A 55,981-nucleotide genomic window follows, 5' to 3' on the forward strand; every position below is an offset into this window, starting at 1 on the left:
ACGCCGGTCGCGCCGCCCTCGCCGCCGCCGGTGCCGACCGTCGGCTCACCACCGCCGTCCGTCGGCTCACCGCCACCGTCCGTCGGCTCACCGCCGCCGTCCGCCGGGGTGGACGGTGCCGTCTGGCCGTCGGTCGGCTCGCCGGTCGGCTCCTCCGTCACGGTCTGCGACGGCGTGTAGGACGGCGTGTAGGGCCGCTCCCAGTCCCCGCCGCCGGTGCCGCCGCCCCCGTGGTCCTCGCCCGTGCCCGGGTCGGAGGTCTCCTCGGTCGCCTCGTCGCTGGGCGACGAGGAGGGGGACTCGCTGCCGGTGCTCTGCGAGGTGGTGGGCGACGGGGAGGTGTCCGTGCCGCCGCCCTTGCCGTCGCCGCCGCTGTTCAGCGCCAGCGCGACGCCCGCGACGACGGCGATCACCGCGAGGACGGCCAGGATCCACAGCTTGCCCCGGCCGCTGCCCTTGTTGCCGTGCCCCTCGAAGCCTCCGTCGTCGCCGGCTCCGTAGCCGCCCGGCAGGATCTGCTGGGGGATCTGCGTGGTGCCCGGGCCGTGGTCCGGGTGCGGCAGCACCGTCGTGCCCGCCATCCCGGCCGCCGGCGTGTGCCGGCCGTCGTGCACGCCGACGGGGCCGGTGTTCCAGGTGCCGGTGTGACCGCCCTGCTCGTAGAGCATCTGCAGTCCGTACTGGACCAGTCCGCGCATCTCCTCGGCGGTCTGGAAACGGTCGTCGGGGTCCTTGGCCAGGGAGCGCATCACCAGGCCGTCGAGCTCCGGCGGGCAGGCGTCGGACGCCTCGGAGGGGGGCGTCGGGATGTCCTGGACGTGCTGGTAGACCACCGACAGCGGGGTCTCGCCGGTGAACGGCGGGCGCAGCGCCAGGAGCTCGTACAGCAGGCAGCCCGTCGCGTACAGGTCGGAGCGGTGGTCGACGGCCTTGCCGAGGGCCTGCTCCGGGGAGAGGTACTGCGGGGTGCCCATGACCATGCCGGTCTGCGTCATCGTCGTGGACGCGCCGTGCAGGGCGCGGGCGATGCCGAAGTCCATCACCTTCACCGCGCCGTTGTGCGTGATGATGACGTTGGCCGGCTTGATGTCGCGGTGCACGATGCCGTGCTGGTGCGAGTAGGCGAGCGCCTCCAGGACGCCCGAGACGATGATCAGGGCCTGCTCGGGGCCGGGTGCCTCCGCGTTGAGGAGGAGGTCGCGGATGGTACGGCCCTCGACGATCTCCATCACGATGTAGGGCACGGACTGGCCGCCGACGAAGTCCTCGCCGGAGTCGTACACGGCCACGATGGCATGGTGGTTGAGCCCGGCCACCGACTGTGCCTCGCGTGTGAAGCGCGCCTTGGAGACCGGGTCCTCGGCCAGATCGGCGCGCAGCAGCTTGACCGCCACGGTGCGGCCGAGGCGGACGTCCTCGGCGGCGAACACCTCGGCCATGCCGCCCCGCCCGAGTCTGCGGGTCAGCCGGTACCGGCCGTCGCCGACCAGTCCGCCGTTGCCCCAGGTCTCCGGTGCGTCAGCCATACCGCCGCCAGTAGCCTCGGGTTCGGACGGGCCCTGGGCGCGCTGCTGCTGTGCCATCAGTCCTCGCCGTCGTTTCTGCCCGCGGTGCGCGCGGTGTTGTTACGGTCTCCGTCGGCCACGCTACAGCCTCCGCGCAAGCCTCCGGTCCGAGATGGACCCCGGGGCCGGCATCGAGACGGACCGGCCATGAAACCCTGGGTCCGTGCTGTCGTGCAAGTTCCGTGTACCAGCCGTACGCCCGCGGTAACGCTTGCGCGACGCTTCTTTCGCGTACGGTCACGGAACGGGCACCGCGCTTGACGTGTCACTGCCCTGGGGCAGACTTGGCCGGGAATAGCACTTTCGATCAACGCGCCCGGGCCGCTGCCGCCGGCGCCTACGGGGGAAGCAGAGACATGAGCCAGGACGCCGGACAAGGCCGGTACGCGGGACGCGCGCTCGCCGGCGGCCGCTACCAGCTGCGCGACTTGCTCGGCGAGGGCGGCATGGCCTCGGTGCACCTGGCGTACGACGCGGTGCTGGACCGTCAGGTCGCGGTCAAGACGCTCCACACCGAGCTGGGCCGGGAGCAGGCCTTCCGCGAGCGCTTCCGCCGCGAGGCCCAGGCCGTGGCCAAGCTCACGCACACCAACATCGTCTCGGTCTTCGACACCGGCGAGGACGATCTCGACGGCGCGACGATGCCGTACATCGTCATGGAGTACGTCGAGGGCCGGCCGCTCGGCTCGGTGCTCGACGAGGACGTCCGGCAGTACGGCGCCATGCCCGCCGACAAGGCCCTGAAGATCACCGCGGACGTGCTGGCGGCGCTGGAGATCAGCCACGAGATGGGCCTGGTCCACCGGGACATCAAGCCGGGCAACGTGATGATGACCAAGCGCGGCGTGGTCAAGGTGATGGACTTCGGCATCGCCCGCGCCATGCAGTCCGGTGTGACGTCGATGACGCAGACCGGCATGGTCGTCGGCACCCCGCAGTACCTCTCGCCGGAACAGGCCCTCGGCCGCGGCGTGGACGCCCGCTCCGACCTGTACTCGGTCGGCATCATGCTGTTCCAACTGGTCACCGGGCGGCTGCCGTTCGACGCGGACTCGCCGCTGGCCATCGCCTACGCGCACGTGCAGGAGGAGCCGGTGGCTCCTTCGTCGGTGAACCGCGCCCTGCCGCCGGCCGTGGACGCGCTGGTGGCCCGCGCGCTGAAGAAGAACCCCAACGAGCGCTTCCCCAGCGCCGAGGCCATGCGCGACGAGTGCCTGCGGGTGGCGGCCTCCTTCCAGGCCGCCCCGCCGAGCATCGTCCCGGGCACGCACACGCCGAGCGGCGCGGGTGTCGGCTCCGCCGTGTTCCCCCCGGTCGACCAGGCCGGCCGGGCGCCCACGGGCCCCGTCCAGACCCCGTACCAGCCGACGCCCGCGCCCAACCCGTACGGCACCCCGGCGCCGGCGGCGCCCTCCCCGGCGTACGGCTATCCGCAGCAGGGCGGCTACCCGGCGGCGTACGCGCCGCAGCAGGGGGCACCGACGCCGCCGTACACCATCACGCCCCAGGCCCAGGGGTCCGGCCCCTCGGGCGGCGGCAGGAGCAACAAGCTCGTGATCATCGGTTCGGCGGTGGTCGCCGTCCTGGCGGTGGGCGGACTGATCGCGGCGCTGACGATGAGCGGCGGCGACAAGGACCCCGAGGGCGGCGGCGGTGCCGGCGCCTCCGCGTCGGTCAAGCCGGAGGGCTACCGCGGGCCGGACAAGACGAAGACGATCGACAAGGACAAGTGCACGGAGCCCGAGGAGTCGTACAACGACCCCGACATGATCGAGGTGCCCGACTTCACCTTCAAGCACATCGACTCGGTCAAGGAGTGCTTCCAGGCCGCCGGCTGGACGATGAAGATCGTGGAGGTCGACGAGAACACGTACGGCGAGGGATCGGTCAGGGAGCAGTTCCCCACGGCCGGTACGGACGTCGACCCGGAGAACATGCCGCAGATCCAGCTCAAGGTGTCGACGGGCAAGCCCGCGTCCTCCTGACCCCGCGCGCACGGCGAAGGGCCCGGCAGCCGCTGCTGCCGGGCCCTTCGCCGGCTCGGTGCCCCGGAGGGCCTACAGGTAGGGGCCGCCCGAGCGGCCGCCCGGGTGCGGTTCCTCGCCGTCGTGGCCCGCGCCCGGCGGGAGGGCGCGGCGCATCTGCTCCAGCTGCGCCCGCGCGGCCATCTGCTGGGCGAACAGCGTGGTCTGGATCCCGTGGAACAGGCCCTCCAGCCAGCCGACCAGCTGGGCCTGGGCGATGCGCAGTTCCGCGTCGGTGGGCGTCGCGTCGTCCGTGAAGGGCAGGGAGAGGCGCTCCAGCTCCTCGACCAGCTCCGGGGCGAGGCCGTCCTCGAGTTCCTTCACCGAACTGGCGTGGATCTCCTTGAGCCGGACGCGGCTCGCCTCGTCCAGGGGAGCGACGCGCACCTCCTCCAGCAGCTGCTTGATCATGCTGCCGATCCTCATGACCTTCGCAGGCTGCTCCACCTGTTCCGTCACCGGGATCTCACGGGACTCCCCGTCCCCTTCACCGCCCCCGCTCAGGGCCATTCCGTCCTGGCCGACGACCAGGATCTGGGGGTTCTCCGACGACCTGTCGTTCCTCGGCATCTCCATGCCCGCCATTCTCTCGCACCCGTACGCCGCATCCGTGTGGTGCCCCCGGGCAACCGTGATCCACCACGTACGGAGCAGTTCGGAATGCCGGGACGGCGGGCAGGCGTGAGGCTTGTGCCGTCGATCGCGGACGTGCCGGCACCCCGGTGCCGGCGCCGCCGGAATCGACGGCCGCCGATTCTGACGACTGCTCACCGGGAGGGGGTCACCGACATGACTCCATGGCTGCGCACCATGCGCATGACGGGGCTGGCGGGAGTTCTGGGGGCGGGCGTGCTGCTGTCACCGTGCGCGGCGGGGGCGGCACAGGGCGCCGGGTCCGCGGTGTCGGAGGCTTCGGTGCCGGGCCCCTCGGTGCCGGGGGCCTTCGCGCCCCCCTCCGCCCCGGTGTCGGCGCCCGCCGGGGGACAGGCGGGATCCGGTCCGGACGCCCCCGGCGACCCCGACCGCCCCGGCCGTCCCGAGCACCTCGAGCACCCGGCCGGGCCCGGCCCCTCCGACGGACCGCGCCGTCCGGGCGGCCCCGGCGCCAGTCCACCGGCCGCCGCCTCCGCGACCGCCGGCGCGTCCCGCGCCGAGGACGGCCGCCCGACGTCCGGTGCCGACCGTGGGCCGGCGACGCGCTCCCCCGCCTCCTCGGAGGCGCTCCCGCCCGCCTCCGCACCGGACGGCGGGCCGTCCCGGGCGGGGAGCGCGGCGGGCGAGGGCCGGCAGCGGCCGGGGCGGCCGGAGGCGGGGACGGCGGTGGAGAAGCGCACGAAGACCGGGGCCGATCAGGAGGGCATCGGCGGCAGGCGCCTTCACGACCGCCCCGGCCACCCCGACCACCCGGCCGGTGTCGTGTCGTCCGGGGAAGCCGTCCTGCCGTCCTCGGCGGCCCCGACCCGGTCCGAACCGGTGTCCGGCACGCGGACCGAGGGAGCCGCCGGGCCCGTCCTGAGGGTCCTGCCCCTGGGCAGCGGGCTGGTCCTCGTCGGCCTCGGGCTGGCCCTGGCCTTCGTCGGCCTGCGCCTGCGACGGAGCGGGGCGTAGGGCGGTACGGGGGGTGGTCCGTACGACTACGGCGCCGCGACCAGCAGCACCTTGCCGATGTGACCGCTCTCCTCCACGACGCGGTGCGCGGCGGCCGCGTCGCTCATCGGGAGCTCGCGGTCGACGATCGGGCGGACGTGGCCCTTGGCGAGCAGCGGCCAGACGTGTTCGCGCACGGCCGCCACGATGGCCGCCTTCTCCTCCGCCGGGCGGGCCCGCAGCGAGGTCGCGCTGACGGCGGCGCGCTTGGCGAGGAGCATGCCGATGTTCAGCTCGCCCTTCCGCCCGCCCTGCATGCCGATGATCGCGAGCCGCCCGTTGACGGCCAGCGCCTGCACGTTGCGGTCCAGGTACTTGGCGCCCATGTTGTCCAGGATGACGTCGGCGCCCGCTCCGCCGGTGGCCTCCTTCACCTCGGCGACGAAGTCCTGCTCCCGGTAGTTGATCAGGATGTCGGCGCCCAGCTCGGCGCAGCGCTCCAGCTTCTCCTCGGTGCCCGCCGTCACCGCGACCTTCGCGCCGACGGCCTTGCCGAGCTGGATCGCCATGGTGCCGATGCCGCTGGAGCCGCCGTGCACGAGGAGCGTCTCGCCGGGGCGGAGGTGGGCGACCATGAAGACGTTCGACCAGACCGTGCAGACCACCTCGGGCAGGGCCGCCGCCTGCTTGAGGCCGACGCCCTCGGGGACCGGCAGCAGCTGACCGGCCGGGACGACGACCTTCTCGGCGTAGCCGCCGCCGGCGAGCAGCGCGCACACCTCGTCGCCGACGGACCAGCCCGACACCCCCGGCCCGAGCGCGGCGATGCGCCCGGAACACTCCAGGCCGGGGTAGGGGGAGGCGCCGGGCGGCGGGTCGTAGAAGCCCTGGCGCTGCATGATGTCGGCCCGGTTGACGGCGCCGGCCGTCACCTCGACCAGGACTTCGCCCTCGCCGGGCACCGGGTCGGGGACCTCGGTCCAGACGAGTGTCTCGGGGCCTCCGGGTTCGGAAATCGTGATCGCGTGCATGGGGGTGACGCTACTCCTCGGCCCCCGGCCGGGCCCCTCGGACCGCGCCCGCGGCCGGAACCGCTTCCCCGCGCTGCGCCGCACGACCGCGTCGGCCGTCATGCTCGCCGTGGGCCCGCGCCTCGGCCGCCGGCCGGACGGCGGCTTCGCCGGCGTCGTCGCCGGGATCGCGCTGCTGCCGGTGTTCTCGTTCGCCTTCCCGTGGATCCGGACGGTGTCCGGGCCGATGCCGCGGACCGGGAAGCCGGCGATGAGCGTCAGCATGACGGTGGTCTTCCCGCTCACCTTCCCGTCCGACGGCTTCGTCGACCCGAGGGCCATGCCGGACCGGCTCCAGGCGTTCGTCGGCAACGGCCCCGTCACGCGTCTCGCGTCCGCCGTGCGGGGGCCGGTGGCAGGAGAGGGTGGCCGGGCGGCGAGATCGGCTGGACGCGGGGCCGGGCGGCCCTGTTCCTGCTCGTCCTCGGGCCGGTCACCGTGCGGCTGCACAACCGCACGCAGGCGGCCTCCCGGGCCGGCGCGGCACACGGAGCGATCCCGTCGGCCGGCCCGGTGCCGTCGTCAGTCGCGGGGCAGGGGGCGGGTGTCGGGGGCCACCTGGGTGCCCGGTGTCGCGCGGACGATGGTGATCAGGCGGTCCGTCAGTTCCAGTCTGCCGACGGCGGGGTCGTCGTACCCGAGCACCCGGTGCCCGCGCAGGACGCTCACCACCAGGTCGTCCGTCTCGCGCGGACTCCTGCCCACCTCCGCCTTTATGACGGGCCGTTCGACGAGGTCTAGCCCGCTGCCCTGGCTGATCAGGTCCTCCATCACCATGCCGGCGGCGGGGCTGAGCACGGAGAGCCCGAGCAGGCGGCCCGCGGCGCTGGCACTGGTGATCACGGCGTCCGCGCCGGACTGCTTCAGCAGTGGGGCGTTCTCCTCCTCCCGCACCGCGACCACGATCTTCGCGGAGCGGTTGAGCTGGCGGGCCGTCAGCGTCACCAGGACCGCCGTGTCGTCGCGCTGGGTGGCGATGATGATCTGCTTCGCCCGGTAGACCTCGGCCCGGTTCAGCACGTCGCTGCGCGTCGCGTCGCCGACCACCCCCGCGAAGCCGTGGGCCGTCGCCGCGTCGATCGCCTTGCCGCTGGGGTCGACCACGACGACCTGCTCCTTGCGCAGGCCCGTCGCGCACACGGTCGAGATCGCCGACCGCCCCTTCGTGCCGAAGCCGACGACAACGGTGTGATCGCGCAAGGTGGACCTCCAGCGGGTCAGGCGCCACTCCTCCCGAGTGCGCTCGGTGAGGGCTTCCAGCGTGGTGCCGACCAGGATGATCAGGAACAGCACGCGCAGGGGCGTGATGACGAAGATGTTGGTCAGCCGGGCGGCGTCGCTGACCGGGGTGATGTCGCCGTACCCGGTGGTGGAGAGGGTGACGGTGGCGTAGTAGAAGGCGTCGAGGAGATCGACCGAGCCGTCCGAGTTGTCGTTGTAACCGTCGTGGTCGGCGTAGACGATCAGCGCGGTCATCAGGAGGACCACCAGCGCCAGGGACAGCCGCTTGCCGACCTGGCGGATCGGGTGTTCCACCATCTTCCTCGGGAGCTTCACCCGATGGGTCACGAGGTGCTCGTCCGCCTGGCGGGCGATTGCGTCCTGGCCCGGGAGTTTCACGTGAAACACACTCCGATTCCGCCGGTGGTCCAAGGAAGGTCGAGCAGCTCGGCCTCCTCCCCCGGCCGCACACCGCCGGGGGGTACGACGGCCAGGGCGTCGGCCGCCGCGATGCCGCGCAGCATGGCCGGACCGTTGTAGTGCAGCGGCACGGCCCCCTCGCCGCGCAGGACGACGGGGGCCAGCCGGGTGTCGTACGGGTGCCCGTGCACCGCGTCGCGCAGCGGCAGGGTGTACGGCTCCGGCGCCGGGCGGGCCGCGAGGGTGCGCAGCAGCGGCTCGGCGAGCGTGAGCAGTCCGGAGACCGCGGCGAGGGGGTTGCCGGGCAGGCCGACGAGGTGCCGTCCCTCCGCGATGCGGGCCAGCAGCATGGGGTGGCCGGGGCGGACCTTCACGCCGTCCACGAGCAGTTCGGCGCCGATGCGGCGCAGGGTCGGGTGGACGTGGTCGACGGGGCCCGCGGCGGTGCCGCCGGTCGTCACGATCAGGTCGGCGCCGGACTCCGTGACGGCCCGGTGCAGCGCGTCGGCGTCGTCGCCGATCCGCCGGACCGCGCCGGTCTCGGCGCCCAGGGCCCGCAGCCAGGGCGGCAGCATGGGACCGAGCGCGTCCCGGATGAGACCGTCGTGCGGCAGGCCCTCGGTGAGCAGCTCGTCGCCGAGGACCAGGACGTCGACGCGGGGGCGGGGAACGGCGGTCAGCGTGTCGTACCCGGCGGCCGCCGCGAGGCCCAGGACGGCCGGGGTCACGAGGCTGCCGGCGGCCAGCAGCCGGTCGCCGCTGCGGCACTCCTGGCCGCGCGGCCGGATGTCCTGGCCGTGGGCGGCCTCGCGGGTGGGGTGCAGGCGGCCTCGTTCGTCGGTGCGGCCGTGCTCGGTGCGCAGCACCGCGGTGGCACCCGGGGGGACGCGGGCACCGGTGGCGATGCGGACGGCCTCGCCGTCGGTGAGGGGCGCGGGCCCGGCGTGCCCGGCCAGGACGCCCCCGTCGCGCACGGTCCAGGGGCCCGGTCCGGCGACCGCCCAGCCGTCCATCGCGGAGGTGTCGAAGGAGGGCAGGTCGGTGAGGGCGGTGAGGGGTGCGGCCAGGGTGAGGCCGAGCGCGGCGTCGAGCGGCACGGAGACCGGCGCGCGGCGGCCCGTGCGGGCACCGGACCGGCCGGCCCGCTCGGCGGCCGACCGGGCCTCGGGCCACGGGGTCGCACGGTGCGGGGACTCTGCCGGTGGGTGCGGGGCGGCGCGGTGACCGGGTCGGGCGTCGCCGGCGGGGTCCGCCCGGCGTCCTGCGCGCGGTCCGGGGCCGGGGTGCGCGCCGGGCGCGGGGGCCCGGTCGCCCGGCGCGTGGGGCCGGTCGCCGGGCGGGGGCCCGGGGTTCTCCCGCACGAGGGCGAGCGCCTCCTCGACGCCCAGGTCCTCCGCCTCCCCGCCGGCGCGTGTGCCGGGGGAGGTCATCAGGCGTCCGGTCGGGGGTCGGGGGTGGCGTCGGGGGCGGCGTCCGGCCCGCCCGCCGCGGGGGCGGATCCGTCGCCGGCCGCCTCCTGCGCCCAGCGCTGGGCGAGGGCGGCGGCCTTGCGGGCGGCCTCGGCGACCGCCTCGGTGCCTCCTCCGGCCCGTGCGGCGGCGTAGCCGACGAGGAAGGTGGTCAGAGGAGCCGCGGGCCTGGCCACCCCGTGGGCGGCGTCCCGGGCGAGGTCGAGCAGGACGAGGGTGTCGACGTCCAGGTCGATGCCCAGTTCGTCCTTGGCTGCGGAGATCCATTCATCCAACACGTGCCCATGCTCCCTGATGCGTGCCCTGGCGGTGGCGATGTCGTCCCAGGTGTCGCAGTCGAACGAGGCGACGGCGTCGGGGACGCGGGTGAGACGCAGACCTGCGGTCAGACGGCGCAGCGGCAGCCCGGAGAGATCCGTCCCGTCGTCACCGGTGAGCGCGGCGAGTCCACGGCGCAGCGCCGGCGCGCGGTACGCGGCGACGAGGGGCTGGTCGCGGCCGTCGGCGTCGGTGAGCAGCACGCCGTCGGCGTCGCTCGCGGCGAGGGCCGCCGTCAGCCTTCCGACGACCGGCCCGGCGAGGAACGGCAGGTCGGCCGAGACCACCACGACGTGCTCCGCCGTGGTGTGCCGCAGCCCGGCGGCGAGCGCGGCGAGGGGCCCGCCGCCGGGCGGTTCCTCGCGGGCCCAGGTCACCGGCCGCGCGGTGGGCCGGGGGTCGGCGACGACGACGGTGGTGCGGGCCCCGGCGCAGGCGGCGAGCACCCGGTCCAGCAGGGCACGTCCGCCCACGCGCAGACCGGGCTTGTCCGCGCCGCCGAGCCTGCGGGCGGCGCCGCCGGCGAGCACGACGGCGTCGTACACGGCGGGGGCCGGCCCCGGCGGGGGGCCGGTGCCTGCGTCGGGCTCGCCCTGGAGTTCGTACGCGGTCACCCCCCGAGTATGCGTGTCCGCGCGATCACAGGGAACGCGGGGGAGCCCGCGGTCAGAGGGGACGCGCGGGCACTCCCGTCACAGCGTGCGCAGCAGCACCGCCGGCTGTTCCACGCAGTCCGCCACGTACCGCAGGAAACCGCCCGCCGTGCCGCCGTCGCACACCCGGTGGTCGAAGGTGAGCGACAGCTGGACGACCTGACGGACCGCCAGCTCTCCCTCGTGCACCCAGGGCCTGGCGACGATGCGGCCGACGCCGAGCATGGCCGCCTCGGGGTGGTTGATGATCGGCGTGGAGCCGTCGACGCCGAACACGCCGTAGTTGTTCAGCGTGAAGGTGCCGCCGGTCAGCTCCCCCGGGGTCAGCCGGCCGGCCCGGGCCGCCTCGGTCAGCCGGGCGAACTCGGCGGTGAGGCCCTCGGCGTCGCGCGCGTGCGCGTCCCGTACGACCGGCACGACCAGGCCCCGGTCCGTCTGGGCGGCGAAGCCGAGGTGGACGTGGCCGAACCGGACGACCTCCCTGGCCTCCGTGTCGACCGTGGAGTTCAGCTCGGGGAAACGGGCGAGCGCGGCGGTGCAGATCCGGGCCAGCAGGGCGACGAGGGAGATCTTCGGGCCGCCCGCCGCGTTCATCGCGGCGCGGGCCCGCATCAGCTCCGTCGCGTCCGCGTCCACCCAGCAGGTCGCGTCCGGTATCTCGCGCCGGCTGCGGGAGAGCTTGTCGGCGACGGCTCCCCGGACGCCCTTGAGGGGGGTGCGGACCTCGGCCGGCGGCCCTCCCGCGAGGGCGGACGCGGACGCCCGGGGCCCGTCGGCCGGGCGCGGGGCGGTGCCGGTCTGCGGGGCCGCCGGACGGCCGCCCCGCGCCGCGGCGGCGCGCAGCGCGTACTCCACGTCCGCGCGCAGGATCAGCCCTTCGGGGCCGGAGCCGGTGAGCTCGCGCAGGTCCAGGCCGTTCTGCCGGGCCAGCCTGCGCACCAGCGGGGAGATGACGGGGACGGGGCCGTCCGCCGGCGCGGCGGTGCGCACCCGGCCGTTCATCCGTCCGGAATCCGCCGAAGCGGCGGACACCGCCCGCTGCGGGCGCACCCTGCGCCGCCGCGCGGGCGCCTCGGACGTGCCGTACCCCACCAGGACGTTGCCCGAGCCCTTCGCCTCCCCGGCGCCCTCGTCGGTGCCCGGGTCCCGCGCCGGCTGTCCGCCGGCGGGGCGGGCGGCTCCGGCGCCCTCGGCGCCCTCGCCCACCGCCACCGTCAGCAGCGGCGCGCCGACGGGCAGCTCCGCCCCCTCCTCGCCGAAGCGGGCGGTGACCACACCGCCGTAGGGGCAGGGCACCTCGACCATCGCCTTGGCCGTCTCGACCTCGACGACCGGCTGGTCGACGGCGACCACGTCGCCGACCTCGACCATCCAGCGCACGATCTCCGCCTCGGTGAGCCCCTCACCGAGATCGGGGAGCTTGAACTCCAGCACCTGTGCCATCAGCTTTCGGCCTCCCACTGCAGGCGCCCCACGGCGTCCAGGATCCGGTCCACACCGGGCAGGTGGTGACGCTCCAGCATCGGCGGCGGATACGGGATGTCGAACCCTGCCACACGCAGCACCGGCGCCTCCAGGTGGTGGAAGCAGCGCTCCGTGACCCGGGCCGCGATCTCCCCGCCCGGCCCCCCGAAGGAGCCCGACTCGTGGACGACGACCGCGCGCCCCGTCCGCCGCACCGAGGCGCACACCGTCTCGTCGTCGAACGGCACCAGGGAGCGCAGGTCGACGACCTCGAGGTCCCAGCCCTCGGCCCGGGCCGCCTCGGCGGCCTCCATGCAGACGACCACCGACGGCCCGTACGTGATGAGCGTGGCGCTCCGCCCGGAGCGCCGCACCACCGCGCGGCCTATGGGCTCGACGGGCGCCGGTTCCTCGGGGTTCCAGGAGTCCTTCGACCAGTACAGCCGCTTGGGTTCGAGGAAGACCACCGGGTCGTCGGAGGCGATGGCGGCGCGCAGCAGCCCATAGGCGTCGGCGACGGTCGCGGGCGTGACGACATGGAGCCCCGGAGTCGCCATGTAGTACGCCTCGGACGAGTCGCTGTGGTGCTCGACGCCGCCGATGCCGCCGCCGTAGGGGACGCGGATGGTCAGCGGCAGGGGCATCCTGCCGCGGGTTCGGTTGCGCATCTTGGCGACGTGGCTGACGACCTGCTCGAACGCCGGGTAGGCGAAGGCGTCGAACTGCATCTCCACGACCGGGCGCAGCCCGTACATCGCCATGCCGACCGCGGTGCCGAGGATGCCGGCCTCCGCCAGCGGGGTGTCGGTGCAGCGGTCCTCGCCGAACTCGGCGGCGAGTCCGTCGGTGACCCGGAAGACCCCGCCGAGGGTGCCCACGTCCTCGCCCAGGACGTGCACGGCCGGGTCGGCGGCCATGGCGTCGCGCAGCGCGCGCGTGAGGGCCTGCGCCATGGTGGCCGGCTTGACGGCGACGGTGGTCATCGGTGCGTCCCTTCCGGCCCGGTTCCCGCCTCGGCCTCCGCCGCCAGCTCCGCCCGCAGCAGGTCCCGCTGCTCGCGCAGCTGCCCGGTGGGCTCGGCGTAGACGTGCGCGAAGAGGTCCATCGGGTCGAGCTCCGCGTCCTGGTTCATGCGTGCGCGCAGGTCGGCGGCCATGGCCTCGGCGTCCTCGCGGGCGGCCGAGACGCCCTGCTCGTCGAGGAGCCCGCGTTCGGTCAGCTCCCGCTCCAGCAGTTCGACGGGGTCGTGCCGGCGCCAGGCCTCGACCTCGGCGTCGCCCCGGTAGCGCGTCGCGTCGTCGGCGTTGGTGTGCGCGTCGACGCGGTACGTCACCGCCTCCACCAGCGTGGGCCCGCCGCCCCCGCGCGCGCGGCGCACGGCCTCGGACAGGACCTCGTGGACGGCGGCGGCGTCGTTGCCGTCGACCAGGCGGCCGGGCATCCCGTAGCCGACGGCCTTGTGGGCCAGCGACGGGGCGGCGGTCTGCTTGGCGAGCGGCACGGAGATCGCGAAGCCGTTGTTCTGCACGAGGAAGACGACCGGGGCCTGCCAGACGGCGGCGAAGTTGAGCGCCTCGTGGAAGTCGCCCTCGCTGGTGCCGCCGTCGCCGACCATGGCCAGCGCGACCACGTCGTCGCCCTTGAGGCGGGCGGCGTGCGCGAGGCCGACGGCGTGCGGCAGCTGGGTGGCGAGCGGCGTGGACAGGGGGGCGACCCGGTGCTCGTAGGGGTCGTAGCCGGTGTGCCAGTCACCGCGCAGCAGGGTGAGGGCCTCGACGGGGTCGACCCCGCGGGCGACGACGGCGAGCGTGTCGCGGTAGCTGGGGAAGAGCCAGTCGCGCTCCTCGAGCACCAGCGCGGCGGCGACCTCGCAGGCCTCCTGACCGGTGCTGGACGGGTAGACGGCGAGCCTGCCCTGCTTGGTCAGGGCGGTGGCCTGCGCGTTGTACCGGCGGCCGCTCACCAGCCGGGCGTACAGCGTGCGCAGCAGCTCGGGGTCCGTCCGCTCGGCGGCCTTCGTGCCGAGCACGCGGTACGGCTCCGTGTCGGGCAGCAGCGGCGCGGGATCGGTACGGGGCTGCCAGGCGGGCGGCGGTGTGGGCCGGTACGCGCCCCGCTGCTCCATGACCGTCATGACGGCACCTCCTCGTGGGAGCGGCTCGGGGCCCGGCACGGGTGTGACGGGCCTCACCTACCGATTGTTCGGTCGTCGGCACATTTTGGCTACAGGCACCCTCAGGCTGTGGACAAACGGTTCTCCACAGCCTGAGATGGACGCAGTACGTCCATGGTAGGAAAGCGGGGGCACATGGCATCTGAACAAATGGCCGAGCGCCCGGGCGAAGCCGGCGGCGCGGCCGATGCCGGCGCCCCGCCGCCCCCGCGCCCGCTGGACGCGATCGACCAGGACATCCTGCGCATGCTCCAGGCGGACGGCCGCGCCTCGGTACGGTCGGTCGCCGAGCGGGTGCACGTCTCGCGCGCGAACGCCTACGCGCGCATCAACCGGCTCGTCGAGGACGGCGTCATACGCGGCTTCGGCGCCCGCGTCGACCACGAGCGCGCGGGGCACGGCACCTCGGCGTACATCACGCTGAAGATCGTCCAGAACTCCTGGCGCACGGTCCGCGCGCAGCTCAGGAAGCTCCCCGGCGCCTCCCACATCGCCCTGCTGGGCGGCGACTTCGACGTGCTGCTCCTGGTGCACACGCCCGACAACCGGGCCCTGCGGGAGCTGGTCCTCACCCGTCTCCAGGCCATCCCGGAGGTGCTCAGCACGCGCACGCTGCTGGTGTTCGAGACGGAGGACCTGGAGCCGCAGGGCTGAGCACGGGGCCCGCGCCCGGCCGCCGGCTCCGGCTCAGGAGGTCCCGCGCAGCCCTGCGAACACCAACCGCGCCACCGCGTCGACCACTTCGCGCTCGCCCGCGCCGCCCCGGCCGTCGGGCCCGTCGGGGCGGTACCACTCGACGATCGAGTTGATCATGCCGAAGACCAGCCGCGTCGCGAGCCGCCCCTCCACGTCCGCGCGCACGTCGCCCTCGGCCGCCGCGGCCTTGAGCAGCTCGGCGACCCGGTGGTCGAACTCGCGCCGCCGCTCCAGCGCCCAGCGCTCGGTGACGGTGTTGCCGCGCACCCGCAGCAGCAGCGTCACGTACGGCAGTTCGGCCATGAGCACCTCGACCGTGCGCCGCACGACGTACTCCAGCCGGCCCGCGGCCGGCCCCACGCGCGCGGGCTCCTCGTCGAGGATGCCGAACAGCTCGTCCAGGGCCCGGCTCACGGCCCGGCGCAGGAGTTCCTCCTTGCCCGTGACGTGGTGGTAGATCGACGACTTGGAGATGCCGGCCGCCTTGGAGAGGTGCTCCATGGAGGTGCCGTCGTAACCGCGCTCGATGAAGACCTGCACGGCGACGGAGAGCAGCGTCTCGGGCGTGTAGGTGTCGCGCCTGGGGGTGGTCATGGGGTGTCCTCCCGCTGCACGGTGGCGCACGCGTACCGGTGGAGCGCGAGGGACGGCGCGTAGCGGCCGGACTGATCGCGCTCGTGCAGGTAGTCGAGGAGGGATCCGGCCCAGCCCCGGCCGAGACGGCGGCACCACTCGAAGGGCCCGAGCGGGTAGTTGACGCCGAGCCGCATCGCGGTGTCGACGTCCTCCTCGGTGGCCACGCCCTTGGCGACCGCCTCCACGGCCAGGTCGATGATCCGCGCCACCGTGCGCGCGACGATCATGCCGGGGACGTCGCCGATGACGCTGACCTTCTTGCCCAGCGCCTGGAACAGGCCGGTGGCCTCGGCGACGGTGCGCGGTGCCGTGTCCTGGGAGTGGGACAGGGCGACGCGCGTGGCCGTGCGGTAGTCCAGCGCCAGGTCGAAGTGGACGACGTCCCGGTACTCCACCGAGGTCTGGCCGTCGGCGAGCACCAGCCGGCCGCCGCCGGGCAGCACCAGCCGCGGGCCGTCGTCCTCGTCCTCCTCGCGGACCTCGATGCCCGCCTCGCGGATCATCGCCACCAGCTCGGAGGCCGGCCCCAGGTCACCCTCGACCACGACGTGCGCGGGCGCATCGGCCGGCTCGGCGGTGTGCGGTCCGGGCCGCTCGGCGCCGTCGCGGTAGTCGTACCAGCCCTGTCCGCTCTTGCGTCCGAGGCGGCCGGACTCGACCAGGCGGCGCTGGGCGAGCGACGGCGTGAAGCGCACGTCCTGGAAGAACGCCTGCCACACGGAGTGCGTGACGGACTCGTTGACGTCCTGCCCGATGAGGTCGGTCAGCTCGAAGGCGCCCATCCTGAAGCCGCCCGACTCGCGCAGCACGGCGTCGACGGTGGCCGGGTCCGCGCCCTGGTCCTCGTAGACCGCGAAGGCCTCGGCGTAGAAGGGGCGGGCGATGCGGTTGACGATGAAGCCGGGGGTGTCCGCGCAGGCCACCGGGGTCTTGCCCCAGGCGCGGGCCGTCTCGTACGCGCGCGTGGCCGACGTGACGTCGGTGGCGAACCCGGAGACCACCTCCACCAGCGGCAGCAGCGGGGCGGGATTGAAGAAGTGCAGTCCGACGAAGCGGCCGGGGACGCGCAGCGCGCCGCCGACGGCGGTGACGGACAGGGAGGAGGTGTTGGTGGCGAGCAGGCAGTCGTCGGCGACGACGTCCTCCAGGGCGCGGAACAGCTCCTGCTTGACGTCCAGCCGCTCCACGACCGCCTCGACGACCAGCGCGCAGCCGGCGAGCCCGTCGAGGGCCTCGACGGGTTTCAGCCGGGCGCGGGCCGCGTCGCGGTCGGCGGCGGTGAGGCGTTCCTTCTCGACGAGCCGGTCGAGCCGGGCGCCGATCGCGTCGGCCGCGTCCCGGGCCCGCCCGGGTGCGGCGTCGTACAGCCGTACGGGGTGGCCCGCGACCAGCGCCACCTGGGCGATGCCCTGGCCCATGGTGCCGGTGCCGACGACGGCCACGGGGCTGCTGGGGTCGAGTGCTGTCATGTGCGCGATCCTCCCGCACGAGGTTTTCCACGGATGCGGCGGTCCCCCTTGTCCCGACCGATCGTTCGGTTACTCTAGCCGTGTCCGCTTGTTTCTGCCCAGGTTTCCCCCAGGTCACGACTCGACGGAGAGCTCGTGAGACGAGGAGTTGGTCCCGCATGGCCGCCGAACTCACCGCGCCCCAGCTGATCGACCGGCACCGGCCGACGCTGGACCAGGCGCTGGAGACGATCCGCACGCGCGCGTACTGGTCCCCCCACCCCGAGCACCCCAAGGCCTACGGGGAGAACGGCAGCCTGGACATGGCCGCGGGCAAGGCCGCCTTCGACGCCCTGCTCGGCACCCGCCTCGACCTCGGCCAGCCCGGCACCGACGACTGGGTCGGCGGCGAGGTCTCCCCGTACGGCATCGAGCTGGGCGTGGAGTACCCGCACGCGGACCCCGACGTGCTGCTGCCCGCGATGCGGGCCGGCCAGGGGGCCTGGCGGGACGCGGGCGCGGAGCTGCGCGCGATGGTCTGCCTGGAGATCCTCGGGCGGATCGCCGACCGGACGACGGAGTTCGCGCAGGCCGTCATGCACACCTCCGGACAGGCCTTCATGATGGCCTTCCAGGCGGGCGGCCCCCACGCGCAGGACCGCGGCCTGGAGGCGGTGGCCTACGCGTACGCCGAGCAGGTCCGCACCCCCGGCACGGCTCGGTGGAGCAAGCCGCAGGGCAAGCGCGATCCGCTGGAGCTGACCAAGCGGTTCACGCCGGTCCCGCGCGGCATCGGCCTGGTCATCGGCTGCAACACCTTCCCGACCTGGAACGGCTACCCGGGCCTGTTCGCCTCCCTCGCCACCGGCAACGCGGTCCTGGTCAAGCCCCACCCGCGCGCGGTGCTGCCGCTCGCCCTCACCGTCCGGATCGCCCGCGACGTCCTCGCCGAGGCGGGCTTCGACCCGAACCTGGTCGCGCTGGCCGCCGAGCGCCCCGGCGAGGGCATCGCCAAGACGCTGGCGACCCGCCCCGAGATCCGGATCATCGACTACACCGGCTCCACCGCCTTCGGCGACTGGCTGGAGGCCAACGCCCGCCAGGCACAGGTCTACACGGAGAAGGCCGGCGTCAACACGGTGATCGTGGAGTCGACCGACGACTACAAGGGGATGCTCTCCAACCTGGCCTTCTCGCTGTCCCTCTACAGCGGCCAGATGTGCACCACCCCGCAGAACCTGCTGATCCCCCGCGACGGCCTCCGCACCGACCAGGGCGACAAGTCCTACGACGAGGTCACCGCCGACCTGGCCCGCGCCGTCGACGGCCTCCTCGGCGACGACGCCCGCGCCAACGCCCTGCTCGGCGCGATCGTCAACCCGGACGTGAAGGCCCGCCTGGAGGCCGCCGCCGGCCTCGGCGAGGTCGCCCTCGCCTCCCGCGAGGTGGCCAACCCGGACTTCCCGGACGCGGTCGTGCGCACCCCGGTGATCGTCAAGCTGGACGGCGCCAAGCCCGACGACGAGGCCGCCTGGACCAGCGAGTGCTTCGGCCCCGTCTCCTTCGCCGTCGCCGTCGACTCCGCCGCGCACGCGGTGGACCTGCTGCGCCGCAGCATCCGGGAGAAGGGCGCGATGACCGTCGGCGCGTACACGACCGATCCGGAGGTCGAGCAGGCCGTGCAGGAGGTCTGTCTGGAGGAGGCGGCCCAGCTCTCCCTCAACCTCACCGGCGGGGTGTACGTCAACCAGACGGCCGCCTTCTCCGACTTCCACGGTTCGGGCGGCAACCCGGCCGCCAACGCGGCCCTGTGCGACGGGGCGTTCGTCGCGAACCGCTTCCGGGTGGTGGAGGTCCGGCGCCAGGCCTGACCTAGTCGGACGCGGGCGACGCGCCCCCGGCGGCACTCCAGTGGTACAGCGTCATGGCCACGCTGGTCGCGAGGTTGTAGCTGGATACCTGGGGGCGCATCGGCAGCGCCACCAGGTGGTCGGCCCGCGCGCGCAGCTCCCCCGACAGCCCGCTGCGCTCGGAGCCGAAGGCGAGCAGCGCGTCGTCGGGCAGCCTCATCCCACGGATGTCCTCGCCCTCCGGGTCCAGCGCGAACACCGGCCCGGGCGGCAGCCGTGCCGCGTCCAGCCGCTCCACGGCGGTCGCGAAGTGCAGCCCCGCCCCGCCGCGCACCACCGTGGGGTGCCAGGGGTCGAGCGGGCCCGTGGTGACCACGCCGGTCGCCCCGAAACCGGCGGCCAGCCGGATCACCGCACCCGCGTTGCCGAGGTTGCGCGGCTGGTCGAGGACCACGACGGGGCTGGTGCGGGGCGTGTGCGCCAGCGTCCGCAGCGCGGCCTCGCGCGAGGGACGTACGGCCAGGGCGGCCACCGCGGTGGGGTGCGGGCGCGGCACGAGGGACGTGTACGCCGCGTGCGGCACCTCGGCCAGCAGACCGTCCAGCGCCCGGCGGACGTCCGGGGCCAGTTCGTCGGCGAGGGCGAGGACGCCCGCGCGGTCGCTGGTGACGGCCACCGGGACGACGGCGCCGAAACGCAGCGCGTGCTTGAGGGCGTGGAAGCCGTCGAGCAGCACACACGTGTCGGCGTGCCCGCGCCAGACGGAAAGGGCGCCGGGGCGGGGCCCGGGGGCGGGGTCGGTCATGCCGTGAAGCCTACGTGCGCCCGCTCGGCGTCCTCCCGGGCGGCACGGGGCGCCGGCACCTTCCCCCGGCCGGCCCCGCCCCCCGCCAGGCGGCCCCGCGCGCGTGCCGCCCACCCGCCCAGGCGGCGCAGGAACGAGGTCGGCAGGAAGACCGTGTCGGCGGCGATCATCGCCAGCGAGAAGAACGGCAGCCCGAGCACCACGGCGATCACCACGTGCTCGGTGATCATGGCGACCAGCAGGACGTTCTTGATCCGCCGGTTGAAGAGCGTGAACGGGAAGGCGACCTGGACGGCGACCGTGCCGTACGTGACGAGCATGACCATCGTGCCGTTGGCGGCCAGCGCCTCGGAGAGACCGGGCCAGGGCGAGAAGTAGTCCAGGTGGAGGGGGTAGTGGACCGCGGTGCCGTCCTGCCAGCGCGAGCCCTGGATCTTGTACCAGCCGGCGGTCGCGTAGATCAGGCAGGCCTCCGCCATGATCACCAGCAGGGCGCCGTTGTGCACGATGTCGGCGACGACGTCGAGCAGGATCCGCGGCTCACCGCTCCTGGCCCACCGCCCCACACACCACCACAGGCCCTGCGCCGACCACACCGCCCACAGCAGCACCGGGACGAGCGGGTCGCCGTCGAGCCGTCCCGCCAGCGTCGCCGTGAGCAGCGCGAACCCGAGCACCGCCCACAGGGCGGGCCCGGTCCGGTCCACGACGCGCTCCCCCCGCGCGCGTGCCTCGCCCGCGAGCCGTGCCCGGCGCGCGTCCAGCGACCACACCAGGCCGCAGCGGGTGAGGACCAGGTAGATGCTCATCAGGTGCAGGACGTTGTCGCCGCCGTCCCCCATGAAGATGCTGCGGTTCTGCAGCGAGAGCACGCCGACCATGAAGAGCACCGACGCGGTGCGCGTCCGCCACCCCAGCAGCAACAGCAGGCTGCTCAGCACGGACAGCGCGTAGACGGCCTCGAACCAGGCCGTGCCGTCCCCCCACATCAACGCCGTGAACGCGCCGTTGGCCGAGATCAGCTGCTCGGCGAGGTCGTGGCTCCAGGGGCCGTCCGGGCCGTACAGCTCGTGGCGGTGGGGGAACTCGCGGAGCAGGAAGAGCAGCCAGGTCGCGCTGAAGCCGATGCGGATCACGGCGGTCTGGTACGGGCCGAGCGCGGATCCGGTGACGCGGGCGACGGCGCGCGAGACCGACAGGGCGAGACCGTTCACGCGACGCCTCCCTCCGCCTCGCCGGCGGGCACCTGCCACCAGGGCAGCTCCCGGTAGACCGGCCGGTCGGAGACCTTCTCACCGCTCCAGTCGGGCGGCGGCACAGCGGTCGTCCGGGAGCGGTACTGGACGCGCCGGACGGCGTCGCCCGGTCCCGCGGCGTCGCCGCGGCCCAGCCGCAGGACCGCGACACGGCGCAGATAGGCCTCGGACAGGGTGCCCCGCAGGCCCACCGGACGGTTGTCGGAGTCGTGGGTGGCGACGAAGAAGTCCCAGGCCCGGCGCAGCTCGTTCTGCTGGGTGTGGCTCGGCAGCGGATTGCCGTCGATGGCCCGGCCGTCCTCGGCGGACAGGTCGTACCAGCCGGTGGTCCGTACGCCGCCGTCCGCCGTGCTCACCTCGGCGCGGACCTGGACGGAGATGTTCTGCTGGAGCGGATTGGGCGCGAAGAGCTTCCAGTTCTGCTCGAACTCCGGGTAGACCCACGCGTCGACCACGGAGGCGTGCTGCTTGGACAGGGTGTTCGCCGGGGCGACGTGCAGGAACGTCAGCCCGACGTGGACGCAGACGGCGGCCGCGACGACGGCGAGCGCGAGCACGGCGCCGGCCTGGTAGCGCGGGGAGAGCGCGGCGACCCCGGTGCGGAGAGGACCGGTGTCCGCCGCGGGGGCGGCGGCCGGCGGCACGGGCTCCCCGGCGGACGCGGCGGCGCCGGACGGTCCGGTACGCGCCCCGGGCGGTCCGGCGGGTCCGCCCGGCCCGTCCGGCCCCCGCCGGGCGTCCGAGCCTGTGTCCTGCGCGTCCATTCCGCCCCGTTCCCCGGTCCGTCTTCCCGCCCGCCCTGCCGCGGGGCGCCGCGCGACACCGCTGGTGCGGGTGCTCCGCGACGCTCGAACCGGAACGGTACTCAGGACGGACCGCCGGCACAGCCCCCGGCGGACCGGCCGCGGGGTGGCCGTCGCCACACCCGCGCCGGTACCGCGGACCGTGACCGGCGCGCGGACCGCCGGGACAGCCGGGACCGCTGCGACCGCTAGAGGACGTGCCCCGGCTCGCCCTTGTCGTCCACGACGGGCCGGCCGGCGGCGGCCCACACCTGCATGCCGCCGTCGACGTTCACGGCGTCGATGCCCTGCCGGACCAGGTACATGGTGACCTGGGCCGAGCGCCCGCCGGAGCGGCAGATCACGTGGACCCGGCCGTCCTCGGGCGCCGCCTCGGTCAGCTCGCCGTAGCGGGCGACGAACTCGCTGATGGGGATGTGCAGGGCCCCGGCGGCGTGGCCCGCCTGCCACTCGTCGTCCTCGCGGACGTCCAGCAGGAAGTCGCCGTCCTCGAGGTCCGTGACCCGGACCGTGGGCACACCAGCTCCAAAACTCATGTCCCCGACGCTACCCGACGCGGTGGTCCGGCCGGACGGACCACCGTGCACGGCAGCCGGAGGCGTCGCCGCACGTCAGGCCCGGACCCACCGCACGGCGGCGCCGGGCCGGACCCGTCCCGTGCGGTCAGCGGGAGGAACGCCGGGACCGGCTCAGCCGGAAGACGGCCGCCAGCAGGGCGGCCAGGATGACGGCGCCCAGGCCGTAGCGGGCCCCGTCGCCCATGTCGCTGCCGGCCACGGCGGCCTCGGCGCCGCAGAGGACCGCGACGAGGGCGGCGGTCAGGACGGTGCTGTTCGTGCGGTCGGTGTCGCTCATGATGCTCTCTCCTCGGGACGGACCTGGAACAACTCTGGCGGTGCGGCCGCCTCCGGACGAGACGGCCGGCGCGCAGCTTGCTGCACCGCCTTCGTGCCGCTTCCTGCACCGGCGGCCGCCCGGACGTCCCCCCGGGCCCCCGCGGACGCCGTCCGCCGGCATGGTGCCGCGGGCGCCACCCGATGTATGCCTTGGGGGAAGATCAACAGGTCGTGCACACATGGAGGGACCGTGTCGCAGCCATGTCTGGGATTCCTCGGCGTCACCGAGGCCGAGGAATCCCTCTACCGCCGGCTGCTGCGCCAGGACGTGGACGACGACCGTGACCGGGCCGACGCCGGGACCGGGACCGCCGGCCGTCTGGTCGGACTGGGTCTGGCCGTCCGCACCCACACCGGCGTGCTGCGCCCGGTCGCCCCCGCGCAGGCGGTCGAGCACCTCATCGCCGGCCGGCTCGACGCCCTGCGGGAGGAACTGGAACAGGCCGCCCGCACGGGTGGCGTGGTCGCGTCGCTCCAGCGGGAACGCGCGAGCGCCCCGGCACCGCGGCCGCCGGAGGACGTCCCGGCCGTCCAGCAGATCGAGGGCATGGAGGCCGTGCGCGCCGTCATCGACGAGCTGACCTTCTTCGCCCGCAGCGAGAGCCTCACCACCAATCCCACCGGCCTCATCAGCCGGGAGTCGGCCGACTTCTCACGCCCCATCGACCTGCGCGTCCTGCGCCGCGGCGTACGCATGCGCACCCTGATGGCCGCCCCCGCCCTGGACGACCGGGCCACCATGGCGTACCTGCGCGAACTGGCCGGCAGGGGCGCGGAGATCCGGATCTCGCATCAGCCCCTGGAACGCATGATCATCTGCGACAGGGCCGCGGCGCTCACCCCCCTCGACCCGGCGCACACCGCCAAGGGCGCCCTGCTGACCCGGGAGCCCGGCCTCGTGGCCACCCTCGTCACCCTGTTCGACCGCATGTGGGCCGTGGCGCAGGAGCTGCCGGCGCCGGACGACGAGCCGCCCACCGGGATCGAGCGCCGGATCCTCACGTCGCTCCGCACCGCGGACAAGGACGAGAGCGGCGCCCGCGACCTCGGCATCTCGGTACGGACCTACCGCAAGCACGTGGCGTCCCTCATGACCCGCCTGCAGGCCGCCAACCGCTTCCAGGCCGCCCTGCTCGCCCGTGAACGCGGCTGGCTCTGAGACGGATCGGAGCGGCCGTGGGGCACCGGGCCGGTGCCGGTGCCCCACGGCGGCGGGGCTACCGCCCCAGCAGCCCCGCCAGCTCGGCCTCCCGCTCGCCCACCTGGGCCGCCAGCTGCCCGGCGATCTCCTCCAGCAGCCGGTCGGGGTCGTCCGGGGCCAGCCTGAGCATGGCGCCGATCGCGCTCTCCTCCAGTTCCCTGGCGAGCACGGTGAGCAGTTCCTTGCGCCGGTCGAGCCACTCGAGGCGCGCGTACAGCTCCTCGCCGCGGCTCGGCCGCCGCTCGGGCGCCGGGCCCGCGGCCCACTCCTCGGCCAGCGTCCGCAGTTCCGCCTCGTCGCCGCGGGCGTAGGCGGCGTTGACCCGGGTGATGAACTCCTCGCGCCGGACCCGCTCGTCGTCCTCCTGGGCCAGGTCGGGATGGGCCTTGCGGGCCAGCTCGCGGTAGAGCCGGCGGGCCTCCTCGCTCGGCCGGACCCGCTGGGGGGGCCGTACCGCCTGGCCCGTGAGCATCGCGGTGGCCTCCGGGAACAGCCCGTCCCCGTCCATCCAGCCGTGCAGCAGCTCCTCGACCCCGGGGATCGGCATCAGCCGGGCCCGTGCCTCGTCGGCCCGGCGGCGGTCCTCGGGGTCGCCGCTGCGGGCCGCCCTGGCCTCCAGGATCTGCGCCTCCAGCTCCTCGAGCCGCGCGTACACCGGGCCGAGCCGCTGTTCGTGCAGCCGCGAGAAGTTCTCCACCTCCACGCGGAAGGTCTCCAGCGCGATCTCGTACTCGATGAGCGCCTGCTCGGCGGCCCGTACGGCCCGCTCCAGCCGCTCCTCGGGCCGCGGCGCGCCACCCTGCTCGGGCTCAGCAGCTTCCGGGGTCGTCACCCGACCAGCCTAGGGCACCGTCCGCCCGCCGCCGAAGCTCCCTCACACCCCCGTCTCGGCCGCGACCCGGCCCGAGCGCACCGCGGCGAGCAGTTCGGCGTGGTCCGCCTCGGTGCGGTCGGCGTAGGCCAGGGCGAAGGCGGCCACCGCCTCGTCCAGCTCCTCGTTCTTGCCGCAGTAGCCGGCGACCAGGCGCGGGTCGGCGCTGTGGGCGTGGGCGCGGGCCAGCAGGGCACCGGTCATCCGGCCGTAGTCGTCGAGCTGGTCGGCGGCCAGGGCGGCGGGGTCGACGCTGCCCTTGCGGTTGCGGAACTGCCGCACCTGGAAGGGCCGCCCGTCGATCGAGGTCCAGCCGAGCAGCATGTCGCTGACCACCTGCATGCGCTTCTGCCCGAGCACCACCCGGCGGCCCTCGTGCGCGACCTCGGGCACGTCGAAACCGGCGGTCACCAGATGGGGTTCCAGCGCGGAGGGCCGGGCCTCCTTCACCTGGAGCACCAGCGGCTCGCCCCGGTGGTCCAGGAGCAGCACGACGTACGACCGCGTGCCCACGCTGCCCGTGCCGACGACGCGGAAGGCGACGTCGTGCACCGCGTACCGGGCCAGCAGCGGCAGCCGGTCCTCGGGCAGGGTCGCCAGGTAGGGCTCCAGGCAGGCCGCGACCGCCGCCGCCTCCCGGTCCGGCACCCGGCGCAGCACCGGTGGCGCGTCGACGAAGCGGCGCCCGCCGTCCTCGGTGGCCTCGGTCGCCCTGGCCGCGAACCGGCCGCTGGTGTTGGCCCGCGCCTTCTCGCTCACCCGCTCCAGCGTGCCGAGCAGGTCGTGGGCGTCGGTGTGGGAGACGAGTTCCTCGTCGGCGATGGCGTTCCAGGCGTCCAGCGCGGGCAGCCGGGCCAGCAGGCGCATGGTGCGCCGGTAGGCGCCGGCCGCGTCGTGGGCCGCTTCCCGGCAGGTGTCCTCGTCGGCGCCGGCCTCCCGGCCCGCGAGCACCAGCGAGGCGGCGAGCCGCTTGAGGTCCCACTCCCAGGGGCCGTGGACCGTCTCGTCGAAGTCGTTCAGGTCGATGACCAGACCGCCGCGGGCGTCCCCGTAGAGACCGAAGTTGGCCGCGTGGGCGTCGCCGCAGATCTGGGCGCCGATGCCCGTCACCGGCGTGCGCGCCAGGTCGTACGCCATCAGGCCCGCCGACCCGCGCAGGAAGGCGAACGGCGTGGCCGCCATCCGTCCGGTCCGTATCGGGGTGAGCCCGGGTATCCGGCCCCGGTGGGACTCCTCGACCGCGCTCACGGCGTCCGGCCGGGCCCCGTCCGGGGCGAAGGCGGCGTGCGCGGACCGCGGGACGCGTCCGCGCAGCGCCTTGCCCTCCGCCCTCGGCGACCCGTCGGCGGGCCACCGCGCGAACCCCGGCACCCGGGGGATCCGCCCCGCCCGCACCGCGCTGGTCCCCGCGCCGGCCCCGTCCGCCGCCGCCCCGGTGTGCGTCCCCGCCCTCGTTCCGGCCATCCGACCGTCCTCCCCGACTCCTGTACCGGCCCACGCGCCCGCCCCGGCGCACCACGGCGGACCCGTCCCGCGCTCCCCGCGGCCCGCGCTCCCCGGGCGCACCCGGCGCGCCACCGCTGACGCGGCACGACGGTACAGCCGGCCGCCCCGCCCGTGCACGGGCTCCGCCTCACCTCCCCATAACGCCGGGAAGGGGGCGGAACGGGAGGTCCCCCCGGCCCCCCGGCGCGGCTTACGGTTTCGGCGATCACCACGGGAGCGCGTCCTCCGAAGCACCCAGCCTGCCCCGCGCCCGGGGGACGCGCTCCGTGTCGTGCACGTCCCGTCCGCCCTCTTCCCCAGGGGCTGCCCCCACCGAGGAGACCCAGGAGCCCGCCATGACACCCCCCACCCCCGACGATCCCGGCGCCGATCCCGGCATCAGCCGCAAGACCCTGCTCCGGGCGGCCGTCGCCGCCGGCGCCGCCGTCCCGCTGCTCGCCACCGGCGCCGTCGCCCTCGCCCGGGACTCCGCCCGCGCACCGGGCACGACCCTGACACCGACACCCTTCTGCGACGACGGCGACGACCCCACGCCCGACCAGATGGAGGGGCCCTACTTCAAGCCGAACTCCCCGCTGCGCACCGACCTGGCCGCCTCGGGCACCGCCGGCACCCGGCTGACGGTCAGCGGCTACGTCTTCGGCCGCAACTGCGTGCCCCTGCCCGGCGTCCTGCTCGACTTCTGGCAGGCCGACAACGCGGGCGCCTACGACATGGCCGGGTACAGGTTCCGCGGCCACCAGTTCACCGACTCGACCGGCGCGTTCGTCCTGCGCACGATCGTCCCCGGCCTCTACCCGGGCCGCACCCGGCACATCCACGTCAAGGCCCAGGCCCCCGGCAGGCCGGTGCTGACGACCCAGCTCTACTTCCCGGGCGAACCGCGCAACAGCACGGACACCATCTTCGACCCGGCACTGCTGATGAACGTCCGCGACGCCGGCGGCGGCAAGGAGGCCACGTTCGACTTCGTGCTGAACGTGGACGGCACCCCGGGCCCGACGGACCCGCCCACCGACCCGCCGACCGATCCCCCGGGCGGCACCTGGGCCGCTGGCCGCGCCTACAAGGCCGACGACCGGGTCACGTACGGCTCCGCCGCCTACCGCTGCCTGCAGGCCCACACCTCGATGCCCGGCTGGGAGCCGCCCAACGTCCCCGCCCTGTGGCGACGCGAGTGACACCTCGCCGGTGAGACCTTCCTCACAGGAGGTCCTCCCCGACAACGCGGAAGCCCCCAGGTCCGAGACCTGGGGGCTTCCGTCTGGTGCGCGAGGGGGGAGTTGAACCCCCACGCCCTTGCGGGCACTGGAACCTGAATCCAGCGCGTCTGCCTATTCCGCCACCCGCGCATTGGGTGTGTCTTCGGGCTCCGTTCCTTTCGGCCCGGCGCCTTCCGACATCCAGAACATTAGCACGCTGTCCGGGGTCGGTTCACATCCCTTGTCAGCGGGCGGACCGGCCTCCCGCGCCGGCCGGGCACTCGCACCGGTCCGTGTCCGTTCACGTATCAACCTCGTACCGGTCCCGCCCGTCTCCCCAGGAGCCGGTAGGGGACCGCAGCCGGGTGCGGGACACTGGTCCACGGCCGCCTCTACGATCCTGGGCATGAATACGGGCGGGCGGGAGCACGTTCCGAACGGCCCGGGGAGTTCGGAAGGGAGCTCCAGCGGGAACTCCGAGAGGCGTCGACACCCGTCGACGGGGCCGACAGGGGGAACCAGCCGATCGACCGGTGCGTGGATACGATCAGTAAGCAGTACCAGGTGGACAGTGCGCGCACACGCCGCACGACAGGCAGTACGCAAGGCAGTGGACAGGACGGCAGCGACGGAGGAGGTGCCCCATGGGAGTCCTGAAGAAGTTCGAGCAGCGTCTCGAAGGTCTGGTCAACGGCACCTTCGCGAAGGTGTTCAAGTCCGAGGTGCAGCCCGTGGAGATCGCGGGAGCGCTCCAGCGCGAATGCGACAACAACGCGACCATCTGGAACCGCGACCGCACCGTCGTGCCCAATGACTTCATCGTCGAGCTGAGCACGCCCGACTTCGAGCGCCTCAGCCCCTACTCCGGCCAGCTCGGCGACGAGCTCGCCGGAATGGTGCGCGACTACGCCAAGCAGCAGCGCTACACCTTCATGGGACCGATCAAGGTCCACCTGGAGAAGGCGGACGACCTCGACACCGGCCTGTACCGGGTCCGCAGCCGTACGCTCGCCTCCTCCAGCAGTCAGCAGGGCGGCCCGGGGCCCTCGGGACCCGCCGCGCCCCCCGCTCCCTCCGGACGGCCCGGCGCACCGGGCGGCGGCTACGGCTACCCGCCCGCCGGCGCCCCGCCCATGCCCGCCGCTCCGCCGCCCGGCGGACGCCCCGGCGGTTACGGCTACCCGCAGCCCGCGGGCGCCCAGCAGCCCCCGGCCGCACCCGCGCCCGGCGCCCGCACCCGCCACTGGATCGAGATCAACGGCACCCGCCACCAGATCTCCCGCGCGACCCTCGTCCTCGGGCGCAGCACCGAGGCCGACGTGCGGATCGACGACCCCGGCGTCTCCCGCCGGCACTGCGAGATCCGGACCGGAACGCCCTCGACGATCCAGGACCTCGGGTCCACCAACGGCATCGTGGTGGACGGGCAGCACACCACCCGCGCTACGCTCCGCGACGGCTCGCGGATCGTCGTGGGCAGCACCACCGTTATCTATAGGCAAGCCGAAGGGTGATCCGGGGGCAATGTCAGAGCTGACCCTCACGGTCATGCGGCTGGGTTTCCTGGCCGTACTGTGGCTGTTCGTGATCGTGGCCGTGCAGGTCATCCGCAGCGACCTGTTCGGTACGCGGGTCACCCAGCGCGGGGCGCGGCGCGACGCCGCACGACCGCAGCAGGCCGCGCGCCAGGGCCAGGCGCCTCCACCGCAGCGCCAGCAGCCGAGCGGCGGCCGGGGCCGCCGGGGCGCTCCCACCAAACTCGTCGTGACGGAGGGCACCCTCACCGGCACCACCGTCGCCCTCCAGGGCCAGACCATCACGCTCGGCCGGGCGCACGACTCGACGATCGTGCTGGACGACGACTACGCCTCCAGCCGCCATGCCAGGATCTACCCGGACCGCGACGGACAGTGGATCGTCGAGGACCTGGGCTCCACCAACGGCACCTACCTGGACCGGTCCCGGCTGACGTCCCCCACACCCATCGGCCCGGGGGCGCCGATCCGCATCGGCAAGACCGTCATCGAGCTGCGGAAGTAGTGCTACACCAATGAATGAGCGCGAGCGGAGCGAGCACGCAGCGGCGGCCGGCACCCCGGGCCACGGCGCGCTCCCGACCGGAGGGTGGGCAGTGTGGCTCGACACGACCGGCTGCATTCGGAGCCGACGGGCGAGGTGCGCATGAGTCTGTCACTGCGTTTCGCCGCCGGATCGCACAAGGGCATGATCCGGGAGGGCAACGAGGACTCCGGTTACGCCGGCCCCCGCCTGCTCGCCATCGCCGACGGCATGGGCGGCCAGGCCGCCGGAGAGGTCGCCTCCTCCGAGGTGATCTCCACCATCGTCGCCCTCGACGACGACGTGCCCGGTTCCGACATCCTCACCTCGCTCGGCACCGCCGTGCAGCGCGCCAACGACCAGCTGCGGCACATGGTCGAGGAGGACCCGGCCCTCGAAGGCATGGGCACCACCCTCACCGCCCTGCTCTGGACCGGTCAGCGCCTCGGCCTCGTCCACGTCGGCGACTCCCGCGCCTACCTCCTGCGCGACGGCGTCCTCACGCAGATCACCCAGGACCACACCTGGGTGCAGCGCCTCGTCGACGAGGGGCGCATCACCGAGGAGGAGGCCGGCACCCACCCGCAGCGCTCCCTGCTGATGCGCGCCCTCGGCAGCGGCGACCACGTCGAGCCCGACCTGTCCATCCGCGAGGTACGGGCCGGCGACCGCTACCTCATCTGCTCCGACGGACTCTCCGGCGTCGTCTCCCACCAGACGCTCGAGGACACCCTCGCCAGCTACCAGGGCCCCCAGGAGACCGTGCAGGAGCTGATCCAGCTCGCCCTGCGCGGCGGCGGCCCCGACAACATCACCGTCATCGTCGCCGACGTCCTCGACCTCGACACCGGTGACACCCTCGCCGGCCAGCTCTCCGACACGCCCGTCGTCGTCGGCGCCGTCGCCGAGAACCAGGCCCAGTTCGGCGACAACGGCATCATGCAGACCCCGGCCGGACGCGCCGCCGGCCTCGGCCGCCAGGGCGGCGGCCGGCACGGCGCGGGCGGCGAGTTCGGACCGCCCGGCAGCGGCGACACCACCGGCTACATCCCCGCCGACGGCTTCGGGGACTACGGCGACGGCGACTTCGTCAAGCCCCGCAAGAACCACAGGTGGCTCAAGCGGTCCCTCTACACCGTGCTCGCCCTCGCCGTCATCGGCGGCGGCCTCTACGGCGGCTGGCGCTGGACCCAGACCCAGTACTACGTCGGCACCAACGACGACCACGTCGCCCTGTACCGGGGCATCAGCCAGGACCTGGCCTGGGTCTCGCTGTCCAAGGTCCAGAAGGACCACCCCGAGATCGAACTCAAGTACCTGCCGCCCTACCAGCAGAAGCTCGTCGAGTCGACGATCGCCGAAGGCGACCTGAACGACGCCCGGGCGAAGATCGAAGAGCTGTCGGTACAGGCCTCCGCCTGCCGGAAGCAGGCCGAGCGGCGTGCCGCGGACAGCGAGAACGCGAAGACGGGCGAAGGCGAGGCCGGAGGCACCACGGGAACCACTCCCGCCTCCTTCACGTCCAAGGCCACACCGACACCGACCGCGTCGGAGTCACCGAAGACGCCCGAATCCTCCCCGTCCCCGTCCACGACCGCACCCACTACCAGCCCCGGCCCCAGCCTCTCGGAGGAAGAGCAGAAGGTCGTCTCGCTGTGCGGTAAGCAGTAGGCAAGCCGTGAGAGGCCCCGTCACACGATGAGCAGTACTTCCAACTCGCCGACGCACCACACGTCCACGATCGGTTCCATCGGCGCGCCCAGCCGCCGCAACACCGAGCTGGCCCTGCTGGTGTTCGCCGTCGTCATCCCGGTCTTCGCCTACGCCAACGTGGGCCTGGCCCTCAACGACGAGGTACCCGCCGGACTGCTGAGCTACGGCCTCGGACTCGGCCTGCTGGCCGGCGTCGGCCACCTGGTCGTCCGCAAGTTCGCGCCCTACGCGGACCCCCTGCTGCTGCCACTGGCCACCCTGCTCAACGGTCTCGGCCTCGTCGCCATCTGGCGCCTGGACCAGTCCGAACTGCTCCAGAGCATCGACCAGGCCGGCACCGCCGCACCCCGCCAGCTGATCTACACCGCGATGGGCATCGCCCTGTTCGTCGCCGTGCTGATCTTCCTCAAGGACCACCGCGTCCTGCAGCGCTACACCTACATCTCCATGGTCGGCGCCCTGTTCCTGCTGCTGCTCCCGCTGGTCCCGGGCCTCGGCAAGAACATCTACGGCGCCAAGATCTGGATCCAGGTCGGTTCCTTCTCCATCCAGCCCGGCGAGTTCGCCAAGATCGTCCTCGCGGTCTTCTTCGCCGGCTACCTGATGGTGAAGCGCGACGCCCTCGCCCTCGCCAGCCGCCGCTTCATGGGCCTCTACCTGCCCCGCGGCCGCGACCTCGGGCCCATCCTCGTCGTCTGGGTCATCTCCATCCTGATCCTCGTCTTCGAGACCGACCTCGGCACCTCGCTGCTGTTCTTCGGCATGTTCGTGATCATGCTGTACGTCGCCACCGAGCGGACCAGCTGGATCGTCTTCGGCCTGCTGATGTCCGCCGTCGGCGCCGTCGGCGTGGCCAGCTTCGAACCCCACATCCAGACCCGTGTGCAGGCCTGGCTCGATCCCTTCCACGAGTACCAGCTCAGTCGGCTGGGGAGCAGCGACGGCATCCTCCACTCCGAGCAGGCCATGCAGGCCCTGTGGGCGTTCGGCTCCGGCGGCACCCTCGGCAGCGGCTGGGGCCAGGGCCACTCCGAGCTGATCCGCTTCGCCGCCAACTCCGACTTCATCCTCGCCACCTTCGGCGAGGAACTCGGCCTGGCCGGCCTCATGGCCCTCTTCCTGCTCTACGGCCTCATCGTCGAGCGCGGCATCCGCACCGCACTCGCCGCCCGCGACCCCTTCGGCAAGCTCCTCGCCGTCGGCCTGTCCGGCGCCTTCGCCCTCCAGGTCTTCATCGTCGCCGGCGGCGTGATGGGTCTCATCCCGCTCACCGGCATGACCATGCCCTTCCTCGCCTACGGAGGCTCCTCCGTCATCGCGAACTGGGTCCTGATCGGCATCCTGCTGCGCATCAGCGACACCGCACGCCGTCCGGCCCCCGCGCCCACCGCCAACCCCGACGCCGAGATGACCCAGGTGGTCCGACCGTGAACAAGCCCCTGCGCCGCATCGCGATCTTCTGCGGCCTCCTGGTCCTCACCCTGCTCATCCGCGACAACTGGCTCCAGTACGTCAAGGCCGACGAACTGAAGACCCACGAGGACAACCGCCGCGTCGCCATCGAGCGCTACGCCAGCCCCCGCGGCGACATCATCGTCGACGGCAAGGCCATCACCGGACACGCCACCACCAAGGGCGACTTCAAGTACAAGCGCACCTACAAGGACGGCGCCATGTGGGCGCCCGTCACCGGCTACGTCTCCCAGGCCTACGGCGCCACCCAGCTCGAGAACATCGACGACGGCATCCTCACCGGCAACGACGACCGGCTCTTCTTCCGCAACACCCTCGACATGCTCACCGGCAAGAAGCGCGAGGGCGGCAACGTCGTCACCACCCTCAACGGCGCCGCGCAGAAGGCCGCCTACGAGGGCCTGAAGAAGCAGGGCGGCAAGGGCGCCGTCGCCGCCATCGAACCCTCCACCGGCAAGATCCTCGCCCTGGCCTCGTTCCCCTCGTACGACCCCTCCACGATCGCCGGCGGCAGCAAGGCGGACGGCGAGGCCTGGAACAAGATCATCGAGAAGAACAACCCCGACAAGCCCATGCTCAACCGCGCCCTGCGCGAGGTCTACCCGCCCGGCTCCACCTTCAAGGTGGTCACCGCCGCGGCGGCGCTCGAGCACGGCTTGTACAAGTCGGCGGACGAGAAGACCGACTCCCCCCTGCCGTGGATCATGCCCGGCACCACCACCCCGCTGAAGAACGAGGGCAACATCCCCTGCGAGAACGCCACCCTCCGCGAGGCACTGCGCGTCTCCTGCAACACCGTCTTCGGCAAGGTCGGCTACCAGCTCGGCAACGACAAGATGCTCGAGACGGCCAAGAAGTTCGGCTTCACCGAGGAGCAGTTCGTCCCGGTCCGCTCCAGCGCCTCGGTCTTCTCCGACGACATGAACGACTCGCAGGTCGCGCTCTCCTCCATCGGCCAGTTCAACACCGCCGCCACCCCGCTGCAGATGGCCATGGTCACCTCCGCCATCGCCAACAACGGCACCCTGATGAAGCCGTACATGGTCGACGAACTCCAGGCCCCCAGCCTCGACACCATCGAGAAGACGGACCCGCAGGAGATGAGCAAGCCGCTCTCCGCGGAGAACGCCCAGATCCTGCAGTCGATGATGGAGACCGTCGTCGAGGACGGCACGGGAACCAACGCGCAGATCGACGGCGTCAAGGTGGGCGGCAAGACCGGTACCGCGCAGCACGGTGTCGACAACAGCGAGAACCCGTACGCCTGGTTCATCTCGTACGCCAAGACCGACGACGGCAGCTCGCCGGTCGCCGTCGCCGTGGTGATCGAGGACGAGAACGCCAGCCGTGACGACATCTCCGGCGGCGGCCTCGCGGCCCCGATCGCGAAGAGCGTGATGGAGGCCGTCATCAACAGCAAGAAGTGACCAGACGCCGGGAGGGACGTGACTCCGCTCACGTCCCCTTCACATCGACGCACGTTGCGATACCGGTCCTGTATCGGGTACCGGGCTTGGCCAGGTCGCACAGAGCGAGCCGGGTACGGTAGGCCGGACGGCAGCCTCCGACCGTACAAGCATGCCGGTCGGGACCGACGGAGAGGGCTGGTAGGTAACCATGGAAGAGCCGCGTCGCCTCGGCGGCCGGTACGAGCTGGGCCAGGTGCTCGGCCGTGGTGGCATGGCGGAGGTCTACCTCGCGCACGACAGCCGGCTCGGCCGCACCGTGGCAGTGAAGACGCTCCGCGCGGACCTCGCGCGCGACCCGTCCTTCCAGGCCCGGTTCCGCCGGGAGGCCCAGTCGGCCGCCTCGCTCAACCATCCCGCGATCGTCGCGGTCTACGACACGGGCGAGGACTACATCGACGGGGTCTCCATCCCGTACATCGTCATGGAGTACGTCGACGGCTCCACACTCCGTGAGCTCCTCCACTCCGGCCGCAAGCTGCTGCCCGAGCGGGCCATGGAGATGACGATCGGCATCCTCCAGGCCCTGGAGTACTCCCACCGCGCCGGCATCGTCCACCGCGACATCAAGCCGGCCAACGTGATGCTCACCCGCAACGGCCAGGTCAAGGTCATGGACTTCGGCATCGCCCGCGCCATGGGCGACTCCGGCATGACGATGACCCAGACCTCCGCCGTCATCGGCACCGCCCAGTACCTCTCCCCGGAGCAGGCCAAGGGCGAACAGGTCGACGCCCGCTCCGACCTGTACTCCACCGGCTGCCTGCTCTACGAGCTCCTCACCGTCCGGCCGCCCTTCGTCGGCGACTCCCCGGTGGCGGTCGCCTACCAGCACGTCCGCGAGGAACCGCAGACACCCAGCGTCTTCGATCCCGAGATCACGCCCGAGATGGACGCGATCGTCATGAAGGCCCTGGTCAAGGACCCCGACTACCGCTACCAGTCGGCCGACGAGATGCGCGTCGACATCGAGGCCTGCCTCGACGGCCAGCCGGTCGCCGCCACCGCCGCGATGGGCGCGATGGCCGCAGGTGGCTACGGCGGCTACCCCGACGACCAGGCGACCACCGCCCTGCGCTCGGACTCCGGCCCGGGCGCGGGGGCAACGACCATGCTGCCGCCGGTGAACCCCGACGACGGCGGCTACGGCTACGACGACCGGCCCGGCCGGCGCCGTCAGCAGAAGAAGTCCCACACCTCCACGGTCTTCCTGGTCCTGGCCGGCGTCCTCGTCCTCGTCGGCGCCATCCTGATCGGCAGGTACGCCATCGGCGGCGGAGGCGTGGGCAACGACAACGTCCCCGTACCGAACTTCGTCGGCCTCACCAAGCAGGAGGCCGGCAACCGGGCGACCAACGCCGACCTGGAACTGGCGTTCACCCAGAAGCCCTGCGAGGACCAGGCCAAGGACCACATCTGCTCGCAGGACCAGAAGCCGGACACCCAGGTCAAGAAGAACTCCGTCATCAACCTCGTCGTCTCGACCGGCGCACCGAAGGTCGAGGTCCCGGACGTCGAGGGCCAGACCTTCGCCGACGCCGAGCAGGCCCTGAAGGACAAGGGCTTCGAGGTCGAGAAGGAGACCCGGGAGTCGACGGATACGCCGGACACGGTGCTCTCCCAGGACCCCGAGGGCGGTGAGTCGCGCGAGAAGGGCTCGACCGTCACCCTCACCGTCGCCCGCGAGACCTCCCAGGTGACCGTGCCCAGCCTGCTGGGACTGAGCCCGGCGGAGGCCAAGCAGCGCCTGGAGGCGAAGGGCCTCGTCCTCGGCACGCAGACGGAGGGGGAGTCCACCGCGCAGGCGGAGGGCACCATCTTCGAGCAGACCTTCACCCCGGGCACCGACGTCGACCGCGGCAGCACGGTCGACGTGAAGATCGCCAGGGCCCCGAAGAAGACCAAGGTGCCGGTCATCAACCCCGGCACGCCCCTGGGCCAGGCCAAGCAGACCCTCGCCGCGCAGGGCTTCACGAATGTCCAGGTGAAGGGTTCGGGCGACGACAACGCACTGGTCGTGCAGCAGACCCCGCCGGGCGACTCCGAGGTCGACGACCCCGCGAACACACAGATCGTCCTGACGACCGTGGGCGGCGACAACGGCAACAACGGTGACAACGGTGACAACGGAGGCCTCTTCGGCGGCCTGGGCCGCCACGACGACTGACGTCACCGAACGCACGGAGCCCCGTCCCTCCACCGAGGGCCGGGGCTCCGTCCTTGTTGTCCCGTCGTTTGTCCCCTGGTTGTCCCGCGGTGATTCGAAAACGTCGGCATGTCACGCTCGGCGGCCAGTCGTCCACAGGCCGCGCACCTGCTCGGCATGGAGTGCGGGCGCACACAGCCTGTGGACAACCCTGCGTCCAGCGGCGTCTGCCCGTCCTCGAAGGAGATGTCCCCACCCGGTGGACAACGCCCTCTCCGTCGCCATCCGCGACTTCGGCCACGCATCCGAGGCGGTCGCCGAGCTCACCGGAAGCCCGGGGCACCGGGGTGCGCCTTAAGGCGCCGCCGTGGACGCCGGGGAAAGAGGCCCGGGGCCGCGAGGAGAAGTCGCGGCCCCGGGCCTCCCCGGGTCAGGTGACCGGCCTCCCACGAGGGGGCGGTCAGCGCAGTTCTTCCGGAGGAGTCCGCTCCCCGTCCACCTTCTCCGTACGGACCAGCTCGCCCCACACCACGTACCGGTACCGGCTCGTGTACACCGGCGTGCAGGTCGTCAGCGTGATGTAGTGCCCCGCCTTCGTCCTCCCGGACACCTCGGGCACCGCCCCGAGCACCTTCACGTTGTACTTCGAGGTCTCCGGGAGGATGCCGTAGACCTTGTACACGTACCAGGTGTCCTTCGTCTCGAAGACGATCGGGTCGCCCTTCTCGATCTTGTCGATGTTGTGGAACTTCGCACCGTGCCCGTCCCGGTGGGCCGCCAGCGCGAAGTTGCCCTTCTTGCCCGACGTCGGAAGCTCCGACTTCACCGGGTCGGTGTAGTAGCCGGCCACGCCGTCGTTGAGGACCTTCATCGACGTGCCCTTCTCCACCAGGATGTCGCCCTTGCCCATCGCGGGCACGTGCAGGAAGCCGATGCCCGCCTTGGTGTCCAGCGCCCCCGGGCCGTCCTGACCGACCCTCTGCTGGGCCCAGTCGTCACGGACCTTGTCGGCCTGCTTGTCGGCCGCGCGGTCGGCGACGACGTTCGTCCACCACAGCGAGTAGACGACGAACAGGCCCAGCACCAGGCCCGCCGTGATGAGGAGTTCGCCGAGGACACTGACGACCAGCGCCACCGCCCGCCGCGGGCCGCGGCGGCGGCGTGCCGCGGACGGCTGCCGGCCGGGCGCTCCGGTGTGCTCTTCGTGATCCGTGTCGGTGGTCGCTGCCACTGGTCATCTGCCCTTAATTGACGAGCGCATCCGGCTTGCCCTTGCTGCGCGGCCGTTCCTCGACCATCTTGCCCCAGACGATCATCCGGTACTTGCTCGTGAACTCCGGGGTGCACGTGGTCAGCGTGATGTAGCGTCCGGGCCCCGTGAACCCCGACTGCCTGGGCACCGGGTCGAGGACACCGGTGTTGCTCGGCGACGTCACCGGCAGGATCGACGCCATCTTGTAGACGAAGTACCGGTCCTGCGTCTCGACGACGATCGGATCGCCGGGCTCCAGCCTGTTGATGTACCGGAACGGCTCACCGTGGGTGTTGCGGTGGCCCGCCAGCCCGAAGTTGCCGCTCTTCGCCTCCGGCATCGCCGTCCTGAGCGGGTCCTCGGCGTAGTGCCCCACCATGCCCCGGTCCAGCACCCTCTTGCTGCTGACGCCCTCGGCGATCGGCACGACCACGTCCAGCTTCGGGATGTGCAGGATCGCGAAGCCCTGGCCCGGCTCGAAGGTCCCCGGATTCCGCTTGCCGCTCGCCCAGTCGTCCTGAAGGCTGCTCGCCGCCTTGTCGGCCTGCGCGTGCGCCCGCACGTTCGTCCACCACAACTGGTAGGTGACGAACAGCAGCATCAGCACGCCGGTCGTGATGAAGAGTTCGCCCATCGCACGGCTGGCGATCACCGCGGCGCTCGGCTTGCGTGCCCGGGCCTGACGGCGGGCCTCCACACGCGTCAGCGGCGCCTTCGGCGCCTCGGCGGACTCCTGGGCCCCCGGCGGCCGCCGAGCGCCCCCGCGACGCCCGTGACGCCGCCTGGCGGCCTTCCTGCGGGCCGCGCGTCCGCCGGGCGACGGCCCGTCCGTCACGGCGGGGAAAGCGCCCGTCGTACGCACCGGAGGCGGACTTGGAACCCGCAACGCCACGGTCTCGTCGTCGAGGACCGGCGCGTGGGTCTCCTCGTACGCCCCCTCGCCCGAGGAACGCCCCCCGAGCCCACCGTCCCCGAACCCACTGTCCCCGAACCCACCGGAACTCCCGTACGAATGCCCGTACCTGGCTCCCTGGTCACCGGCCGCACCGGACTCGCGTTCGGGGCGCAGCGCGGTCACGCCGTGGCCCTGCCCACCACCGGGGCGAGCCCCGCCGACCTCGCCACCGCACCCTGGTCCCCGCACTCCACCAGCCAGTTGGCCAGTATCCGGTGCCCGTGCTCGGTCAGCACCGACTCCGGATGGAACTGCACGCCCTCGACGGGCAGTTCCCGGTGCCGCAGCCCCATCACGATCCCGTCTCGCGTGCGGGCCGTCACCTCCAGCTCGGCCGGCACGGTCTCCGGCTCGGCGGCCAGCGAGTGGTACCGCGTCGCCGTGAACGGCGACGGGAGGCCGGCGAAGACGCCCTTGCCCCCGTGCTCCACCGCCGACGTCTTCCCGTGCAGCAACTCGGGCGCCCGGCCCACCACACCGCCGTACGCCACCTGCATCGACTGCATGCCGAGGCAGACGCCGAAGACCGGCACCCCGGTCGTCGCGCAGTGCCGCACCATCTCGACGCACACACCCGCCTGCTCCGGCGCGCCCGGCCCCGGCGACAGCAGCACTCCGTCGAAACCGTCCTGGGCGTGCCCCGTGGACACCTCGTCGTTGCGCACCACCTCGCACTCGGCACCCAGCTGATACAGGTACTGGACCAGGTTGAAGACGAAGCTGTCGTAGTTGTCGACGACGAGGATGCGCGCACTCACTGGTTGTCCACCGTCACATCGTTGAAGGGAATCAGCGGCTCGGCCCACGGGAAGACGTACTGGAACAGGACGTAGACCACGGCCACCACGAGCACGAGCGAGATCAGCGCCCTCACCCACGTGTTCCCCGGCAGATGCCGCCAGATCCAGCCGTACATGCCGTCCCTTCCGTCGCGCCACGGCACCGGACTCACGCCGCACGGAACCAGACTAGCGGCGCGGAGCCCCCGGGAACGGCGTCACTCCACAGGCCGGGCATGGTGCAGGTCCACGGTGCCCGAGTAACCCGGCAGCGTCACCGTCCCCTGGTCCTCGACCTTCCAGCCGAGCCCGTACACGTTCACGTACACCATGTAGTTCTGGATCGCCGGCGACTCGGCCAGCGCCTTCTTCAGCCGTTCCGGGTCCCCGACCGCCTGGATCCGGTAGGGCGGCGAGTAGACGCGCCCCTGGAGGATCAGCGTGTTGCCCACGCACCGCACCGCGCTGGTGGAGATCAGCCGCTGGTCCATCACCTTGATGCCCTCGGCGCCGCCCTGCCACAGCGCGTTCACCACCGCCTGCAGGTCCTGCTGGTGGATCACCAGGTAGTCGGGCTGCGGCTCGGGATACCCGGGGAGCTTCGCGGTGGCGTCCGGCGGTGCGTCGTCGAGCGTGACCGAGATCGCCTCGCCCCTCAGCTCCTGCGTGCCCGTCCTCTTCTCCAGCTCCGCGAGCTTGTCGTCCTCCGCCTTCGTGCTTCCGTCGTCGCGCTCGGCGAGGGCTTCGACGTCGTCCCGCAGGGCCGCGTTGGACTCGTCCAGTTCGCCGTTCTTCCGGCTGCGCTCCTGGATGAGATCGGACAATTTCAGCAAAGAGGTGTCCGTGCGGATATTGGTGCCTTTGGCAGTGTTGAAGCTGGTGAAGAAAATGAGGCCCGCGAGAGCGAAGACGGCTGCCGTGAGCACCCGCACGGGCCGGAACCGGCGCCTGCGGGCAGGACTGGATCCGGTCCCGGGGGAGTCGGCAGAATTGCTCAACGTACCCTTATCTCCTTCGGCGCCGCGGAAGCACTACGCTAACGGACGCCCGGGGGAGCGCTCAGAGTCCCCTCGCACGCCGCCCCCGAGCCCCGAACCGTTCCCTGCGCGGCCACGCAGCGCATCGACAGGAGAGACCCTCGTGCCGAAGTCACGTATCCGCAAGAAGGCCGACTACACGCCGCCGCCCGCGAAGCAGGCGACCGCCGTCAAGCTGACCAACCGCGGCTGGGTCGCGCCGGTCATGCTGGCCATGTTCATCATCGGTCTCGCCTGGATCGTCGTCTTCTACGTCACCGACGGGTCGCTGCCCCTCGATGAGCTGGGCAACTGGAACATCGTGGTGGGCTTCGGTTTCATCGCCGCCGGATTCGGTGTCTCCACGCAGTGGAAGTAGTTCTCCCCAGGGCTATCCACCGAGTTATCCACAGGTCTTGTCCACACGATGGGGACAAAGAAACGACGATCTGTGGATAACCGCCGGATCCTGCTACCGGTGTGACAGAAACACCAGAAACCAAAAGCACGTTCGCCCCCTGCCTGACCTGCGGAAACACAGAACAGTGACAGGGGGCACACCTGTTCCCGCACGCTGTGCACAGGGACTGACACCGCCTGTGGACAACGAACCGCTCAGGTGAGCTGAGCGGTTCTCAACAGGGTCACGCCGACGACGGCCACGAGGACCAGCGCACAGGTGCCGTACTGCACGAGCGTGCGCCGTTCACGCGGGGCGTGGAGCATGGCGTAGCCGATGACGGCGCCGGCGACGAGGCCGCCGATGTGGGCCTGCCAGGCGATGTTGCTCCAGCCGAAGGTGAAGATCAGGTTGATCACCAGCAGGGCGATGACCGGTCGCATGTCGGCGTTGAGCCGGCGGACCAGGGCGCCGGTCGCCCCGAAGAGGCCGAAGATGGCGCCGGAGGCGCCGAGCGAGGCGGTGGTCGGTGCGGCGAGCAGGTAAGTGAGGGCGCTGCCGGCCAGGCCGGAGGCGAGGTAGAGCGCGAGGTAGCGGACTCTGCCGAGGGCCGCTTCGAGGGGTCCGCCGAGCCACCAGAGCCCGAGCATGTTGAAGCCGATGTGCCAGAACTCCTGGTGGGTGAAGACGGAGGTCACCATGCGGTACCACTCGCCCTCCGCCACTCCTTCGGTCGGTGTGAAGGGGGCGGGCGGCCACTGCCCGATCAGGACGAGGTCGCCGAGGAGCGAGGACCTGGCGCGGACGGCGATGAACACGGCCAGGTTGATGCCGATGAGGATCTTGGTGACGAGCCGGGGGTCCGCGGCGACGCTGCCGCCGGCGAGGGTGCGGGGCCGGGAGGCCGCGGGGGCGGGTCCGGTGCCGGCGCCGCCGCGGGCGCAGTCGGGGCAGTGGAAGCCGACGGAGGCGTTCACCATGCAGTCGGGGCAGATGGGACGTTCGCAGCGGGTGCAGCGGATGCCGGTCTCGCGGTCGGGATGGCGGTAACAGCCGGGCAGGCTGTGGGCGGGCGGGGGTGCCTGGCCGTCCGGGCCCTGTGGGCCGTTGGGTGACTGGTCCATGGGGACCCCTCCCTTGTCCGTCCGTGTCCGAGAGGCGCGCGGCCCCGCCCTTCCCTACGGACGAGCGGGGCGTTTGGTTCCCTCCGGGCGCGCCGATGGGGGCGGCCGCGGAGTCGCGGTGGTCAGCCCTCGCGGGTCTCGACGACGACCGACTCGATGACGACGTCGTTCAGGGGGCGGTCGGTGCGGGGGTTGGTCTCCGTGTCCGCGATGGCGTCGACGACCTTCTGGCTGGCCCGGTCGGTGACCTCGCCGAAGATCGTGTGCTTGCGGGTCAGCCACGTGGTCGGGGAGACGGTGATGAAGAACTGCGAACCGTTGGTTCCCGGACCGGCGTTGGCCATGGCCAGCAGGTAGGGCCTGTCGAAGGCGAGATCGGGGTGGAACTCGTCCTCGAACTTGTAGCCGGGGCCACCGGTGCCGTTGCCCAGCGGGTCTCCGCCCTGGATCATGAAGCTGCTGATCACCCGGTGGAAGACGGTGCCGTCGTAGAGCTTGTCCGTGGTCCTCTCCCCGGTCTCGGGGTTGGTCCACTCACGCTCGCCCCGGGCGAGCTCGACGAAGTTCCTGACCGTCTTGGGGGCGTGGTTCGGCAGGAGCCGGACTTCGATGTCGCCGTGGCTGGTCTTCAGGGTGGCGTAGAGCTGCTCGGCCACGATGTGCCTTCCGTCGTCTTGTCGTGCTCCCCGATCCTCGCACGGCCCGTGGCGTGCGTCGCCCGGCTGTCGGTCCGGGCTGTGACCGGGTGGGCGCTCGGGGGGAATCCGGGCGGGTGTCCCTGGGTTGCGAGCGCGGGGGGCCGATCCGTGGCATTGTCGACGACAGGCTCTCGTTGCCCCGTATTCATCCGTTATCGCCGTTGATCGTCTTTTGATCGCATCTTCGGTACCACGTGCCCCGGAGGGCCCGACGTCATCACCCGTGACCCGGATGCTCGCCCTCACATGCCTGGCTGTGCGTCGGCAGGCATGATCCGTAAAAGGGTGGAAAGTCGAATTACCGTACGCCACCGAGGAGGAGGAACCCGTGACCCGCATCGACAGCGTGCGCGCCGCGACCGGTTCGGCGAAGGACAGCGTGCTGCACGCCGCGGAAGTGGTGGCGCCCTACGCCGACACGGCCAAGGACAGGGCCGCCCACTACGCACAGGAGGCGCGCGTACGACTGGCGCCCAAGGTGTCGCAGGCCGCGTGCCAGGCCCGGCTTCAGTACGGCACGCATGTCGCGCCTCGTCTGGAGCAGGCCCGTACGCATGTGCCGCCGAAGGTGGACCAGGCCGCTCACGAGGCCGCGGTCCGTACGCGTATGGCCGCCCGGCAGGCGGCCGACTACTCCCGGCCGGTGATCGAGCAGGCGGTGGCCGCGGCCGGGCCCGTCAAGGACGAGGCCGCCGCGCGTGGTGCCGCCGCGCTGGCCGCGCTGCGGGGTCAGGTCTCGGCCAAGGAGATCCAGAAGCTGGCCCGCAGGCACGAGCGGCGGGCGAAGGCCGGGCGTGTCGCCAAGATCCTGATGGTGGCGGGCGCCGTCGCGGGCGGCGCCTTCGCGGCCTGGAAGTGGTGGGACAAGCAGGCCAACCCGGACTGGCTGGTGGAGCCGCCCGAGGCGACGGAGGTTCCCGAGAACAGCCGGCTGACGTCGGTGGACGGTACCGGCGGCGCGGTCCTGGACCCCGAGGTCCAGGCCAAGCAGGCCGAGGACGAGGCCGCCGACGGCGGTGACGAGCCGCGCTGACCGCTTCCGGGGCGTGCGGGTACGCCACCTCTGTACATCGCCGTGGGGCGGGAGACTTCCGGGTCTCCCGCCCCACGGCGATGTTTCACGTGGAACATCGGGCGGCCCGTCGGTCTCCCCGGCGCTCCGCCGTCCTCCTCAGCGGCCGTAGCGGCGTTCGCGCAGGGAGTAGGAGCGCAGGGCTCGCAGGAAGTCGATCTCGCGGAAGTCCGGCCAGTAGGTCTCGCAGAAGTACATCTCGGCGTACGCGGACTGCCACAGGAGGAAGCCGGACAGTCTCTGCTCTCCGGAGGTGCGGATGATGAGGTCGGACTCGGACCGCCCCTTGGAGTACAGGTGCTTGGAGATGTGCTCCATGGTGAAGGTCTCGATGAACTCGTCGATGTCCCCGCCCCGGGCGCTGTGCTCCGTCAGGGCGGAGCGGACGGCGTCGACGATCTCCCGGCGGCCTCCGTACCCCACGGCGACGTCCACCTTGGTCCCGCCCTGGCGCCCCTGGGTGGCCGCGGTGGCGGTCTTCAGCCGGCTCGCGGACTCGGCCGGGAGGAGGTCGAGAGCTCCGACGACCTCGACGCGCCAGGGGTTGCCGGGCGCGGCCAGCCGCTCCACCACCTCGGCGATGATGTCGATCAGGGGGGTGAGCTGGTCCTCGGGCCGGTGCAGGTTGTCGTCGGAGAGCATGTAGAGGGTGACGTGCTCGATCTCGGCGGAGTCGCACCAGCGCAGGAAGTCCAGCACCTTCGCGCCGCCGGCCCGGTAGCCCTCGCGGGGGTCCACGATGCCTGATTCCTTGGCCCATCGGCGGTTGCCGTCCAGCATGATGCCGATGTGCTGGGGGCGTGGGCGTCCCTCCAGCTCCCTGAGCAGCCGCTTCATGTACAGCGCGTCGAGAGCGGCTCGTACTTTGGCCCGCATGCTCTACCCCTTTCACCTCGTCGGCAGCGACCGGACGGCTCCGGCGGCGGTGCGCCGCTTGGCACCGCCCCGCAGGGGTGTGGCGCTGGTGCCCTCTGGGGTGACGATATCAAGAGCAGACAGCGCCACTCCGGCTCCGATCGGTGGCCCCGCGCACACGCGTTCCCGCCGCCTCACAGGGGTCCGTGATCGCCACCGGAGCGCCAACCGGCCATGCTCCGGCAGGCGTTGGCGGACCCCGCGTGCCGGGACCGAGGGCGGGTGCTGTGTGCGGAGCTGCCGGCGGGAGGCGGTCGCGAGCACGCGAGCGGGGCATCGGGCCGCGCTGTGCGCCGGCCGGCGATCCGCTGCGCACGATGGGTGACGACGCCGACGCGAAGAGCCCGCCCGGCCTGGAGTTCACGCAGGTCGGACGGGCTCTCGGGGGTGGAGCCTAGGGGAGTCGAACCCCTGACATCTGCCATGCAAAGACAGCGCTCTACCAACTGAGCTAAGGCCCCGGAGAAGACGTCCGGCCGGAGGATCCGCGTACCGGCGGGCGCCGCAGACAAGAGTACCGGGTCGCCCCCCGTATCTCACAAATGATTGGGGCTCCCGGGGAACAACCACGCTCCGTAAGATGCTCGGCGTGGTTCGCTGGAGCGAACTGCGGTTTTTGGGGAAGCGATGGGGAGACGCAATGGACGCCGCACAGCAGGAAGCCACCGCGAAAGCGCGGGAACTGCAGCGGAACTGGTACGGGGAGCCGCTGGGGGCGCTCTTCCGCAGGCTTATCGACGACCTCGGTCTCAACCAGGCGCGTCTGGCGGGGGTGCTGGGGCTGTCCGCGCCGATGCTGTCGCAGCTCATGAGCGGCCAGCGGGCGAAGATCGGCAACCCGGCGGTGGTGCAGCGGGTGCAGTTGCTGCAGGAGCTGGCGGGGCAGGTGGCGGACGGCAGTGTGAGCGCGGCCGAGGCCACCGAGCGCATGGACGAGATCAAGAAGTCCCAGGGAGGCTCGGTGCTCAGCAACACCACGCAGACGACGAGCGGTTCGGGGGCGCCCACGGTCAAGCGGGTGGTCCGCGAGATCCAGTCGCTGCTGCGTTCGGTGGCGGCCGCCGGCGACATAATCGACGCCGCGGACGCCCTCTCCCCGTCCCACCCGGAGCTGGCGGAGTTCCTGCGGGTGTACGGAGCGGGCCGCACCTCCGACGCGGTCGCGCACTACCAGTCGCACCAGAACTGACCTCCGGGGCCCGGCCGTCGAAGGGCTCGGCGGACGGCCTTGCGGGGCACGGCGCGAGGGGGAGGAGCGGCACACGGTCATGGGTGAGGTCTTCGCCGGCCGGTACGAACTGGTCGATCCGATCGGCCGTGGCGGGGCGGGTGCCGTCTGGCGTGCCTGGGACCACCGCCGCCGGCGCTATGTGGCCGCCAAGGTGCTGCGGCAGAGGGACGCCCACTCGCTGCTGCGCTTCGTGCGTGAGCAGGCGCTGCGGATCGACCATCCCCATGTGCTCGCCCCGGCCAGCTGGGCCGCCGACGACGACCAGGTCCTGTTCACCATGGACCTGGTCACGGGCGGCTCGCTCGTCCACCTGGTCGGGGACTACGGCCCGTTGCCGCCGGTTTTCGTCTGCACCCTGCTGGACCAGCTCCTGGCGGGCCTGGCGGCGGTGCACGCGGAGGACGTCGTGCACCGCGACGTCAAGCCCGCCAACGTGCTGCTCGAAGCCACCGGCACGGGGCGGCCCCGGCTCCGGCTGTCCGACTTCGGCATCGCCATGCGGCTGGGCGACCCCCGGCTGACGGAGACCGACCTGGTGGTGGGGACGCCCGGTTACCTCGCGCCGGAGCAGATGGCGGGCGCGGAACCGGCCTTCACCGCGGACCTGTTCGCCGCGGGACTGGTCGCCCTGTACCTGCTGGAGGGCGCCAAGCCGGACGCCAAGGCACTCGTGCGGTACTTCACGGAGCACGGCACGCCACCCGCTCCGCAGGGGGTCCCCGAGCCGTTGTGGCAGGTCGTGGCCGCGTTGCTGCAGCCGGACCCGGAGGCGAGGTTCCGTACGGCCACGGGGGCGCGCAAGGCGCTGGCCGCGGCCGTGGAGCTGCTGCCGGAGCCGGGTCCCGACGACGAGCTGATCGAGGTCTTCGACCAGGTGGGCCCGCTGCCACCGGGGTTCGGCCCCGACGGACCGCTGCGGACGGCCGCGGGAGCGGACGACGTACCGACGGATCCGCGGCGGCCCACCGTCACGGCACGGGCGCCGGACAGTACGTGGACGCCGCCGCCACCGACGCCGTACGAGACCGAGCCGGCCCCCGGGACCGCCCGGCCGCCCGTCATGTCGGACACCGGGAGCTTCCCCCTGCCGCCCCCGCAGACCGCCGCCGCCTCGTCCCCCGCTCCCACCCCGGCGCCCGGCCCCCCGCAGCGGCCCGCGCACGCACCGCCGGCCCGCCCACCGGCACCGCCGCGGCCTGGTTCCCCGGACCCGCGGCACCACTCCCCGTACGCGCCCCCGCCCCCCTCGCAGGACCCCGTCCGGCAGTCGTGGCAGCGCGCCGACGTGCCCACCGCCGCGTACACCGCCCAGGCCGCGCGGTCCCCCCTGCCCGCACAGTCCCCGAAGGCTCCCCCGCCCCCTTCGGCGTCCCCCCAGCACCGCGCGGTGCGCCGCCGCCCCGGCCCCCCGGCCCGGGTGGCGGTTCCGCTGCTGCTGCTCGCGCTGGCCTGTTACGCCGTGGGGTTCTGGGCGCTGGCCCGTGTCTGAGGCACGTGCCCGCCGGAGCTCGTCAGACGGCCCGGCGCCGGGCCACCGCCGTCCACACGCCGAGCCCCGCCAGCAGGGCGCTGCCGGCGCCGATCCCGCCCACCGCGAGCACCGTCATGGCGGCGCCGTCGTCCCGTGCCGCTGCGCCCGCCGCCGCCTGCCGGTCGTGGGCCGGGACCTCGAAGACGCCGTCGGGCACGGACCTCCCCGCGTACCCGGGACCGGCCCGCGTCGTCCCCCCGAACCGCAGGCGCAGGACCAGCGGGAACGGGCCCTCGCCGAAGTCGTCGGCCACCTGGGCCGCGAGGTGCACCACGAGGTAGTGGTCACCGGCGAACCGCATGCCCGTGACCCGGTCCTCGACGGCGTACCGGTTGGCGTACGCCACCGGTGGGACGGGAGCGAGGGCGGCCGTGACCTGACGGCCGGTGTACCCCTTGGCGGCGTCGACGACCTCACCGCGCACGGGGTTGTGCAGGGCCAGGCGCAGCGCGCCGGTGACGTAGCCGGAACCGCTGTCGGTGCTGCCGAGTTCGGCGGCCGCGTACAGTTGCCGGCCCCAGCCGACGGGCACCTGGTAGAAGAGGGTCTGTCCGGGCCGGATGTCGTCGCGCCAGGCCCCCTGGCCGATGCGGGTGGCCCGGGCGAAGCCGCTGCCGCCCCGGCGGCGTTCGGGCTCGCCCGTGAGGGGCGCGGGCGAGGCGGAGTCCCAGGCCCCGGGTGCCCGCGTCGAGCCGGTGCGTGCCGGGCGCGGCTCGGTGACGGTGGTGAGCTCCAGGCCCCAGGGGTCCGGTGGGGAGTCCTGCGGCCGTGACCGCTCGACGGTGACGTAGTAGGTGCCGGGGTCCTGGCAGCGCGTCCCGCCGGTGGAGACCGCGTGCACGACCCAGGCCGTGACCGGGCGGGGGCTGCGGGCGGCGCCGAAACTCGCGCTGTCCGACGAGCAGGTGCCGCCCTCGGCGTCCTGCACGGACAACCGGACGCCGTCGACGGCGGTGAGCTCGCCGTCCTCGCCGGGGACGGCGGTGGCGGAGACGTACGTGTCCGAGGCCGCGTCGAGTTCGAGCCGGTAGTGGAGCGTGCCGGTCCTCGGCAGGGAGCTGCGGTACGTCGTGCCGGGTTCGAGGACCGGGGCGTCCGCGGTGCCGCTCGCGCCGTCGACCCGCCGGGCGTCCTCGGCGAAGGCGTAGCCGCCCGGCGTACCGGCCGCCAGGGCCGTCCCGCCCGGCAGGACCGCGGTGACGGCCAGCACCGCCGCCACCACGGCCGGACGCGCCGGCACCGGCGGGCGGGCATGTCCTGCCCCGGCTCGCCCCCGAGCCCTACACCACCGCACCATCAGCCGCCACCCCTCGCGCTCGCCGCCGCACGGACCGTGGCCCATCCTGCCGCGCGGCCGTGGCCTCCGCGCCCCGTCCGGGCAACACAAAACCCCGACCGTGCTGACGGCCGGGGTCTGCTCAGGACCGGTTGTCGGTCGTACTCACGAACCCGTGGGCACGGAGTCAGTCGCCTCCGTCCACAGATCCTGCTCGGCGCGATCCGCCTGGATCTGGCGGTACACGAGGAGCCCGCCGATGGCGGCCAGTGCGACCAGGAGAAGCTTCTTCACCGCGCTACCTCGTCTTTCCTTGACGTAGGGGACCTCTGGCGCCCGACTATACACACCGGCCGATACCGATCGGTGACCTGAGTCGGCCCTCAACTGCCCGCCGACGGAACCGATTAGGTACGGACCGAGCCGTTCCGGTCGGAGGGTGACCACGCCTCCACGGACGGTGACTTTCGCTCGGACTTCTCCCGCTTTCGCACTTTTTCGGCTCCTTTGCGGCCATACGGGTGGTGTTCATCTGAACAACGCCGCGCCACGCGGCATCGGTCCACCACTTCGCGACCCTCATACACATCATGAGGAAAGTACGCAAATCGCCCGACCCGAAAGTGAGGGGCCATGGCCCGGAACAAGGTCATGAAGCTGTGGACCGCCATCGTCACCGCCTTCCTCGCGCTGTGCACGGCGCTCGGATTCGTCACGACGACCGCCTCGGCGGCCGTACCGCACACCGAGGCGCGCAGCAACACCGAGACCGCGCCCGAGCCGGCGCAACCGGCGGCGGCAGCACCCTGGTCGTGGTCCCGAGCCGGGGTCCTGCCCCCCACGATGAAGCAGCGCATCCACGCCGAGGCCCACGGCAAGGCCCCCAGTTGCCGGCACCGTCCGCTCGCGGACGCGGCGCCGGCCCTCACGACCCTGCCGGCCACCGGCGCCCCGTGCGACACCGTCGACTCCTCGGCCCAGCAGCGTACCGTTCCGCTCCAGCGCTGAGCGGCCCGGCGCGCCGCGCCCCCGCCACCCGACCCTGACGTCACGGCGTATTGCGTACGCACCGCACGCGAGAAACGGCCCGGCCGCTCGACAGAGCAGCCGGGCCGTCGCCGCGTGCGCCGTCACCCCTGAGCCACGGGGACCGGCGCCCTGCCGCTTCCGGGGGCCGGGCGGGGGACCGGCGGGGGCCGTCGTCCCGCGCGCCCACGGGAATCCGTCCTCGTCCCGCGGTCGCGTGCGGGCGGGCTTCGTTCCGGCTGATGCCCCTGCACGTCGAAGGCCCCCGGTCCTGGTCTTCCGTTCTAGTGGTCGTTGCAACACCCCAGCTCAGGGGATGCGATGGACTTCAAGATCCGGAAGGACCGGGGGCGGAGCGACGCCGCTCGGCCTGAGTCACGCCGGTAAGGGCGGTGCACAGAGGTACGTCCTCGACCGGCTCCGTTCGCCCCTGTTGCTGTCAGACACTGATGTCAGCCAGAGGGACAGTCCTGACGGGCTTCCGACTCAGAGGCGATCATTCGGGTACGCGCCACCGGCCCCTGTGCCGCGACGGGTTCCCGTGTCGTGCGTCTTACGCCGACGAGGAACGAGACCGAGCAGACCCAGAAGGCCGACGAGACCCCAAAGACCCCATCCCCCACCGTCATCGTCATCGTCCTTGTTGTCATCATCCTGCGCTTGGCTCTGGGCGGCCTGCACGGTGGTCGCCTGGGCCGCCACCGGCGTCTGCGCTTCCGCGGTGACCGCAACGGGTCCCGCAAGGAGAGCGGCGGTCAGGAGAGCACCGATAGTCATGCGACGCATAGTTCCTCCTTGAACGACCCAGGGACTGGGCCTTACCCCCATATCGGGTGGTTCTGGAGAGGCGTGCAACCCCGGCAGACACCACAGCTCCTTCCATGGCGCGGTGGAGCCCATTTCCCGGGCCCTGCGCCCAGTAGGGCCATTCGGCCGAATGGGTGACCGGGCGGAACGTCCCCGCCCACCGCTCGCCCCAACTCCCGTCCCGTCCGCCGTCGACCCACGCACCGGGGAGCGGGCGTGGTTCAGGGCGTCCAGGTGGAGCGCGCCCCTGTACGAACGAGCTGGACGCCCTGGGCCGCGTCTGCTCGGCTCTGCCTGGGGCGACGGTGGACGGGACGGGGGCTCCCCGCGCATGCCACTACGGGCCCGCGGTCGGCGACGGCGCCCCCTCCGTCCCGGTGCCGGCCGATCCCCCGCCGGAGGCATCGTCTTCGACCGCGGGCCGCCCTGTGCGGTGATCGACTCATGGCCTTCGGCCCTGTCCCCGTGTGGGCGCGCGTCGGCGCACCGCGGGCGGAGCGGGCCGAAGGCGGGAGCGGCGCCCGGGGCGGAGCCGGGAAGCGCGCCCGGCGGAGCGGAGCGCAGCCGGGGCTTGATGGGGTAGAGAAACGCGTGACTTGGTCCTGGCGCTCGGCCTGCGTCGCAGCGAGGTGCTTGGTCTGCGTTGGCAGGACATCGGCTTCCATGCCGGCCGCTCCACTCCGGTCAGGCAGGTGCAGCGGGTCAAGGGCGTGGGTCTGGCCCTCAAGGACCTCAAGGACCTCAAGACGGAATCTTCACAGGCCGTGCTCCCTCTTCCGGGGTTCTGCGCTCGCGTCCTCGAGGAGCGCCGGGAGCTTCAGGAGCTGGAGCGGAAGATCGCCGGTGAGCACTGGGCGCAGGCACCCGACCAGGACCTGATCTTCTCTTCCGGGCACGGCGGCATGATCGACCCGGTGGGCCTCCCCCGTACCCTCGACCGACTCGTCAAACGGGCCGGTGTGCGTCGGATCACGGCCCGGCCGACCCGGCACACCTGCGGGACCCTGCTCGCCTTCCTGAAGGTGCACCCCAAGGTCGCCCAGGCGATCTTCCGGCACAGCCGGACCAACATGACCCTGGACGTCTACACGCACGTCGTCGGCGACAGTGAGCGCGAAGCAGTGGGCATGCTCGCGGAGCTTCTGGAAGATCCGCTCATCGACTGATGTCAGCCATGGATGTCAAAGACCCCCAGCCGGTATTGGCTGGGGGTCTTCTCGCTGGTGGGGCTAACAGGATTTGAACCTGTGGCCTCATCCTTATCAGGGATGCGCTCTAACCAACTGAGCTATAGCCCCGCCGCGCTTTGCGGTGTGTGTCCCGCGCGCTGACTCCTGAAGATTAGCGCACGAGGCGGGCAGTCCCAAAATCGGTTGGCCCGGGACCGCCCGCGCCGGTCACTCGTCCTCGGCGAGCGTCAGCTCCACGCCGCCGACGAAGCCGGCGGACAGGTTGTAGATGAACGCGCCGAGCGTGGCGAGAGCCGTCGCGAGGACGACGTCGATCACCGCGATGATCGTCGTGAACATCAGCACGTTGGGCAGCGACAGGAACGACTGCAGGTCGAAGCCGTTGGACTCGTTCGATCCGGTGGCCTCGGAGATCGTGCCGCCGACCGTCGAGAAGACGCCCATGGCGTCCATGACCATCCACAGCACGGCGGAGGCCACGATCGTGCAGACGCCGAGCGCGATGGAGAGCAGGAAGCTGACCTTCATCACCGACCACGGGTCGGCCTTGGCCACGCGCAGCCGCGCCTTGCGGACGCGGGGCGTGGTGCGCGCGCCGGTGCGCGGCCGGCGCTCGGCGGCCGCGGACGGGTTGCCGCCCTGGGTCTGGTAGGCCTGCGGCGGGTGGTACGGCCCGCCGGGCTGCTGGGTCTGCCGCTCCCCGGGCAGCGGCGAGGCCGACTGCCGGGTCTGCGGGCCTCTGGTGTCCGTCACAGTTCCCCCCTGGGATCCATGAGTGTCAGACGCGTGCGAACCGGTCGCGCCGTCGTCGATCTTGCGCAGCTGAGTCGTGTGCGGATCCGTCGCACGCGCGGCGGAGCCACGGCCGCCGTCCGTCTCCGTACCCCTCGGGGTACTGGCCGATCCGGCGCCCGTGGCTCCGCTCACGATGACTCTCTCCTCGTGCTACTCGGACGAGGGCGCCTCACCCTCGTCCGTGCCGGTGGTCTCGGCACCCTCGGCGGTCTCGTCGACGACGACATCGCCGTCGACCTCCTCCGCCTCGCGTCCCGCCTCGGCGTTGCGCGCGATGCCCACGACGGCATCGCGCTTGCCCAGATTGATCAGTTGGACGCCCATGGTGTCACGGCCCGTCTCCCTGACTTCGCTGACTCGCGTACGAATCACACCGCCCGAGAGTGTGATGGCGAGGATCTCGTCGCTCTCCTCGACCACCAGCGCGCCCACGAGCGTTCCGCGGTCCTCGACGATCTTGGCAGCCTTGATGCCGAGGCCGCCACGGCCCTGGACGCGGTACTCGTCGACGGAGGTCCGCTTCGCGTAACCGCCGTCGGTGGCAGTGAACACGAACGTACCGGCTCGAACAACATTCATCGAGAGCAGCTCGTCCCCCTCGCGGAAACTCATGCCCTTGACGCCCGAGGTGGCACGCCCCATGGGACGCAGCGTGTCGTCCGAAGCGGTGAACCTGATCGACTGTGCCTTCTTGCTGATCAGCAGCAGATCGTCGTCGGCGGAGACGAGTTCGGCACCGATCAGTTCGTCGTCGGAACCGTCCTCCTGCTCGCGCAGGTTGATGGCGATCACGCCGCCCGAACGCGGGGAGTCGTAGTCCTTCAGCGACGTCTTCTTCACCAGACCCGCCTTGGTGGCCAGGACCAGGTAGGGCGCCGCCTCGTAGTCGCGGATCGCGAGGATCTCGGCGATGGACTCGTCCGGCTGGAAGGCCAGCAGGTTCGCCACGTGCTGGCCGCGCGCGTCCCGGCCGGCGTCGGGCAGCTCGTACGCCTTCGCGCGGTAGACCCGGCCCTTGTTGGTGAAGAACAGCAGCCAGTGGTGCGTGGTGGACACGAAGAAGTGGTTGACGATGTCGTCTTCCTTGAGCTTCGCGCCGCGCACCCCCTTTCCGCCGCGCTTCTGCGCCCGGTAGTCGTCGGTCTTGGTGCGCTTGATGTAGCCACCGCGCGTGACCGTGACGACGATGTCCTCTTCGGCGATCAGGTCCTCGATGGACATGTCGCCCTCGTACGGGATCAGCTTGGTCTTGCGGTCGTCGCCGTACTTCTCGACCAGCGCGGCCAGCTCCGCGCTGACGATCTCCCGCTGACGGACCGGCGAGGCCAGGATCTCGTTGTACTCGTTGATCTTCGCCTGGAGCTCGTCGTGCTCCTGGACGATCTTCTGCCGCTCCAGGGCCGCCAGTCGCCGCAGCTGCATCTCGAGGATGGCGTTGGCCTGGATCTCGTCGATCGTGAGGAGGTCCATCAGGCCCCCGCGCGCGATCTCGACGGTGTCGCTGCGCCGGATCAGGGCGATGACCTCGTCGATGGCGTCCAGGGCCTTGAGCAGACCACGCAGGATGTGGGCGCGCTCCTCGGCCTTGCGCAGGCGGAACTTCGTGCGCCGGACGATGACCTCGATCTGGTGGTTCACCCAGTGCCGGATGAACGCGTCCAGGGAGAGGGTGCGCGGCACGCCGTCGACCAGGGCCAGCATGTTGGCGCCGAAGTTGGTCTGCAGGTCGGTGTGCTTGTACAGGTTGTTCAGGACGACCTTGGCGACCGCGTCCCGCTTCAGCACGATGACCAGGCGCTGGCCGGTGCGCGAGCTCGTCTCGTCGCGGACGTCCGCGATGCCGCCGATCTTGCCGTCCTTCACCAGGTCGGCGATCTTCTGCGCGAGGTTGTCCGGGTTGGTCTGGTACGGCAGCTCCGTGACCACCAGGCACTGGCGGTTCTGGATCTCCTCGACCTCGACGACCGCGCGCATGGTGATCGAGCCGCGTCCGGTGCGGTAGGCCTCCTCGATGCCCTTGCGGCCCACCACCAGGGCGCCGGTCGGGAAGTCGGGGCCCTTGATGCGCTCGATGAGCGCGTCCAGCAGCTCCTCGTGCGAGGCCTCGTAGTTCTCCAGGTACCACTGGGCGCCGGCCGCGACCTCGCGCAGGTTGTGCGGCGGGATGTTGGTCGCCATGCCGACCGCGATACCGGCCGAACCGTTGATCAGCAGGTTCGGGAAGCGGGCCGGCAGGACGGTCGGCTCCTGGGAGCGGCCGTCGTAGTTGTCCGTGAAGTCGACGGTCTCCTCGTCGATGTCGCGGACCATCTCCATCGACAGCGGCGCCATCTTGCACTCGGTGTAGCGCATGGCCGCCGCCGGGTCGTTGCCCGGCGAGCCGAAGTTGCCGTTGGAGTCGACGAGCGGCATGCGCATCGACCAGGGCTGGGCGAGGCGGACCAGGGCGTCGTAGATGGAGCTGTCGCCGTGGGGGTGGTAGTTGCCCATGACGTCGCCGACGACGCGGGCGCACTTGTAGAAGCCGCGCTCGGGCCGGTAGCCGCCGTCGTACATGGCGTACAGCACGCGGCGGTGGACGGGCTTGAGGCCGTCACGGACGTCGGGCAGCGCACGCGAGACGATGACGGACATCGCGTAGTCGAGGTACGAGCGCTGCATCTCCGTCTCGAGCCCGACGGGCTCGACACGCATCGCCAGGGCGTCGCCCTCGGGCGTCGTCACAGGGGTGTTCTCGTCGGTCATTGCTGGTGAAGGTCCTTCCTGGTGCGGTCAGCTGAGACCGACTCAGATGTCGAGGAAGCGGACGTCCTTGGCGTTGCGCTGGATGAACGCGCGCCGGGCCTCGACGTCCTCGCCCATCAGCACCGAGAACAGGTCGTCGGCCTGCGCGGCGTCGTCGAGCGTGACCTGGCCGAGCACGCGGTGCTCCTGGTCCATGGTCGTGATGCGCAGTTCCTCGGCGTTCATCTCACCGAGACCCTTGAAGCGCTGCACGGAGTCCTCGCGGATGCGCTTGCCGGCCTGGCGGCCCATCTCGATCAGCGCGTCGCGCTCGCGGTCCGAGTACGCGTACTCGAAGTCGTCCCGGCCCCACTTGATCTTGTAGAGCGGCGGACGCGACAGGTACACGTGCCCGGCCTCGACCAGCGGCCGCATGAAGCGGAACAGGAAGGTCAGCAGCAGGGTGTTGATGTGCTGGCCGTCGACGTCGGCGTCCGCCATCAGGATGATCTTGTGGTAGCGGAGCTTCTCGATGTCGAAGTCCTCGTGCACCCCGGTGCCGAACGCGGAGATCATCGCCTGGATCTCCTGGTTCTGCAGGATCCGGTCGATGCGCGCCTTCTCCACGTTGAGGATCTTGCCGCGGATCGGGAGGATCGCCTGGTACTGAGGGTTGCGGCCGGACTTGGCCGAACCGCCGGCGGAGTCGCCCTCGACGATGAAGATCTCGCACTTGGTCGGGTCGTTCGACTGGCAGTCCGACAGCTTGCCCGGCAGGGACGCCGACTCCAGCAGGCCCTTGCGGCGCGTCAGGTCGCGCGCCTTGCGCGCCGCCACGCGTGCGGTGGCCGCCTGGATGCCCTTGCGGACGATGTCCGCCGCCTCGTTCGGATTGCGGTCCAGCCAGTCGGTCAGGTGCTCGTAGACGACCTTCTGGACGAAGGTCTTCACCTCGGTGTTGCCCAGCTTCGTCTTGGTCTGGCCCTCGAACTGGGGCTCGCTCAGCTTCACCGAGATGATCGCGGTCAGACCCTCGCGGATGTCGTCACCCGTGAGGTTGTCGTCCTTCTCCCGCAGCAGCTTCTTGTCGCGCGCGTACTTGTTGATCAGCGAGGTGAGCGCCGCGCGGAAGCCCTCCTCGTGCGTACCGCCCTCGTGCGTGTGGATGATGTTGGCGAAGGAGTACACGCCCTCGGTGTA

Annotated in this window: 50 protein-coding genes, 3 tRNA genes and 1 pseudogene (1 of these 54 running past the window's edge); 19 read left to right on the plus strand and 35 right to left on the minus strand. The window is 72.3% G+C overall.

The window, feature by feature from the left end; translation table 11 throughout:
* Positions 1 to 1,583, minus strand: a 1,583-nt coding sequence (locus ACZ4V6_RS08155) for a protein kinase domain-containing protein (protein ID WP_467823804.1), incomplete at its 3' end; no start/stop codon positions are given.
* Positions 1,584 to 1,921: 338 nt separating this feature from the next.
* On the opposite strand from ACZ4V6_RS08155, the gene ACZ4V6_RS08160 reads away from it, so the two are divergent.
* On the plus strand, positions 1,922 to 3,550 hold the full coding sequence (locus tag ACZ4V6_RS08160; RefSeq protein ID WP_467823807.1) for a protein kinase domain-containing protein: 1,629 nt from the start codon (positions 1,922 to 1,924) through the stop codon (positions 3,548 to 3,550).
* Positions 3,551 to 3,622: 72 nt separating this feature from the next.
* On the opposite strand, the gene ACZ4V6_RS08165 is transcribed toward ACZ4V6_RS08160, so the two are convergent.
* Positions 3,623 to 4,165 carry a bacterial proteasome activator family protein gene (locus ACZ4V6_RS08165; protein WP_467823809.1) on the minus strand — a complete coding sequence of 181 codons (543 nt, stop codon included), beginning with the start codon at positions 4,163 to 4,165 and terminating at the stop codon, positions 3,623 to 3,625.
* A gap of 213 nt (positions 4,166 to 4,378) precedes the next feature.
* Between ACZ4V6_RS08165 and ACZ4V6_RS08170 the strand changes: the two genes are divergently transcribed.
* Entirely contained in the window at positions 4,379 to 5,197 is an 819-nt protein-coding gene (locus ACZ4V6_RS08170) for a hypothetical protein (protein WP_467823811.1), read from the plus strand.
* Between the two features lie 26 nt (positions 5,198 to 5,223).
* On the opposite strand, the gene ACZ4V6_RS08175 is transcribed toward ACZ4V6_RS08170, so the two are convergent.
* Positions 5,224 to 6,207 carry an NAD(P)H-quinone oxidoreductase gene (locus tag ACZ4V6_RS08175; protein WP_467823813.1) on the minus strand — a complete coding sequence of 328 codons (984 nt, stop codon included), beginning with the start codon at positions 6,205 to 6,207 and terminating at the stop codon, positions 5,224 to 5,226.
* 70 nt (positions 6,208 to 6,277) lie between these two features.
* Here ACZ4V6_RS08175 and ACZ4V6_RS08180 point away from each other — a divergent pair.
* A pseudogene (locus ACZ4V6_RS08180) lies at positions 6,278 to 6,702 on the plus strand (ABC transporter permease); the annotation flags it as partial.
* Positions 6,703 to 6,768: 66 nt separating this feature from the next.
* Here the strand turns inward: ACZ4V6_RS08180 and ACZ4V6_RS08185 are convergent.
* The 6 genes from ACZ4V6_RS08185 to pdhA form a co-directional block, all read right to left on the minus strand.
* Positions 6,769 to 7,866, minus strand: a complete 1,098-nt coding sequence (locus ACZ4V6_RS08185) for a potassium channel family protein (RefSeq protein ID WP_467823815.1) — start codon at positions 7,864 to 7,866, stop codon at positions 6,769 to 6,771.
* The gene (locus ACZ4V6_RS08190; RefSeq protein ID WP_467823817.1) at positions 7,863 to 9,317 is read right to left on the minus strand and encodes a molybdopterin molybdotransferase MoeA; all 1,455 of its coding nucleotides are present in this window, start codon (positions 9,315 to 9,317) and stop codon (positions 7,863 to 7,865) included. The genes ACZ4V6_RS08185 and ACZ4V6_RS08190 overlap by 4 nt, the downstream gene beginning before the upstream one ends.
* Positions 9,317 to 10,288 (minus strand): NTP transferase domain-containing protein, encoded by a 972-nt coding sequence (locus ACZ4V6_RS08195; RefSeq protein ID WP_467823820.1) that lies wholly within the window; start codon positions 10,286 to 10,288, stop codon positions 9,317 to 9,319. Before ACZ4V6_RS08195 ends, ACZ4V6_RS08190 begins: the two co-directional genes overlap by 1 nt.
* A 78-nt stretch (positions 10,289 to 10,366) precedes the next feature.
* Positions 10,367 to 11,770 carry a dihydrolipoamide acetyltransferase family protein gene (locus ACZ4V6_RS08200; RefSeq protein ID WP_467823823.1) on the minus strand — a complete coding sequence of 468 codons (1,404 nt, stop codon included), beginning with the start codon at positions 11,768 to 11,770 and terminating at the stop codon, positions 10,367 to 10,369.
* Positions 11,770 to 12,774: an alpha-ketoacid dehydrogenase subunit beta gene (locus ACZ4V6_RS08205; RefSeq protein WP_467823825.1), complete on the minus strand. Its 1,005-nt coding sequence runs from the start codon at positions 12,772 to 12,774 to the stop codon at positions 11,770 to 11,772. Before ACZ4V6_RS08205 ends, ACZ4V6_RS08200 begins: the two co-directional genes overlap by 1 nt.
* Positions 12,771 to 13,925, minus strand: a complete 1,155-nt coding sequence (gene pdhA, locus ACZ4V6_RS08210; RefSeq protein ID WP_467823828.1) for a pyruvate dehydrogenase (acetyl-transferring) E1 component subunit alpha — start codon at positions 13,923 to 13,925, stop codon at positions 12,771 to 12,773. Before pdhA ends, ACZ4V6_RS08205 begins: the two co-directional genes overlap by 4 nt.
* Before the next feature lie 174 nt (positions 13,926 to 14,099).
* Between pdhA and ACZ4V6_RS08215 the strand changes: the two genes are divergently transcribed.
* Positions 14,100 to 14,618, plus strand: a complete 519-nt coding sequence (locus ACZ4V6_RS08215) for an Lrp/AsnC family transcriptional regulator (protein ID WP_467823830.1) — start codon at positions 14,100 to 14,102, stop codon at positions 14,616 to 14,618.
* Between the two features lie 33 nt (positions 14,619 to 14,651).
* On the opposite strand, the gene ACZ4V6_RS08220 is transcribed toward ACZ4V6_RS08215, so the two are convergent.
* Complete coding sequence (locus ACZ4V6_RS08220) at positions 14,652 to 15,254, minus strand: TetR/AcrR family transcriptional regulator (protein WP_467823833.1); 603 nt, start codon at positions 15,252 to 15,254, stop codon at positions 14,652 to 14,654.
* On the minus strand, positions 15,251 to 16,765 hold the full coding sequence (locus ACZ4V6_RS08225; RefSeq protein WP_467823835.1) for a 3-hydroxyacyl-CoA dehydrogenase: 1,515 nt from the start codon (positions 16,763 to 16,765) through the stop codon (positions 15,251 to 15,253). Before ACZ4V6_RS08225 ends, ACZ4V6_RS08220 begins: the two co-directional genes overlap by 4 nt.
* Before the next feature lie 158 nt (positions 16,766 to 16,923).
* On the opposite strand from ACZ4V6_RS08225, the gene paaN reads away from it, so the two are divergent.
* On the plus strand, positions 16,924 to 18,615 hold the full coding sequence (paaN, locus tag ACZ4V6_RS08230; protein ID WP_467823838.1) for a phenylacetic acid degradation protein PaaN: 1,692 nt from the start codon (positions 16,924 to 16,926) through the stop codon (positions 18,613 to 18,615).
* A 1-nt stretch (position 18,616) separates the two neighbouring features.
* Here the strand turns inward: paaN and ACZ4V6_RS08235 are convergent, their stop codons facing one another.
* The 5 genes from ACZ4V6_RS08235 to ACZ4V6_RS08255 form a co-directional block, all read right to left on the minus strand.
* Entirely contained in the window at positions 18,617 to 19,399 is a 783-nt protein-coding gene (locus ACZ4V6_RS08235) for a TrmH family RNA methyltransferase (protein WP_467823841.1), read from the minus strand.
* Positions 19,396 to 20,613: an HTTM domain-containing protein gene (locus ACZ4V6_RS08240; RefSeq protein ID WP_467823843.1), complete on the minus strand. Its 1,218-nt coding sequence runs from the start codon at positions 20,611 to 20,613 to the stop codon at positions 19,396 to 19,398. Before ACZ4V6_RS08240 ends, ACZ4V6_RS08235 begins: the two co-directional genes overlap by 4 nt.
* A complete protein-coding gene (locus ACZ4V6_RS08245; protein ID WP_467823846.1) occupies positions 20,610 to 21,419 on the minus strand; it encodes a DUF5819 family protein in 810 nt (269 codons plus the stop codon). Before ACZ4V6_RS08245 ends, ACZ4V6_RS08240 begins: the two co-directional genes overlap by 4 nt.
* A gap of 227 nt (positions 21,420 to 21,646) precedes the next feature.
* Positions 21,647 to 21,976 (minus strand): rhodanese-like domain-containing protein, encoded by a 330-nt coding sequence (locus ACZ4V6_RS08250; protein WP_467824339.1) that lies wholly within the window; start codon positions 21,974 to 21,976, stop codon positions 21,647 to 21,649.
* A 145-nt stretch (positions 21,977 to 22,121) separates the two neighbouring features.
* Entirely contained in the window at positions 22,122 to 22,313 is a 192-nt protein-coding gene (locus tag ACZ4V6_RS08255; protein WP_467823849.1) for a hypothetical protein, read from the minus strand.
* A 231-nt stretch (positions 22,314 to 22,544) separates the two neighbouring features.
* Between ACZ4V6_RS08255 and ACZ4V6_RS08260 the strand changes: the two genes are divergently transcribed.
* The gene (locus ACZ4V6_RS08260; RefSeq protein WP_467823852.1) at positions 22,545 to 23,513 is read left to right on the plus strand and encodes a TrmB family transcriptional regulator; all 969 of its coding nucleotides are present in this window, start codon (positions 22,545 to 22,547) and stop codon (positions 23,511 to 23,513) included.
* 58 nt (positions 23,514 to 23,571) lie between these two features.
* Here the strand turns inward: ACZ4V6_RS08260 and ACZ4V6_RS08265 are convergent, their stop codons facing one another.
* On the minus strand, positions 23,572 to 24,387 hold the full coding sequence (locus ACZ4V6_RS08265) for a J domain-containing protein (RefSeq protein WP_467823854.1): 816 nt from the start codon (positions 24,385 to 24,387) through the stop codon (positions 23,572 to 23,574).
* A gap of 42 nt (positions 24,388 to 24,429) precedes the next feature.
* Complete coding sequence (locus ACZ4V6_RS08270; RefSeq protein WP_467823856.1) at positions 24,430 to 25,890, minus strand: DUF2252 domain-containing protein; 1,461 nt, start codon at positions 25,888 to 25,890, stop codon at positions 24,430 to 24,432.
* Between the two features lie 377 nt (positions 25,891 to 26,267).
* Between ACZ4V6_RS08270 and ACZ4V6_RS08275 the strand changes: the two genes are divergently transcribed.
* Complete coding sequence (locus tag ACZ4V6_RS08275; RefSeq protein WP_467823859.1) at positions 26,268 to 27,113, plus strand: dioxygenase family protein; 846 nt, start codon at positions 26,268 to 26,270, stop codon at positions 27,111 to 27,113.
* An 84-nt stretch (positions 27,114 to 27,197) separates the two neighbouring features.
* Here the strand turns inward: ACZ4V6_RS08275 and ACZ4V6_RS08280 are convergent.
* Positions 27,198 to 27,284, minus strand: a tRNA-Leu gene (locus ACZ4V6_RS08280).
* Positions 27,285 to 27,778: 494 nt separating this feature from the next.
* On the opposite strand from ACZ4V6_RS08280, the gene ACZ4V6_RS08285 reads away from it, so the two are divergent.
* The 6 genes from ACZ4V6_RS08285 to pknB all read left to right on the plus strand — a co-directional run bounded on the left by ACZ4V6_RS08285 (position 27,779) and on the right by pknB (position 36,011).
* On the plus strand, positions 27,779 to 28,648 hold the full coding sequence (locus ACZ4V6_RS08285; protein ID WP_467823861.1) for an FhaA domain-containing protein: 870 nt from the start codon (positions 27,779 to 27,781) through the stop codon (positions 28,646 to 28,648).
* A 10-nt stretch (positions 28,649 to 28,658) separates the two neighbouring features.
* Positions 28,659 to 29,174, plus strand: a complete 516-nt coding sequence (gene fhaB / locus ACZ4V6_RS08290) for an antibiotic biosynthesis regulator FhaB (protein ID WP_467823864.1) — start codon at positions 28,659 to 28,661, stop codon at positions 29,172 to 29,174.
* 141 nt (positions 29,175 to 29,315) lie between these two features.
* A complete protein-coding gene (locus tag ACZ4V6_RS08295) occupies positions 29,316 to 30,863 on the plus strand; it encodes a Stp1/IreP family PP2C-type Ser/Thr phosphatase (protein WP_467823867.1) in 1,548 nt (515 codons plus the stop codon).
* Positions 30,864 to 30,890: 27 nt separating this feature from the next.
* Positions 30,891 to 32,336 carry an FtsW/RodA/SpoVE family cell cycle protein gene (locus tag ACZ4V6_RS08300; RefSeq protein WP_467823869.1) on the plus strand — a complete coding sequence of 482 codons (1,446 nt, stop codon included), beginning with the start codon at positions 30,891 to 30,893 and terminating at the stop codon, positions 32,334 to 32,336.
* Complete coding sequence (locus ACZ4V6_RS08305) at positions 32,333 to 33,805, plus strand: peptidoglycan D,D-transpeptidase FtsI family protein (RefSeq protein ID WP_467823872.1); 1,473 nt, start codon at positions 32,333 to 32,335, stop codon at positions 33,803 to 33,805. Before ACZ4V6_RS08300 ends, ACZ4V6_RS08305 begins: the two co-directional genes overlap by 4 nt.
* Before the next feature lie 190 nt (positions 33,806 to 33,995).
* The gene (gene pknB, locus ACZ4V6_RS08310; protein WP_467823874.1) at positions 33,996 to 36,011 is read left to right on the plus strand and encodes a Stk1 family PASTA domain-containing Ser/Thr kinase; all 2,016 of its coding nucleotides are present in this window, start codon (positions 33,996 to 33,998) and stop codon (positions 36,009 to 36,011) included.
* A 439-nt stretch (positions 36,012 to 36,450) separates the two neighbouring features.
* Here the strand turns inward: pknB and ACZ4V6_RS08315 are convergent, their stop codons facing one another.
* The 5 genes from ACZ4V6_RS08315 to ACZ4V6_RS08335 all read right to left on the minus strand — a co-directional run bounded on the left by ACZ4V6_RS08315 (position 36,451) and on the right by ACZ4V6_RS08335 (position 39,974).
* Entirely contained in the window at positions 36,451 to 37,221 is a 771-nt protein-coding gene (locus ACZ4V6_RS08315) for a class E sortase (protein ID WP_467823877.1), read from the minus strand.
* 13 nt (positions 37,222 to 37,234) lie between these two features.
* Positions 37,235 to 38,320 carry a class E sortase gene (locus ACZ4V6_RS08320; protein WP_467823879.1) on the minus strand — a complete coding sequence of 362 codons (1,086 nt, stop codon included), beginning with the start codon at positions 38,318 to 38,320 and terminating at the stop codon, positions 37,235 to 37,237.
* Positions 38,317 to 38,955, minus strand: coding sequence for an aminodeoxychorismate/anthranilate synthase component II (locus ACZ4V6_RS08325; protein WP_467823882.1), 639 nt, complete (start codon positions 38,953 to 38,955; stop codon positions 38,317 to 38,319). Before ACZ4V6_RS08325 ends, ACZ4V6_RS08320 begins: the two co-directional genes overlap by 4 nt.
* Positions 38,952 to 39,113, minus strand: coding sequence for a hypothetical protein (locus ACZ4V6_RS08330; RefSeq protein WP_467823884.1), 162 nt, complete (start codon positions 39,111 to 39,113; stop codon positions 38,952 to 38,954). Before ACZ4V6_RS08330 ends, ACZ4V6_RS08325 begins: the two co-directional genes overlap by 4 nt.
* A gap of 81 nt (positions 39,114 to 39,194) precedes the next feature.
* The gene (locus tag ACZ4V6_RS08335; RefSeq protein WP_467823886.1) at positions 39,195 to 39,974 is read right to left on the minus strand and encodes a DUF881 domain-containing protein; all 780 of its coding nucleotides are present in this window, start codon (positions 39,972 to 39,974) and stop codon (positions 39,195 to 39,197) included.
* 142 nt (positions 39,975 to 40,116) lie between these two features.
* Between ACZ4V6_RS08335 and crgA the strand changes: the two genes are divergently transcribed.
* Positions 40,117 to 40,371 carry a cell division protein CrgA gene (gene crgA, locus ACZ4V6_RS08340; RefSeq protein WP_467823889.1) on the plus strand — a complete coding sequence of 85 codons (255 nt, stop codon included), beginning with the start codon at positions 40,117 to 40,119 and terminating at the stop codon, positions 40,369 to 40,371.
* A 236-nt stretch (positions 40,372 to 40,607) separates the two neighbouring features.
* Here the strand turns inward: crgA and ACZ4V6_RS08345 are convergent, their stop codons facing one another.
* Complete coding sequence (locus ACZ4V6_RS08345; RefSeq protein WP_467823892.1) at positions 40,608 to 41,516, minus strand: rhomboid family intramembrane serine protease; 909 nt, start codon at positions 41,514 to 41,516, stop codon at positions 40,608 to 40,610.
* Between the two features lie 122 nt (positions 41,517 to 41,638).
* Positions 41,639 to 42,172: a peptidylprolyl isomerase gene (locus ACZ4V6_RS08350; protein WP_467823894.1), complete on the minus strand. Its 534-nt coding sequence runs from the start codon at positions 42,170 to 42,172 to the stop codon at positions 41,639 to 41,641.
* Between the two features lie 370 nt (positions 42,173 to 42,542).
* On the opposite strand from ACZ4V6_RS08350, the gene ACZ4V6_RS08355 reads away from it, so the two are divergent.
* Entirely contained in the window at positions 42,543 to 43,247 is a 705-nt protein-coding gene (locus ACZ4V6_RS08355) for a DUF5324 family protein (protein ID WP_467823896.1), read from the plus strand.
* Between the two features lie 138 nt (positions 43,248 to 43,385).
* On the opposite strand, the gene ACZ4V6_RS08360 is transcribed toward ACZ4V6_RS08355, so the two are convergent.
* The gene (locus ACZ4V6_RS08360; protein ID WP_467823899.1) at positions 43,386 to 44,162 is read right to left on the minus strand and encodes an isoprenyl transferase; all 777 of its coding nucleotides are present in this window, start codon (positions 44,160 to 44,162) and stop codon (positions 43,386 to 43,388) included.
* Between the two features lie 427 nt (positions 44,163 to 44,589).
* Positions 44,590 to 44,662 (minus strand) — tRNA-Ala (locus ACZ4V6_RS08365).
* 179 nt (positions 44,663 to 44,841) lie between these two features.
* Here ACZ4V6_RS08365 and ACZ4V6_RS08370 point away from each other — a divergent pair.
* Entirely contained in the window at positions 44,842 to 45,390 is a 549-nt protein-coding gene (locus ACZ4V6_RS08370; protein ID WP_467823901.1) for a helix-turn-helix domain-containing protein, read from the plus strand.
* 79 nt (positions 45,391 to 45,469) lie between these two features.
* A complete protein-coding gene (locus ACZ4V6_RS08375; protein WP_467823903.1) occupies positions 45,470 to 46,921 on the plus strand; it encodes a serine/threonine-protein kinase in 1,452 nt (483 codons plus the stop codon).
* A gap of 22 nt (positions 46,922 to 46,943) precedes the next feature.
* On the opposite strand, the gene ACZ4V6_RS08380 is transcribed toward ACZ4V6_RS08375, so the two are convergent.
* Together ACZ4V6_RS08380 and ACZ4V6_RS08385 are read right to left on the minus strand one after the other, a co-directional pair.
* On the minus strand, positions 46,944 to 48,260 hold the full coding sequence (locus tag ACZ4V6_RS08380) for a hypothetical protein (protein ID WP_467823906.1): 1,317 nt from the start codon (positions 48,258 to 48,260) through the stop codon (positions 46,944 to 46,946).
* A 144-nt stretch (positions 48,261 to 48,404) separates the two neighbouring features.
* Positions 48,405 to 48,533, minus strand: a complete 129-nt coding sequence (locus ACZ4V6_RS08385) for a DLW-39 family protein (RefSeq protein ID WP_003999697.1) — start codon at positions 48,531 to 48,533, stop codon at positions 48,405 to 48,407.
* 339 nt (positions 48,534 to 48,872) lie between these two features.
* Here ACZ4V6_RS08385 and ACZ4V6_RS08390 point away from each other — a divergent pair, with 339 nt between their 5' ends.
* Positions 48,873 to 49,247, plus strand: coding sequence for a DUF6344 domain-containing protein (locus tag ACZ4V6_RS08390; RefSeq protein ID WP_467823908.1), 375 nt, complete (start codon positions 48,873 to 48,875; stop codon positions 49,245 to 49,247).
* 504 nt (positions 49,248 to 49,751) lie between these two features.
* Here the strand turns inward: ACZ4V6_RS08390 and ACZ4V6_RS08395 are convergent.
* On the minus strand, positions 49,752 to 50,051 hold the full coding sequence (locus ACZ4V6_RS08395; protein WP_467823911.1) for a WGxxGxxG family protein: 300 nt from the start codon (positions 50,049 to 50,051) through the stop codon (positions 49,752 to 49,754).
* A 617-nt stretch (positions 50,052 to 50,668) separates the two neighbouring features.
* On the opposite strand from ACZ4V6_RS08395, the gene ACZ4V6_RS08400 reads away from it, so the two are divergent.
* On the plus strand, positions 50,669 to 51,238 hold the full coding sequence (locus tag ACZ4V6_RS08400) for a site-specific integrase (protein WP_467823914.1): 570 nt from the start codon (positions 50,669 to 50,671) through the stop codon (positions 51,236 to 51,238).
* A gap of 55 nt (positions 51,239 to 51,293) precedes the next feature.
* On the opposite strand, the gene ACZ4V6_RS08405 is transcribed toward ACZ4V6_RS08400, so the two are convergent.
* From ACZ4V6_RS08405 to gyrB, 4 genes are all read right to left on the minus strand, one after another.
* Positions 51,294 to 51,370: transfer RNA gene (locus tag ACZ4V6_RS08405), tRNA-Ile, on the minus strand.
* Between the two features lie 99 nt (positions 51,371 to 51,469).
* Positions 51,470 to 52,189, minus strand: a complete 720-nt coding sequence (locus ACZ4V6_RS08410) for a DUF3566 domain-containing protein (RefSeq protein WP_467823916.1) — start codon at positions 52,187 to 52,189, stop codon at positions 51,470 to 51,472.
* 18 nt (positions 52,190 to 52,207) lie between these two features.
* Positions 52,208 to 54,802: a DNA gyrase subunit A gene (gyrA, locus tag ACZ4V6_RS08415; protein ID WP_467823919.1), complete on the minus strand. Its 2,595-nt coding sequence runs from the start codon at positions 54,800 to 54,802 to the stop codon at positions 52,208 to 52,210.
* Positions 54,803 to 54,844: 42 nt separating this feature from the next.
* On the minus strand, positions 54,845 to 55,981 hold the 3' portion of the coding sequence (gene gyrB / locus ACZ4V6_RS08420) for a DNA topoisomerase (ATP-hydrolyzing) subunit B (protein ID WP_467823922.1). 924 nt of this gene lie beyond the right edge of the window; only the last 1,137 of its 2,061 coding nucleotides appear in the window; its start codon lies beyond the right edge, outside the window; the stop codon is at positions 54,845 to 54,847.

Source organism: Streptomyces sp. NPDC029152 (genome assembly GCF_055564355.1).

Bases quoted from the DNA above. Each gene is read 5' to 3' on its own strand.
- ACZ4V6_RS08380 (WP_467823906.1), bottom strand. From the start codon at position 48,260: ATGGTGCGGTGGTGTAGGGCTCGGGGGCGAGCCGGGGCAGGACATGCC.
- ACZ4V6_RS08170 (WP_467823811.1), top strand. From the start codon at position 4,379: ATGACTCCATGGCTGCGCACCATGCGCATGACGGGGCTGGCGGGAGTT.
- ACZ4V6_RS08375 (WP_467823903.1), top strand. From the start codon at position 45,470: ATGGGTGAGGTCTTCGCCGGCCGGTACGAACTGGTCGATCCGATCGGC.
- gyrA (WP_467823919.1), bottom strand. From the start codon at position 54,802: ATGACCGACGAGAACACCCCTGTGACGACGCCCGAGGGCGACGCCCTG.
- pknB (WP_467823874.1), top strand. From the start codon at position 33,996: ATGGAAGAGCCGCGTCGCCTCGGCGGCCGGTACGAGCTGGGCCAGGTG.
- ACZ4V6_RS08270 (WP_467823856.1), bottom strand. From the start codon at position 25,890: ATGGCCGGAACGAGGGCGGGGACGCACACCGGGGCGGCGGCGGACGGG.
- ACZ4V6_RS08165 (WP_467823809.1), bottom strand. From the start codon at position 4,165: ATGGAGATGCCGAGGAACGACAGGTCGTCGGAGAACCCCCAGATCCTG.
- fhaB (WP_467823864.1), top strand. From the start codon at position 28,659: ATGTCAGAGCTGACCCTCACGGTCATGCGGCTGGGTTTCCTGGCCGTA.
- ACZ4V6_RS08190 (WP_467823817.1), bottom strand. From the start codon at position 9,317: ATGACCTCCCCCGGCACACGCGCCGGCGGGGAGGCGGAGGACCTGGGC.
- ACZ4V6_RS08345 (WP_467823892.1), bottom strand. From the start codon at position 41,516: ATGGACCAGTCACCCAACGGCCCACAGGGCCCGGACGGCCAGGCACCC.
- ACZ4V6_RS08220 (WP_467823833.1), bottom strand. From the start codon at position 15,254: ATGACCACCCCCAGGCGCGACACCTACACGCCCGAGACGCTGCTCTCC.
- pdhA (WP_467823828.1), bottom strand. From the start codon at position 13,925: ATGACGGTCATGGAGCAGCGGGGCGCGTACCGGCCCACACCGCCGCCC.
- ACZ4V6_RS08330 (WP_467823884.1), bottom strand. From the start codon at position 39,113: ATGTACGGCTGGATCTGGCGGCATCTGCCGGGGAACACGTGGGTGAGG.
- paaN (WP_467823838.1), top strand. From the start codon at position 16,924: ATGGCCGCCGAACTCACCGCGCCCCAGCTGATCGACCGGCACCGGCCG.
- ACZ4V6_RS08360 (WP_467823899.1), bottom strand. From the start codon at position 44,162: ATGCGGGCCAAAGTACGAGCCGCTCTCGACGCGCTGTACATGAAGCGG.
- ACZ4V6_RS08295 (WP_467823867.1), top strand. From the start codon at position 29,316: ATGAGTCTGTCACTGCGTTTCGCCGCCGGATCGCACAAGGGCATGATC.
- ACZ4V6_RS08205 (WP_467823825.1), bottom strand. From the start codon at position 12,774: ATGACCACCGTCGCCGTCAAGCCGGCCACCATGGCGCAGGCCCTCACG.
- ACZ4V6_RS08275 (WP_467823859.1), top strand. From the start codon at position 26,268: ATGACACCCCCCACCCCCGACGATCCCGGCGCCGATCCCGGCATCAGC.
- ACZ4V6_RS08370 (WP_467823901.1), top strand. From the start codon at position 44,842: ATGGACGCCGCACAGCAGGAAGCCACCGCGAAAGCGCGGGAACTGCAG.
- ACZ4V6_RS08395 (WP_467823911.1), bottom strand. From the start codon at position 50,051: ATGCGTCGCATGACTATCGGTGCTCTCCTGACCGCCGCTCTCCTTGCG.
- ACZ4V6_RS08200 (WP_467823823.1), bottom strand. From the start codon at position 11,770: ATGGCACAGGTGCTGGAGTTCAAGCTCCCCGATCTCGGTGAGGGGCTC.
- ACZ4V6_RS08390 (WP_467823908.1), top strand. From the start codon at position 48,873: ATGGCCCGGAACAAGGTCATGAAGCTGTGGACCGCCATCGTCACCGCC.
- ACZ4V6_RS08285 (WP_467823861.1), top strand. From the start codon at position 27,779: ATGGGAGTCCTGAAGAAGTTCGAGCAGCGTCTCGAAGGTCTGGTCAAC.
- ACZ4V6_RS08160 (WP_467823807.1), top strand. From the start codon at position 1,922: ATGAGCCAGGACGCCGGACAAGGCCGGTACGCGGGACGCGCGCTCGCC.
- ACZ4V6_RS08235 (WP_467823841.1), bottom strand. From the start codon at position 19,399: ATGACCGACCCCGCCCCCGGGCCCCGCCCCGGCGCCCTTTCCGTCTGG.
- ACZ4V6_RS08175 (WP_467823813.1), bottom strand. From the start codon at position 6,207: ATGCACGCGATCACGATTTCCGAACCCGGAGGCCCCGAGACACTCGTC.
- ACZ4V6_RS08225 (WP_467823835.1), bottom strand. From the start codon at position 16,765: ATGACAGCACTCGACCCCAGCAGCCCCGTGGCCGTCGTCGGCACCGGC.
- ACZ4V6_RS08215 (WP_467823830.1), top strand. From the start codon at position 14,100: ATGGCATCTGAACAAATGGCCGAGCGCCCGGGCGAAGCCGGCGGCGCG.
- ACZ4V6_RS08255 (WP_467823849.1), bottom strand. From the start codon at position 22,313: ATGAGCGACACCGACCGCACGAACAGCACCGTCCTGACCGCCGCCCTC.
- ACZ4V6_RS08300 (WP_467823869.1), top strand. From the start codon at position 30,891: ATGAGCAGTACTTCCAACTCGCCGACGCACCACACGTCCACGATCGGT.
- ACZ4V6_RS08245 (WP_467823846.1), bottom strand. From the start codon at position 21,419: ATGGACGCGCAGGACACAGGCTCGGACGCCCGGCGGGGGCCGGACGGG.